The organism is Streptomyces sp. ActVer (assembly GCF_027270795.1).
Classification (GTDB): Bacteria; Actinomycetota; Actinomycetes; order Streptomycetales; family Streptomycetaceae; genus Streptomyces; species Streptomyces umbrinus_A.
In genome coordinates, this window is record NZ_JAPWHT010000021.1 from 1 (window position 1) to 47,771 (window position 47,771).

Below are 47,771 nucleotides of genomic sequence, written 5' to 3' on the forward strand. Positions count from 1 at the left end.
CGCACCGCCAACAGCATGTCCATGGTCTTCCTCGCCATCCTCCTCATCCTGATCGTCGGAATCGCCATCGACCTGCTCATCTTCAGCCCGCTGGAGCGGCGAGTACTGCGCAGCCGGGGCCTGCTGGTCACCCACTGAAGAGACGGACAACGACCGGTGTGGTCAGCCGGTCCAGGGCTGCCACCGGTCTTCCTGTGCGGGGTTGATGCTGCTGAGCCACACCAGCGCCCCACCGATCAGGCCGGGCTTGTCCCGCGTGGCCAGGGCCGGGGCCTCGAGCATGTCGGCAGCCTCTTCCAAGTAGGTGACCAGCGTGTCGAGTTCCTCGCCCGGGGCTTCGTTGTAGCGGGACCAACGGCCCAGGTAGCCGGTCGCGGCGTCCAGGTACAGGCCCGAGGTGCCGTCAGCCGGGCCCAGGGCGACAACCGGAATCCAGGTTGCCTTCCACACGGTGATCCGCTCGTCCTCGGGGCGGTCCGTGTTGAAGGTGTCATGGTCGGCCTGGGAGTCCATCTTCAGCCGGTAGGTGGCGGCCACGGCGTCCAGGGTCATGAGAGCCCAATTGCCCGGAAGGCATCCCGCGCCATCGGCCCCGTCCTCACCCGCCGTCAGCAGCCACAGGACGTGCAACTCGACGGGTATCCGGATGCCGAGGTCACCCTCCAGGGCGGCGATGGCGGTGGGGCGGGCGCCGGCACGGAGCGCGGCGTAGGAATCGGGGGCGTTCCGCTGGAGCCAGCCGGTGACGCGCTGCCAGGCATCCGCGACCTCCCGCACGGTGACCGCGTCGGTGGCTGAGTCTGCGTGCCCCTCCTGCTGCTCCTGGTCCTGGGCGTCCGCAACGGGCTCGGCGGACTCCGCGGGCTCGGCGAACGAGATCGGGTTCACATACCGGATCTCGATCCGGTCGGGCTCGCGGATGTAGCCGACGGCCAGGGCAGGGCAGTCCTCGAACAGCTCGCCGTCCACCGTCACGGTGAGGATCCCCGGCAGATTCGAGGGCCGACCCATGTCCGGGTCGTCGGCCAACTGGCCGGCCAGGACCTTCAGGGCGTACGGCACACCGGCCCCGAACCGGGTGGCGCTGTCGCGTACGAACGGAGGTAACTCGACGTCCACGGCCTGGTGTTCCTTGCTGGTCGGGCGGAAGGCGGGCCCCCTCATCGTAGGACTCGGTGGTCCTGATCCTTCTCCGAACCATCAAGCCGCGACCAGACGCGCCTTGGCCATCTGTCCGCAACCACGCGCGACTGCCTCAGCGCACCTCACGGGGCGTGAGTTCTTCCCCCACCTGATCTCGCAGCCGTTCCACGACGGTCTGGTCATCGTCTTTTCCCTCGCCATCGCCATGGCCCTGGCCGCCGCGGCCGCTTCACTGATCCGTGGCCGCACCAAGCCGTTGCCCACTTCACCGACACCCATGACGCCTGCAGCCATGGCCTCGCCGGCGGCCATTGAGGCCGGTTCGGCCACGCCACCTGCTCTGGAACTGCGCGGCAGAGTACGGGACAGCGCCGGCAAGCCGCTGGTCCACGCCACCCTCACACTCGTCGACCGCTACGGCCACCAGAAGGCGATCGCCAGATCGGGTCAGGACGGGGCGTACGAGCTGGCATCAGCGGAACCCGGTTCGCACATGCTGGTCGTGTCGGCCAAGGGGCACGAGCCCCGCGCCGTACAGGTCACAACGGGTGCGGAACCGGCCCTCTCGGACCTCACGCTGACGGCGATCTGCGGTGTGCACGGCACCGTGCGCCACGCACACACCGATCGTCCCGTCCCCCACGCCCACATCACCCTGTTGAACACCCATGGCGATGTCGTGACCACGTCCACAACCAGTGAGAACGGCACGTACACCCTGAGGGGCCTGACCCCGGGCCCCTACACCGTCGTCGCCTCCGGTTCCTCCCCGGTCGCCGCCGACGTCACCCTGGGCAACGGAGAAACCCGCCAAGTGGATCTCCAGACCAGCGACGCCCCAGACTGACGGACCACGGACCGCGCCTACGCCCCTCTGCCGTGCCAATCGCGCCCGATCGACGGGCGCCTCGCCCGCCCTTCCGAAATCCAGGGTTCCTCACCAGACCAAAGGTTGGCCCGTATGGGGTGGGGGTTGTCCAGTGAGGGCAGGGGTCTTGGCAGTGTCGGGTGAGTCGGACGAGTCGTTGTAGCGTGCCGGCCGGGAGAAGTCGATGGCCAGTGCATCAGCTTCGCCAGAGGTGCAGCACTACTGCAAGGCGGACTCCAGTGCGGTGGCTGTAGATCCGGAGCTTGTGGGAGGGATCTTCCATCGGTAAGTGACGTCGTCGCCGTCGACGTAGATGAGGGTGGCTCCCTTCCGGGCGGTGGTGATGTCGAAGGCAATCGTGTCGGTTGTGAGGACCTTGGGTGGCACTGTTGCTCCACCTTCACTGGATCCAAAGGCAAACACCCCGCGCGCAGCCGTGGTGTTACCCGCGCTGACGGTATGCCCGTCGGGTGGTTTCCATCGGAAGCCACCCGTGTCGACAGTGCTTGTCACCGGGGTCTTGGACCGATTTGCGGCGTCGTACCTGACGACGGCGAAGAGATCGTGCTCCGGGGCGGATGAGCCGGCTGTCTCGACGTAGGCCACGCTGTCCGCAGTGATCTTCACAGTGCCTTTGCCGTCGACCCCGGCGGTGTCGGAGCCCTGCCCCAACGTGAGCGCGGTGCGCGGACTCGGCTGTGGATCGCTTCTGTCGTCGCGGTCGGAACAGGCGGTGAGGCTGAGGCAGCAGGCCGCTGCAAGCGCGGGTGCCGTGACAACGCGACGCATGATCCCCCTGACAGGAACAGTCCAAGTACGCGAAGCCTGCTTCACCTCAGCGGGGCTGAGCATCATTGTTGTTCTGTTGTGAAAAGTATCGATTCGCCTGCGCAGTCATTCCTGTCATGCGCCGCCGAGGTGGCGCAGCTGCTGGACCTCGGGAACGCGGCCGGCGTGCCGGAAGCCCGCCGCGCGCGGCACCTGGCCCATGCGGCACGCAAGCCGCTACTCGAACGCCCCTGCCTGCCCGAAGAGTTCTTCGCCTCGTTGATGGCCGCAGCCGTCTACGACCCGGACCCCCGCTTCTGTCGCTGGTTCGTCGAACCAGCGGTCTACGCATTCGGACGCCGCCGGGCCACGACCGCACTGCTCGACTATCTACTGACAGGCACGGACGCGGAGCAAGCGGGTGCCAAGCGAGCCTGGTACTGCGCCCATGAGCCGCTCCACGCGGACCGGTCCCCGGCCTACGCACCCGGCGGAAGTCGAGATCCCGCCTTGGATGAGTCCCGCGATGTGGTGGACGAGTGGCGGGAGACTCTTCGGCGATCAGCCATGTGACCCAGGCCGCCCCGAAACTCGAAACCGCCCCGTTGCCGCAGGGCTGTTGCTCGCTCTGCGGCAGCTACGGGACAGCCCTTATCAGCTGTCGTGGGGCAGGTCCCCGAGGCCGTCCGAACGGGCCGACACCAGGTCACGGCGGCCCATGGCGAGGCGAACATCTTCGACTGGCTTCGCCAAGCGCCTCGACGAAGCCTCCTCCGTCACCGAGTCCATGAGCAATCTGTCACGCGCCGCCGCCCTCGACGTCGCCGCCGTGCTGGACACCAAGGGCGTCGACCTCGCGCTGGACATCGGCGGAGCCGGCGGGACGTCGTCCGGGCCATGATGCGAGCCAACCCCGAACTCAACGGCGGGGTGTTCGACCTGCCCCACATCGTCACGGCGGCGGACCTCTACGTCCTCAAGTACATCCTGCACGACTGGGACGACGCGAACTGCGTCCGCATCGTTCAGAACTGCCGGGCACACCTGGCGCAGGGCGGGCGTATCGCCGTCATCGAAACACAGTCCACCACCTGACCCGACGTGCGGCGACCGGCCCGGCCAGTGGCCAAAGAGCAAGGAGACGAGCCGAGTTGGGATGGTTCCTGCCGACTGTCAGCGCAGGTCGAGGCGCATCAGGATGCGGGGATGGCCGGCCAGTACCGAGGTGGTGTCGGCGGCGTGGGTGAACCCGGCGCGCTCGAAGTTCTTACGGAGCCCCGCGTACGCCATCGTCATGTCGACCTTGGCGTCCCCGTTGTCGAGGGGGTAGGCCTCGATTACCGGTGCGCCCTGGTCGCGGGCGTGCTCGACCGCCCCGGCGATGAGGGCGTGCGAGATGCCGTGCTTCCGATGGCCGGGGCGTACGCGGATGCACCACAGCGACCAGACCGGGAGGTCGTCGACGTGCGGGATCTTGCGGTTGCGCGCGAAGGAGGTGTCTGCGCGGGGCGCCACCGCGGCCCAGCCGACCGGCTCGTCGCCGTCGTAGGCGAGTACTCCCAGAGGGGGTCCCGTACGGCACAGTTCGGCGACGTATTCGCCGCGGGCCGGCCCGCGAAGCTCGTTGTTGAGCTTGGACGGGATCCGGTAGCTCAGGCACCAACAGACGCTGGCCCCGGGTGACTTCGGGCCGACCAGGGTGCGGACGTCCTCGAAGACCGTAGCCGGGCGCACTTCGATGGTCGTGACTCCTCCTACGGCTGGAGCCGGGGGCTTCTCGCTTTGCCGGGTTGGCGTTGCGACGGACCAGCCCGGCCGGTAGAACGCTAAGAGCACCCACCGTATCGGCGTGTGTGCTGTGGCCGTAGGCGACACAGTGGAACTTTTCCTGGGTGGTGCGCGATGACGTCGTGTGCGCGGACCAGGCCGAGCGCGGTCTTGTGTACGTGGTCGGGCCGCTGCCGGCGGACCTTGCCGTGCAGTTCGGCGACGACGAACCACCGACGACCCTCACCTTTCCACCGGCGGCCGTCGCCGTCGTTGGGGCAGTCCACCGTGTCGAACCGGTTCACCCCGCGAGAGCGCGGATAGCCGGGCGTGTCACCGGACTTGACGCGGCGGAGGAACACGGCGAACGCCTTGTTCAGACGACGCAAGGTGGCCTGCTGCGAAGTGAACGACCAGCTCGCCCTGACACTCCGGATCGAACGTCCGGATCTCCTTGAGCTGCCCGGGCCGCATCCCGTACCTGAAGACTGTCGCACCCGGCGACCACTGCCTGCCGCCCGGCTGACGTCCTTGAGGGCGGGCTGCCTCAGAGGGCGAGTCGCTTCGCGCCCGTCCCCACCGTGGGGAGCGCGGCCATGACCTCCCAGCCGGTGTGCGGGCGCGGGCCGGTGCGCAGTTCGCCGCCGAGGGCGGTGACGCGTTCGGTGAGGCCCACGATGCCGAAGCCACCGCCACGGGCGGCATGCTGAACGAGGGCTCGGGCACGTCCCTGACCTGGAGCGCAGGACCCATCCACCGCCGCCGGACATCAGCGTGAGCGAACCCCTGCTACAAGTTCCGTGCGCCGCGCGGAAGTACGACGCCGGCACCGGCCTCCACGAAACGACGCGCCATGGCCCTACGGACGGTGAGGGTGACTCCGGCCGAGTCCGCCGCGGCACGGTGTGCTGTCGCGACCTGGTGGAGGAGGTCCCGTACGAAGGCATCCTGGCGGTGCTGACGCGGCACAGATCGACCAACCGGTCCGCGGTACCCGTACCGCGGACCGGTCACTGGTCCGTACGACGTCCGCAGCTCAGTGGAGCCGGGCGGTCAGGTGGTAGTGGCCGGACGGGATCCGGTACGAGGACACTCCGTCGTCGTGGCCGACGAAACGCATCCCGTTCGCTTCCGACAGCGGCTTTCGTCCCTCTCGGACAGCATCGGCGGAAGCGGCCGGAAGACGCAGTGTCGCCTCGCTGTTCGCGGGAACGACAGCGTCGTACACCAGGGTCCGGCCCGCGTCCTCGACCGCCCACTCACTCCTGATCTCGCCGTACGGCGACTCGTACGAGCCCGAGACCCGAGTGACTCGGCCCGTCGGATCGATGTGGGGTTGGAGAAGGAAGCGCTTGAAGCCGGGGCTGTCCGGGTCACGGGCGATGCCTGCCATGTAGGCGTACATCCATTCCATGATCGCGCCGTAGGCGTAGTGGTTGAAGGAGTTCATGCTGACCGGGCCGAACCCGTCTTCCTCGGAGTAGGAGTTCCAGCGCTCCCAGACGGTCGTCGCGCCGTTCCTCACCGAGTAGAGCCAGGACGGCAGCGCGTCCTGGTGCAGCAGTTTGTACGCCAGGTCCGCGCGGCCCTCGTCACTCAGCACAGGGGCGAGGAGGTTGACGCCGAGGAATCCGACGGACAGCGTGTTCTCGGCGTACCGCACCCGGCTGCTGTTCGGGTGCGCAGCCTTGTAGGCCGCGTCGTTGCCGATGTTGTCGGCCAACAGGCCGACGAGAGTACGGCGTTGGGCCTGCGTCTGGTAGAAGCCGAGCTTGAGCACCCACACCAGGGCGGTCTGGCTGTTGTCCTCCGTCTTCTGGTTGGGGTCGGCGCCCGGTTCGATCGGGGAGGCGTCGCCGAGACTGGACTTCACCGTGACCGTGCCGCCCTCGGTGCTCAGGTACTTGGCGATGAATGCCTGCTTGATGTGCCCGAAGAGCCGCTCGTACTCCTCTCCTTCAGCCGTCCGGCCGATCCCGCGGGCCATCTGAGCCATCAGCCGGGTGCTGTAGCCGTAGTAGATGTCGCTCATCATCTGGGCGCTGGTCTTCTGCGGGGCGAGCCAGTCGCCGGTGAGGGAGCCCTGTCCGGCGTGGGTGTCGCCGGTCTGCTGCCGGATCCAGTCCAGATAGCGGGTCATGGCCGGCCAGTTGTCCTTCACGATGGCCGCGTCGCCGGTCATCTGCCAGACCGTCCACGGCAGGACGACTCCGCAGTCGGCCCAACCGCTGCCGCCCCCGGGAAAGTTGTAGCGTCCGCCGGGGGCGACACCGGTGAACTGGGCCTTGTCCGCGCCGTAGATGACGGCGGAGTCGACGACGGTGTCCTGGAAGTGGCTGAGGAAGACACCGGCGTCGGCGTTGTAGAGGCCGGTGGTCGCGAAGACCTGGGTGTCGCCGGTCCAGCCGAGGCGTTCGTCGCGCTGCGGGCAGTCGGTGGGCACCCAGAGGTAGTTGCCGCGCTGGCCCCAACGGATGTTGCTCGCCAGTTGGTTGATGTCGGGGTCGTTGGTGGTGAAGCTGCCCGTCTCGCGGATCGCGGACGTGGCGACCTTCCCGGTCAGGCCGGTGATCGTGACAGTGTCCGTCGTGGTGACGGAGACGTAGCGGAAGCCGTAGAAGGTCAGGGAGTCCTGGTGGGTCTCGCCACTCCGGTCGCCCTTGAGGATGTACGTGCTGGTGGCCTTGGCGCTGCGGAGATTGGCCCGGTAGACGGAGCCCTCGGGTCCGTCCGCGCCGACGCTGTCGTCGTTCAGCATCTCGCCGAACCTGAACTCGACCTTGGCTCCGGCCGGGCCGCGCAGACGGTAGCGGGCGACACCGACCATGTTCTGGCCGAGGTCGAAGACGGCCGTCTCGCCGTCGCCGATCGTGACCGGTGCGGAGGCCGCCTTCGCGGGGTCGGTCACCGTCCGGGCGGGGTCGACGACGATACGCCCTCGGCCGTTGGGACTGTTGTCCTGTCCGGTCACTCCGGTGGCCACGGTGATCGACTGCGGCCGCCGGTCCCACTTCGGCGTCAGGCGTGCGCTCTCGCCGGGGTAGGCGAGGAGTTGAGCCTCCGGGAACCTGTCGTCGAAGGCGACTCGTTCCACGTCCGTCCAGGTGGCGTCGTCGAAGCCGTGCGCCGTCCAGCCGGGCAGCTCCTTGCGGGCGTCGTAGGTCTGGCCGTCGTAGATGTCGTCGGCGCGGTAGGGGCCGGTGTCCGTGGCCTTCCAGCCGCCGCCCGCAGAGGTGACGAGTGTCTGCGAGGCCCCATCGGTGTACCGGATCAGCAGCCTGGCCTTGACCGCCAGAGCGTTGCCGTCCTGCGAGTAGTACGTACTGCCCTCGGAGATACGGCTGTTGTACCAGCCGTTGCCCAGGACGAACGCGAGGGTGACGTCCGACTCGCGCGTCACGAGGCTCGTGACGTCGTACGTCATGTAGTTGACGCGCGCGTCGTAGTTCGTCGAGCCCGGTGGCAGCAGTTCGATCGTGGCAGCGCCGTCCTGCTCCACGGTCACCCGGCGTCCGTTGACGTAGGCGTCGTACACGCCCAGGGACGACACGTAGAGCCGCGCCTCGCGGACGGGGGTCCGCTTCTTGAGCGCTGCTTCCTTCCGCAGCATCGGCGCCCCGGCCGAGTTGGGAGCCTTGCCCTTCATCCCGATCCACTGCGCTCCCTCCCATCCGCCGACGCCGTCGGTGCTCATGAGGCCGGTCTCGAAGGAGGCAGGGGACGCGGTACCGGCCGGGCGGCCTTCGGCGTCCCACACGGTGACAGTCCAGTGGTATCGGGTCGAGGCGCGCAGTGACCTGCCCGCGTGGCGGACGGCCACCGAGTCGGAGGAGCGGACGCGGCCGCTGTTCCAGATGTCCGCTCGGGCCGGGCTCAGTCTGTCCGGAGAACTCGCCACGAGGATCTGGTACGCCCCCTGGCTCCTCCCTCGGGCGGCGGCCCGCATGCGCCACCCGAAACGCGGCCTCCCCGCATCAACACCGAGGGGATCGGTCAGGTGTTCCACCGTCAGTCCCGTCACCGCGCCGTCCTCCGCACGACGGGACACTTCCGTTGCCTCGCTCACTCCGCCTCCTACGACACCGGTTCCTGCCGACACGACACCGGCAGTCGCCGCGAGCACGGTTCGACGGTCCAGTGCCATTCCGTGTCCGCGAGGTGCAGTTCCCCCGCGGAGATCGTGGTGGGCGTCGTCCGCGCTGTGCGCTTCACGGCTCACGCCTTGGTCCTCTCGGTCTTCCGGGAACCGCTCAGCGGATCGCTGGTGGTGAACGTGTGCCTGCCCGAGCCGACGCGGTAGGTGGCACGGTCGCCCGTGGGCATCCGAATCTCCGCCGTGGTGTTCGGCGGAAGTGTCACGTCGAGGCGGAACCTGCCGTTCTTGCGGGTCCACTGCGCGGACACCACGCCGTACGGTGTGCGGTAGCTGCCCTCAGCCCGGGTGAGTCCGCCGACAGGTCGGGGATCGACAACGAGCTCGCGGTAGCCGGCTTTGCCGCGTTCCTGGCGGATGCCGACCAGGCCGCTGTGGAACCACTCCTCGATCTGGAGGAGGATCATGTGGTTCTTGGAGTTGCCCATGTCCCACTGTTCGGGAACGGTCGTCAGCCCGTTGGGATTGGCGGTGGTGGGCGCCATGAAGTAGCCGTAGCTCGGGCGGGTGTCCTCCTGGAGGACCTCCCAGAGGACATCGTCGCGGCCACCCTCGTGGAGAGCCTTGACGATCGGTGCGAGGCCGATGGTGCCACCGCTGAAATGCGGTCCGCCGCCGAACGGCTGGTGGGCACGGACCAGTTCCACCAGTGCGTCGAGAACTCTCCCGCGTTCGCCCTCCGGTACCAGGCCTTCGTCCAGCGCCAGCGCCTGTGCGGCCTGCGTCGCCCCGGCACCGCCGTTGTCGCCCTCGGCGGTGTACCGGCCGAGGGCCGCGTTGTAGAAGGCGTCGTTGAACGCGTCCTTGATGTTGGAAGCGAGGTTGCGGTACTCGGACGCGTCCACATCGCGTCCGATCAGCGCTGCCATCCGGGCCATGCGGTCCGCGATCTGGTGGTAGCCCCGGGTTCCGGTGATGCGGCCCGTGGTGTTCTCGCCGGCGATCCAGTCGGCCAGGGCCGCATTCACGATGTAGGCGTCCGTGCCGGTCCCGGCCTTCCTGGTCCTGATGTAGTTGAGGAAGGCCTGCATCTGCGGGTAGTAGCGAGCCATCGTCTGCGTGTCGCCGTACGTCTCGTACAGCAGCCAGGGCACCAGGATGATGCCGTTGCCCCAGTTGATCTCGTCGCCGAACCGGCCGGTGTAGCCCCAGTCGTAGACCGGGGCCTTGAGCGCCACGTTGCCGATGTCGTCGCCGGCCCGGGACTGCCCCTCCGCCAGATGGCGCTGCATGGTGCGCAGGTAGGCCGCGTATCCGAAGGTGCGGTGCAGGGAGCCGAAGGGCTGCACGTAGTCGGCGGGGTAGGCGAGCTTTTCGCGGCCTGGGCAGTCCGTGAAGGTGGACATGGTGTTGCTCATGATCGAGTAGCGGGCCATGCGGTGAATGCGGTTGATCCGGTCGTCGGAGGTCCGCACGGAACCGGCGGACGGAACGTCCGCGTGGATCTGCAGGCCGGTCACCGTGTCCCGGGTCGGTACGTAGTCCGCGGGCAGGCCGGTCACCTGCAGCCACTGCATGCCGAAGTAGTGGAACTGCGGGTGCCACTTCTCGCCCCGTTTGTCGCCGTACGTCGTGTAGGCGGCGAACACGTTGGTACCGCGAGCGGCGCCGCCACCCGTGATCGACGCCTGGTTGACGGTGCCGTCGGCGTTCAGCGACTCGGCGGGGTACAGCTTGACGGTGGTGCCGGCCGGGAGGGGGCCATCGAGCCGGAGCTGCGGCCGGCCGGCGAAGTTCTGCCCGAAGTCGAAGACCCACACGCCGGGCTGCGGCTGCTTGACGCTGACCGGACGCAGTGTGTCGACGACCTTGAGCGGCTCGGCCACGCGCCACACCAGCTCGGTGGTGAGATTGGGGGGCGGGGCGATTCCGGCGTCGGCCCAGCTCATTGCCGTGCCGTCCCGCCGTCTCGCCGATGCACCGAGGTCTGCGCCAGGGGCGGTCCAGGCGGGCTGCTCGCGGCGGGCGTCGTAGTCGCTTCCGGAGTACCAGTTGGCGGTGGTGGTCGGGCCGAGAGCCGTCTTCCACGAGCGGTCGCTGACGACGGTCTCGACCGTCCCGTCGTCCTTCGTGAGTTCCAGGCGGGCGATCAGACGTGGTGTGACGGCGGCGCCCGCGCTCGGATCGGTGCTCGCGAGCGAGTTGCCCGAGCCGGTGACGGCGGCACCGCTCTCGTGTGCGGAGGCCAGCCCGGGCTCGAAGGTGATGCCGGTGCCGTCGGCGCCCGCGGTGCCGATCGCGGTGATCGTGCGTGACTCCAGGCGCTCGCCGCCGTCGCCGGTGTCGATGTTGAGAGTGCCGCCGACGTGGTAGTTGGCCACGTTGTTCACCCTGATGGTGGTGGCGCCTCGGGCAGCGGGGGCGAGGAGGGCCCCGCCGCCCTTGAACTGACTCTGCCACCAGCTGTACGGGGCGGTGCGGCCGGTCGTGGGATTCGTGACGGCCCGGGTCACCAGCGCTGTGCCATGACCCAGTTCGACGCCCAGGGTGTTGTCTCCGTTGCGGATGAGGCCGGTGACGTCGAAGACCCGGTACTCGGTGGAGAGCTGGTAGTTCGAGTTGCCCGGGGCGAGCACCTCGTCGGTGACGGGCTTGCCGTTGAGCCGGGCCACGTGCAGTCCGACACCGGACAGGTACAGCCTCGCCCTGACGATCTTCCCCCTGTGCCTGTCCACCCGGAAGGCGCGGGCGAACACGGGCAGTGGCTGGTCGACCGTGCGGCCCGGATACTCGATCCACCGGGCCTTGCCCCAGTCGGAGCGCTTGAGCAGCCCCGTCTCCCACGAGGCGGGCCGGCTCCACGGTGTCGCCTCGCCCTTGGTGCTCCACGCCCGCACCTGCCAGACGATCCGGTCGCGCGAGGACGGTACGGGACCGTGCCATGCGACGTCGGTCTGGGCCGAGGAGCGGACCTTGCGGCTGTCCCACAGCAGACGGCCCCTGTCGAGATCCTGCTCCGTGCGCGCCGCGCGGATCTGGTAGGCGGCCTGAGTCCATCCCGCACCGACGCCCACGACGCGCCAACTCAGTCGCGGGGCGGGGTCGTCGACGCCGAGCGGGTTGTCCTCGCGTCCGTCGACGGCGAGACCGGTGACCCTCGCTCCGTGTCTGTCGCCCTCCTCGTCGGCGTGGGCCTCCTGTGTGGGGAGGCCGGGGACGGTGGGCAGCGCCAGCCCTGCCGCGGAGACGGCCACGGTGCCGACCACTTGTCTACGGCTCAACGCTCCGCCCGGTATGCGGGACATGCCAAACCTCCGTTGATTCGATGAACCCTGAGGAAATGTGAAAGGTCGCCCAACGCTCGACGGCCCCGTGGTCAGCTCCCGGCCTTGTAGTCGGTGTCCATTTCCTTGAGGAGCTTTTCCGGCGTGGACTGGCCGCTGAAGATCTCCTGGAGGCCGCTGAGCATGGTCTGCTGCACCTTGGGGTTGGGCCAGAGCTGGTCCATGAACGGCACTGTGCGGTCCTCCCCGATGAACTTGGACAGTTCGGTCAGGGACGGGTCGACCGCATAGCCCGTGTCGGGCAGGGAGGGCAGACCGCCCTGCTTCTCGACGAACAGGTTCATGCCTTCGGGAGACATCACGAAGTTCACGAACTTCAGCGCCAAGTCCTTGTTCTTCGCCTTGGCGTTCACCCCGTAGCCCGCACCCGCCGCGGCCGGGACGATCGTTGCGGACGGGTCGTCGGTCGCCGGCAGCGCCTTGAACGTGAACGTGCCCTTGGGGTTCTTTCCCTTGAGGAGGGCGATCACCCAGTTGCCCTGGACGATGCCGAGCGTCTTGCCGGTGGCGGCGAGGCCTTGGCTGGCTTCGTAGTTGGTGCCCAGTGGGTTCTTCTGGAAGCAGCCGGTCTTCTCCATCGTCAGGTACTTGTCCAGGGCGGTGGACCATGGCGACTGCGCGAAGGTGATCTGGCCAGCCTGCATCTTCTTGTCGAAGTCGCGGTCGTCGCCGTAGACGGTCGTGGCGACCAGCGCGTACTGGACGAGCTGGGTCACCCAGTTGTCCTGGTTGCCCAGTGCGAAGGCAGGGGTTCCCTTGGCCTTCGCGGCCCGGCAGAACGCCAGGAGGTCCTTCCAGGTGTCCGGGGGCCTGAGTCCGGCCTTCTCCAGCGCTTGTTGGTTGTAGACCGCGCCGATGCCGTTCTGCCCGAAGATGGCGTTGTAGGTCTTGCCCTCGTACTGGGCGACGCTCTTGATCGCGTCGGGCATCCCGGCGGCCCAGGGCTGGTCCGAGAGGTCACGCAGGTAGCCCGGCTTGGCGAGGACGTAGGTCGCGGCGGGGTTGCCGTTGCCGGGCCAGACCGACATCACGTCGGGTGCGGTGCCCGAGGACAACTGGGTCCGGATCTGCTGCTGGTACTGGTCTGCGCCACTGGTGGTGTAGCGGACCTTGACGCCCGGGTTGGCCTTCTCGAAGGCCTTGACGACCCCCTCGACCGAGCCCTGGTCGACCGAGGCGAGTGTCAGGGTCTTGGAACCACCGCCGCCGGAGTCACCCGCCTTGGTGCCGCCGCTGCAGGCGGCAAGGAGGGCTGCAGCTGTCACAACGGCCGGCAGGACCGTCGGTATACGTGTCTTCACGATGTCTCCCTCGGAGAAGAGGCCACGGCCGTGCTGGTCGGGTGGGACTCGCGTGTCATCCCTTCAGCCCTCCCGCGAAACCGTTGATGATGCTGCGCTGCAACAGGAAGTAGACGAGCAGGACGGGCAGGATGCTGATCACCAGTGCGGCGAAGATGAGGTTCCAGTCCGTGACGTACTGGCCGACGAAGCCGGCGATCGCGACCGGCATGGTCTGCTGGGCGCTGCCGCTGAGGTACAGCAGTGGGGTGAAGAAGTCGTTCCAGATGGCGACGGTGTTGAGCACCAGGGCCGTCACGGTGATCGGTTTCAGCATCGGCAGCACCACGTAACGGAAGCCCTGCAGCGGTGTGCATCCGTCGATCAGGGCCGCGTCCTCGAAGTCGCGGGGCAGGGCGCGCAGGAAGCCGACGTAGAGGAAGACGGTGAACGGCACTTGCAGGCCGGAGTAGAAGAGGACCAACGCCCAGGGGGTGCCGAGCAGACCGAGGTCCCGCATGGTCTGGTAGAGCGGCAGCGAGGCGAGCTGGAAGGGCAGGACCAGGCCCAGGAGGACCAGCAGATACGTGCCGCGCGACCAGCGTGCCGTGACACGGGCCAGCGGATACGCGGCGAGCGAGGAAACGGCCAGCACGACGGCCACACTGCAGACCGTCACCAGCACGCTGTTGCCCAACGCCCCGCCCAGCGCGCCCTGCTGCCACGCCTGCGAGAAGTTGTCCAGGGTCGGCGAGGTGGTCGGGCTGATCGGCGAGGACGTGTCCGACGCCGGCCGCACCGCGAGGTTGACCAGTACGTACACGGGGAAGCCCACGAAGAGGGCAGCGGCGATCATCGCCAGTTCGAGCGCGAGAGTGCTCGGACGGTAGCGGTTCATGACGCGGCCCTCTCGTTGCGGTACAGCACCAGGTACTGTCCGGTCGAGACGACCGCGACGATGATCGTGAGGACGACCGCGAGCGCGATGCTGTAGCCGAACTCGCCGAGCGTGAAGGCGTCCTTGTAGATCAGCGTCGAGATGGTGTCGGTGGCGTGTCCCGGTCCACCACCCGTCAAGGCGTAGACCTGGTCGAAGAGTTTGATCCCGCCGATGATCGACAGCATCAGGTTGATGGTGAGGGCCGGAGCCAGCAGCGGCCGCGTGACCGACCAGAAGCGCCGCACCGGGCCCGCCCCGTCGATGGCCGCCGCCTCGTGCACCTCCTTGGGCACCGACTGCAGCCCGGCCAGGAAGATGACCATCGAGTAGCCCGCGAACTGCCAGACGATCACGCCGACCACCGACCACAGAGCGACCTGCGGACTGCCCAGCCAGTCCTGCCGCCAGCCGTCCAGGCCGACCGCGCCCAGCAGGCTGTTGACCGCTCCGTCGGGGCCGAGCAGGTTGCGCCACAGGTACGCGGTGACGATCGGTGTGATCACGGCCGGAGCGAACAGGAAGACCCTGAGCAGGTTCCGGGACTTGATGGCCGAGTTGACGCCGAGCGCCAGCAGCAGGCCGAGCGCGTTCTGGACGACCGTGATCGACACGGCGATCAGCAGCGTGTGCCAGATCGCCTGCACCGCATCGGGATCGCGGAGCATGTCGGCGAAGTTGTCCAGGCCCACGAAGGAGAAGCTGGGGTCCAGGCCGTCCCAGTCCGTGAAGGCGTAGTAGACACCGCGAATGCTCGGCACCAGGACGACGAAGGCGAACAGGACCAGGGCGGGAAGTGCGAACCACCAGGGCGGCGTGGCACGCGCCCGTCGTACTCGTGGAGGTGCCTCCACGTCCGGAGGGCGGTCCTGGTCCGGAAGGTGCTCGTTCGGAGCGAGGGCCACCGACGCACCTCCTTCCTGAAACGTTTCAAACAGACTGTCGGGTCGGCACTGCGGTCGGTTGGACTGAGGGAGGAACGACTGTCACTGCTTCGTCGCGGGATGGGTTGAACCGACGCGGTGCCCGATCACTTGTAGCGCCGATGGGTAACGTTCCCCACAAGGTGTGGCCAGACCTTAGAGAGCGTCCTGCGTGACGTCAAGATGCCGCGCACGCTGCACGATTGTTACGACGGAGAAACGGCGCAGCCCTCGCAAGGGACCTGCCGAGCTGTCGGCCTGTACGTACACTCTTCGGCAACGTTGCCCAAGAGGAGAGGAACCGGATGGAGCCGCAAGCACCGCGCCGCCGCGTCACCATCATCGACGTCGCACGACACGCCCAGGTTTCCACGACCGCCGTGTCCAAGGTGCTGCGCAACGCGTACGGAGCCAGCCCCGAGATGCGGGCCAAGGTGCGCCGCGCGATCGACGAGCTCGGCTACCGGCCGCATGCGGGCGCCAGGGCCCTCCGCGGGCAGACGTACACCATCGGCGTGATGCTGCCCGACATCCGCAACCCCTTCTTCCCCGACATCCTCGACGGCATCACCCAAGCGCTGGAGAACACGGAATACCAGGTACTCCTGGGGCCCGGCTGCAACGGCGAGGAGGCGGAGGCCCGGGTCACCGAGGCGATGATCGACCGCGGAATGGACGGCCTGATCCTGGTCGCACCCGTGTCTTCGCGCATCCACCTCGAGCGCCTTGCCTCCGCCGTACCGACCGTCGTCGTGGGCCGGCACGGCTCCTCCTCCCTGTACGACACGGTGGTGAACGACGACGTCGAGGGTGCCACCCTGGTCGTCGGCCATCTTGCCGGTCTCGGCCACCACCGGATCGCCCACATCGAACACCACGAGACCGACCCGACCCGCCTCGCGGAGATGCCCAACGCCCGGCGTGCCGACGGATACCGACAGGCCATGCGCGCCCACGGTCTCGCGGAGTTCATCGACGTCGCCTCCACCAGCTACACCCAGGAGGGCGGCCGCCTGGGTGCCAAGGAACTGCTGAACCGCCCCCGGCGCCCCACAGCCGTGTTCGCCGGAGCCGATGTCGTGGCGATGGGCGTACTGGAGGCTGTCGCCGAAGCCGGCCTCTCCGTTCCCGAGGACATCTCGGTGGCGGGCTACGACAACACGACGATCGCCGCGTTCGGCCCGGTGTCACTGACCAGCGTCGACCAGGCAGGCCACGCGATCGGCGGGAACGCCGCCCGTCTCGTCCAGGAACGGATCACTGACCGTCACAAGACCTCCGTCCAGGTCAGCCTGGCCCCCGCCCTCGTGCCGCGCCGGACCACCGCCCACGCCCCGGAGCAGGCCGCCGACACCGAGTCGCGACAGGGCGGTCAACCCATCGACTGAACGCGGATTCCGCCTTTCGCATGCTTGATCGCCGCGACCGGGCGACGCGAAGGTTCTTCACGCCTGCCCACAATGGCGCCGGCCACAACGGCACTGCCCAATACGCCGGGGCAGTTGTACGCGGCCCCGGCGGCCGCCTCCCCCGCCGCTTCCCGAGGCGCCACCAAAGCCGAGCGGACCAGAACACTCGACCAGCTCTCCCGGGCCGCCCTGGCTGAAGGCGGCAGCCTCGTGGTCCACGCCGGCGGTGACACGCCGACTCGGCAGGACGGCATGTGGTGACGCCGACCAGCCACTCCGGGCCGCTTCGACGTCGTACGTACCCCAGAGGCCGGCGTCCGAGGGTACGTGCTCAAAGCGGGTCCGCGAAGAACCGTTCCGCGCCGTGCGCAGTGCCGACGCCGGAGACATGGGCCTCGCACCGGAGATCGTCGGCGATCTGGTCGGCCAGGCAGTCGGCCTGCGAACGGACGTGGCGCAACGGGAAAAGGACGCCGTCCGGTTGATGGCCGACGGCCACAGCAACCGCTCCATCGCCGAGTGCCTGTTCCTGCGCGGAGCCACCCTCAAGACGCATCTGGCGCGGATCCACCGCGAACTCGGTGTCGACAACCGTGCCGCGGCCGTTTCCGAAGCCGCGCGACGTGGCCTCCTCGACCTCACGCCGCAGCGCGGGCCGGGCCGTGTCCGCCGTCACCCCTGCTTGGCACGGGCATGATCGGTACGGTGATACCCGGGACGGCGAAAGGGGCGGCTGAGCCGTGAGCGAGAACGCAGGGATCGGGACGGCGAAGGAGGCCGCGGACCACGAGCTGATCCTGGCGTTCGGACGTCTGCAAGGGGCGGCCAACCGGCTGGAGTACATCCTCGGGCGAGCCCTCGAAGACGAGTGCGAGATCAGCCATCTCATGTTCGAGGTGCTGCTGATCCTCGGGAGGGCGGGCTCACCGGGTCTGTCGATGCGGGCCATCGCCCAGGAACAGGTCCTGACCACGGGCGGCGCCACCCGGCTGGTGGACCGCATGGTGGCGGCCGGGCTCGTGACACGTGTGGAATCCCCCGACGACCGACGAGGGAAGCTGGTGCGGCTCACCCCGCTCGGCGAGGAGACAACGGTCCGCGCCTCTCGGATCCACGTGGAGAACATCACGCGCTACTTCGCGGGGCCACTCCCCTCCGAGCACCGTGAACGGTTCATGGAAGACCTTCGCATCCTCAGCCACTCGGCTCGGGACATGCTGCCCCGTCTGCCCTGACCCGTACCTGAGCGCCGACGCCGGTCCATCGGTGTCGGACACACACCTGTGGCGCAGTTCACAGTTAGGTTGAAATATCTGACACGTCAGTTACTGTTTCGTCAGGTGAATCACCTGCATCAGGCAGGCGTCTCCCCCGTCGAGGTCTTCGATGAAACTGATCTACGTTTTCGATGCGTATTGCGGCTGGTCGCACGGCTTCTCCGGCACACTGCGCGAAGTCGTCGCCCGCCACCCGGAACTGCCGGTGGAGGTGGTTTCCGGCGGTCTCTTCACCGGAAGGCGCCAAGTCGCGATCAGCAACTTCAGCTACATCACGGAAGCCAACGCCGAGATCCGCCGGATCACCGGCGCCCGGTTCGGAGCGGGCTACCAACAGCTCATCGCCGAGGGCTCGTTCGTGATGGACTCCGAGGCCGCCGCCCGCGGTGTCGCGGCCCTGCGGCAGGCCGCCCCCGACCGTGCGGCGGAGCTGGGGATGGTGTTGCAGCACGCTTTCTACGTCGACGGTCGCAGCCTGTCCGATCCCGCGACCTACCGTCAGGTCGCCGAGACGGTGGGGCTGGACGCCGATGCGGTCGTCGCCGCCTTCCAAGGACCCGAGGCACAGGAGGCGGCCGAGGCCGACTTCCGACGTACCGCCGAACTGGGCGTCACCGCCTTCCCCACCCTGCTCGCCGTCGACGGCTCACGCGCCGTCCCCCTGGCCCGCGGCCACGCCACCGCCGACGAAGTGGACCGCCGCCTCGCGCCCCTCGGCTTCACCCCGACCCCCTGATCCGCCGTCCCCCGCCGCCCCCTCAAGGAGCACTCATGAGCACGCTGTCCTTCAAGGTCCTCGACCTCGACTTCCCCGCAGGCGTCAAGAACAAGACCGCCACCCTCGTCACCGGTGAGAACGAAGCCCTGCTCGTCGACGCCGGCTTCACACGGGCCGACGGCCACCGACTCGCCGCAGAGGTACTCGATTCCGGCAAGACCCTGACCAACGTCTTCATCAGCCACGGAGACCCCGACTTCTACTTCGGCGCCGAAGTCCTCGCCGACGCCTTCCCGGACGCCAGGTTCGTCGCCACCGACCACGTCATCGAGCACATCCAGCACTCCTACGAGGGCAAACTCAAGGCATGGGGGTCGCTCGGGGCGAACCTGCCCACACGCCTGGTCGACATCGAGCCGCTCACCGACGACCTCACCCTCGAAGGCCACCGCTTCGAACTCAAGGGGGGCGGCGCGAAGCTGCCCGACCGCCACTATCTGTGGCAGGCCGAGCACCGCGCCGTCGTCGGCGGCGTGCTCCTCTTCCAGAAGGAGCACGTCTGGGTCGCCGACACCGTCGAGCCCGAACAGCGCGCCGCATGGATCGACCTGCTGGACGAGATGACCGCCCTCGATCCGCAGCTGGTCGTCCCGGGCCACCGCCTGCCCGACACCCCGGCCGACGCGTCCGCCATCACGGCCACGCGGGACTACCTGACCGCCTTCGAAGAGGAGCTCGGCAAGGCCTCCGACGGGGCCTCTCTGACCGACGCGATGGTCAAGCGCCACCCCGACCACGGCATGCTGATCGCCGCACAGATCGGCGCGAAGGTAGCCAAGGGCGAAATGACGTGGGGCTGACCACCATGACCGCACCGAGCACCGACTTCGCGAACTCCGACTCCCCCACCGACGTGGTCCGACGCCAGTACCTCGCCTCGGCGGCCGGCGACCTGGAGGCTCTGCGCACCACCCTTGCCCCCGACGTCGAGTGGACCGAGATGGCGGGCTTCCCTCTGGCGGGCACCTACCGCACCCCGCACGAGGTCACCTCCCACGTGATGGAGAAGCTCGCACAGGACTGGGACGAGTGGACGGCACATGACGACACCTATGTGGCCGACGGCGAGAACGTCGTCGTCCTCGCCCGCTACACAGCCGCCAACAAGGAGACCGGGAAGCAACTCGTCGTCCGCGTCGCCCACCACTTCGTCGTCCGCGGCGGGAAGATCGTCCGCTTCGAGCAGTTCGTCGACACCGCACTCGTCCGCGACGCGATGACGAGCTGAGCCCTCAGGCGGCGGAGCCTTTCAGGGTCGCCATGCGCTCCGCCGCCGGCAGCAGCCCGCCTGGCTCATTGCGATGCGCCTGCTGGGAGGGGACTATCTGCGGGTGCCGGCGGGGCGGACCGACGCTGCCGCGGTGACGGCAGCGGAACCGCCTCCCGCGTAGGCGATGTTCGGCCGAGGCGGCCCGGCCATGCCGGCTCCCAGGAAATAGTCGACGTGGTGGGACTGCATGTACCGTTCCTAGAGACTGAGCGGGGGTGAGTCCTGTAGCCAGGACTCGTGCTCAGCCGAACGCCCCGAACGGTGTTGGGCGTTCTGGTTGCCCGCATTCGCTCCGCGTCCGGCGTGCACGGATCGTGTCCGTGGTCCGGGGACGCGGGGGCGGGTTCCCTCACGCCCAGAAACACGCCGACCGGCCTGGACGGTCCGATGCCCCTGCTCATCACTCCGGTGAGCAGGGGGCGGTGCCGTCCGTCGCCGGATCGGGTGTCCCTGGGCGCGCCTTCCGATCGCCACGGCGGCAGCGTCGTGGCGAGTGGTCCTACGGGTCGTGCTGGTGAGGGGTTTCTGCCAGTGCTGGGCGCCCCAACGGCTGGTGTAGGCCGGGTCGACGGCGATGACCGCGATGCCGGTCTGGTCGGCCATCGAGCTGAGTCGGGCGCGGAGCTTCCCGGTGGGCATGCCGGAGATCAGCTGCCTGAACCGCTTCTTGTGGCCGTGTTTCTCGCGGGTCTTCTCCGCGGTGAAGTCGAGGTCCTCGACCGCGATCGCCTTCACGCCACAGGTTCTGACCCAGTGCAGCAGCCGGGTGAGGGCGTGGCGGACCTGGGCGTCACGGTGCTCGGCGGTGCCGGACAGGTCGTAGAAGAAGCGGCGCGGGGCGCCGGTCGGGTTGCCGTGCGCGTCGAGACGCCAGGCGGCGAGGTGGTCGGCGTTCATGTCGACGCCGATCACGCCGTGGGCGAGCGCGGCGTCCAGCGGGAGGGTGGGGATGGATGGGATCTGCCAGGAGGCGGTCACATACCAGCGGTCGCGGTCCGCATCCAGGTGGAGGCGGTAGGCCACGGCACGGTTGGCTGCGACGCGGTCGGCCCATTCGGTGCCCCGGTGCGCGAACGTGACCCGGCAGGCGAGGACGTACCGTCCGTGCGGGGCGTTCGCCAGATGCGTGAGCGGCGCGGGGAGTTTGATGCTCACCTCGCCGTCGGGGCTGATGCGGATCGTCTCGTTGCCGTAGCGCTTGCCGGACTCCCCGTCGGCGGCCAGGAACCAGCGCTCGGCCTCCCAGGCCCGGTGCCACTCGCCCTCGGTGAGCCCTGCCTGGTCCAGGTGGTGCCGGGCACGGGCCAGCCGTTTGCCTCCCCGTACGACGTGTACGAGTCCGGCCTCACGGTCTGCCCGCGCGGCGGCCAGCCGGTCCTCCAGCACCCGCAGTCGCCGGGACTTCGCATGCCACTCCCGCCGAGACCGGTAGCCCCCCGGTGCTCCCTTGGTCCCCTTCTGCCCGACCGGCAGGGACAGCCGGTGCGTCAGCGTGCGGACGCCCGCTTCCAGGTTCTGGATGTGGGTCAACTGGCAGCGGCGGGCCAGCGCCCACTGGTCATGAGTGGCTTTGGTGATACTGCCCGCCCAGCGCGACGACGAGAGCGGCGTCAACTCCCGCTTACGCACCGCCCACGAGCCGCCGGAATGCGACAAGCCGTCCCGGCAGCGCGCCTTGAGGTCCACCGAAGCCAGCGAGCCCAGATGCGCACCCACCACACGCAGCACCTTCTCATCGTCCGGTGCCAGGTACTTGAGACGGGTACGGATCGCCACACCACTCGGGCCGGACGCGACGAACGATGGCGCCACCTCCCTCAGCCCACCCACCTCGTCACCCCCACCCAAAGACCCCTGTCACCACACTCAACGAGCGCCACCCGTGAAGGTCACGCATTCGATGCAAGAACGTCAGTTCCCCAACGGAAAGCCCACGCCACGACCCGGACACTCAACGCAGAACAGGCAACCAGCGCTCACTCCCGCTCACCAGAACACCCCTGAGCGCGCTCCAGTGACAGCAGCTCCAGACCCCTTGAACGTCATGGCGTTCCGGTAGGCGGGGTTGTGCACCGGCGTGTACAGCCGGGTGTTCGTCGGCCGGTTCGTCGAGAAAACGATCAACTCGTCGTACGCCGCGTTGGTGTACACGGCCTCCTCGCGCCAGTCTCCGAGGATGTCACCGACGAGGGTGGGCCCGCCTTGGGCAGCTGTGACCGCTCCGTAGTTCCAGGTGCTGACCACCCGCCGCCCTCCACCCTGTCCTGCTGGGCACCCACATCGTGGTCCGCGATTCGGTCCACCGCCTACGGGGAGGGTGACAGCCTCCTCCCGGAACCCACAATGCCGCCGGAACCCCTAACGGAAGCGGCTCACCGGCGTCACCGCGGCGGTTTCGACAGCGGCGCTCGCGCGTAGCCGTGCTGCCTGATGCGGGCGGCTGTCTCAGCGGCCGAGCAGCCGCGTGCCCGTCCCATCGTGGTGGTCGTCGGCGGCCAAGGTGAGGCTGCCGAGCTCGGCAAGCTGCTCGGCGCTCGGTTCGATGCCGTCGGCCGCGGTGTTCTGCGCGGCACGGGCGACCGGTTTGGTGCCGCCGCACCGAGCAGTCAGCGGGCGTCCGAGTCCTGGTGGGCCGTGTCCCATGCCTCGTGGGAGGCGGCGATGGCCGGGCGATGGGTGATCGACCAGTCGGCGAGGGCCTTTACCAGGTGAGTCAGGCTGTGTCCCATGTCCGTCAACTCGTACTCGACCTGCGGCGGGACCGTGGGATACACCGTGCGCCTCACCAGACCGTCGCGTTCAAGGCGGCGGACGGTGAGTGTGAGCATGCGCTGCGAGATGTCGCCGGGGATGGCGCGCTGGAGTTCCTTGAATCGGCGGATGCCAGAGGCCAGTTCGACCACCACGTAGACGGACCACTTGTCACCGAGCCGGTCCAGCACGTCCCGGACACCGCACTCGTCCTGTGGTGTGTCGCAGACGATCACGGGTTCGGCGGCCACCGGGGCGTTCGCCGGGCTGGTTACCGCCATGTGCCCTGCTGACATGAAAGTGCCTCCTTATGCGATCGAGTTCCTCTGCTGAGGATGGAACCACACAGCTCAGGAGGGACTTCCCATGATTCTGGTCACCGGCGCCGCCGGGGCACTCGGACAGCTCGTCGCCCAGCAACTGGCAGTACGCGACGACGTGGTGCTTGGTACCCGCACACCCCGTTCCGCGGGCGAGCGCCGCGTCGACTTCGACGATCCGGCATCGCTCGACTTCACGGGCGTGGACACCCTGTTGCTGATCTCCGCGGGATTCGGCGAGGACGACGTGGTCGTCGCCCGTCACGACGCGGCCATCACGGCGGCCGAGAAGGCGGGCGTACGGCACATCGTCTACACCAGCCTGAGCGGCGACGGCGACCACCTCGCCTACGCACTCCCCCATCGCTGGACCGAACGCCGAATCCGGCGGAGCAGCCTGGAGTGGACGATCCTGCGCAATGGCCTGTACGCCGAGTTCCTCGCCGCCATCGCCGCCCCGGGTCCCGACGGGACGATCACCGCGCCGCTCGGCGCGGGGCGCCTGGCCGCAGTCGCCCGCGAGGATCTCGCGGAGGTGGCCGCTCGCGTGGTGAGCGCCCCGGAGCGGCACGCGGGCCGCACGTACGAGCTTGTCGGCGAGGAAGCCCTCGGCGGTACGGAGCTGGCGGCAGCGGCCGGCGGCTCCTACGTGCCCGGCTCGCTCGCCCGAGCCCGGGAATCGATCGCTGCGGCCGGAGAGGCGCTGCCCTATCAGTTGCCGATGCTCGTGGGAACGTATTCGGCGATCGCGGCCGGCTTCCTGGACGGCACGGGCATCGAACTCAACGCTCTGCGTGGGCTGTTGGCGCGGGAGCCGCGGTCCGCTCTGGAGGCGTACACGGCCTCGGCCGGCGCGGCCCACTCGGTGCCGTAGACCGATCCGCGCCGACACCGTCCCGCCTCAACGGCCGCTCCCCCGCCCTGCCATCAGGGAACCGGAGCATCGACGTCAGACCGCGGGGTCCCGAGTGAATTGGTCGGCGATGAGTTCGGCGACCATGATCACGGTGAGGTTGGTGGCCACGGAGGGGATGTCGGGCAGGATCGAGGCGTCGACCACACGGAGCCCGGACACTCCTCGCACACGGCCGCGGTAGTCGACGACGGCGTGTGCGTCCGCGTCGGACCCCATGGGCGCGGTGGCACACAGGTGCGGGTACGGCTTGACGTGGGCGCGCAGGTACGCGGCAACGTCGGTGTCCGTCGTGACGGCGGGTCCGGGGGCGATTTCGTTCAGGCCCAGTGAGCACATCGGGGCGGTGTCGGCGAGCTCCCTGCCGAGAGCGATCGCCTCGGTCATCTTGTGCAGGTCCTTGGGGTCGTCGAGCAGGCCGAGGTGGAGCCGGGGCGGGACGGCCGGGTCCGTGCTTGCCAGTTGGAGGGTGCCGTGGGCGTCGGGTTCGGGGCGGGTGACGGAGAGCAGGAAGCCGAGTCCGCTGCCGTGCGGGTAGGCGTCGGACCGTACGAGGTGGCTCGGAGCGATCTGCAGGTCGAGTTCGTCGGCTCGGGCGAGCGAACTGCGCGTCGTCAGCAGGACCGACACCGGGGGCGTGGTCGCACCGAGTTGTTCAGCGTCGGCGCTGAACAACAGGTAGGCGCAGGGGTGTTCGCGCAGGCGGCGGCCGACCGGCAGATCGGTGACGACGTCGACGCCGAGTCGCTTGAGTTCGTCGGCCGGCCCGATGCCGGACCTCAGCAGGATGGCCGCGCTGCCTGCCGCACCGGCGGACAGGACGGTTTCCCTGGCCCGCAGGAGGGTGCCGTCGACGGTGCGGACGCCAATCGCGTTGCCCCGCCGGTCGAAGGCGACGGTGTCGATGGTGGTCGCGCCCATGATGTGCAGGTTGGGGCGGTCGCGCACCGTCTGGTGGAGGTACACCAGGCCTGTGCTCTGGCGGATGCCGTCGGCGAGGCCCAGCGGGAAGTGTCCGATGCCGCCGGTGTGGGGGGTGTTGAGGTCGTCGACGGACCGGAAGCCCAGAGCGGCGCAGGCGTCGCTGAAGGCCTGATGGGCCGGCGTGAGGTCCTGTGGGGAGACACGGCTGATGTGTACGGGACCGTCGTGCCCGTGCTGGGGCGGGTCGCTGTCGGCACTGCCGTCCCTGTCCGCCTCCAGTTTCCGGTAGTAGGGCAGGACGTCGTCGTAGCTCCAGCCGGTGAGCCCGTTCCGCTCCCAGCGGTGGAAGTCGGCGGGGTGGGCACGCATGGCCACTCCGGCGTTGATGGCCGACCCGCCGCCGAGGACCTTCGCCCGCACGAAAGACGCGGCGTGACCGGTGCGTTGGGGATCTGTTGGAGGTGCCTCCCACAGGAGGGAGGGGTCGCCTTCGTAGACCGCGCCTCTGAGGATGTGACGGGGCAGTTCGTGGGGCGCGCAGGCGGGTCCGGCCTCGGCCAGGAGCACGCTGCGGCCGGGTGACTCGCTCAGCCGGGCGGCCAGGACCGCTCCGGCGGAGCCACCGCCCACGATCACGACGTCGTACTCAAACGGCCTGGGGTCCTGGGAAGTTACTGGCGGCGCCATGCTCTCCTCGATCTTGCCACGGGCTCCCCCGTGAGGGTTCTGAGCAGGGGACTCACTTGTCGAGTGACGGATTGTTGCACAGAGATCACCACATGTAACCTTCGTCGCGTCGGGGGCCGCAACGGGCTCAAGTGCTTCGGCCGGCCCCGATGTCCCCACATCCGAGGTGAAGAGGGTCCTGCCGTCATGCCCAAAACACATCAGACCCCGCAGGACCGGGGGGTGCGGCCCTCGATCGCCCTCCCCCGGGCACTCGTGCCGTCGCGGACGGCTTGGGCGGTACGCGCCGAGCAAGCCGTCGAGTACGACGTCGTCCTCACCCGCGACCTGCTGGATCCCGCCGACGACTCCCTTGCCCGAGCGGGTGTCGGGGCGGCCCTCGCAGCACCGACGCGGCGCTGCGTCATCACCGAGCGAACCGTCGAACAGCTTTACGGAGACCGCCTGTCGGCGTACTTCCGGGCCCACGGGATCGATGTGCGATGGCTGGTCCTGGACCTCGGCGAGGAGAACAAGACCATCGAATCCGTCCTGCGGGTCGTGGACACCTTCGACTCCCACGGGATCCTGCGGCGGCAGGAGCCCGTCATCGCCGTGGGCGGCGGTGTCCTGACCGACATCGTGGGGTTCGCCTGCAGCGCCTATCGGCGCGGACTGCCCCATGTCAGGGTCCCCACCACACTGATCGGCCTGGTCGACGCGGGCATCGGAGCCAAGACCGGTGTCAACCACGGCGGGAGCAAGAACCGGCTGGGCAGCTACTTCCCCGCACGGCGCACGCTGGTCGACCCCGCCTTCCTGGCGACCTTGCCGAACCGTCATCTCTCCAACGGGCTGGCGGAGATCCTCAAGATCGCACTGGTCCTGGACCGACGGCTGTTCGAACTGTTGGAGGAGCACGGATCCCTCCTGCGCGCCGAACGCTTCCAGGGCATCTCCGCGCCCGGAGCCCAGGCCGCGGACGAGACGCTGCGCCGAGCGATCGGCGGCATGCTCGCCGAACTCGAACCGAACCTGTGGGAGGACCAACTCGAACGGGCCGTCGACTACGGCCACTCCTTCAGCCCTGCCCTGGAGATGCACGCACTCCCCGGCCTCCTGCACGGCGAGGCCGTCGCCATCGACATGGCACTGACCACGGTCATCTCCTGCGGCCGGGGACTGCTCACCACCGGCCAGCGCGATCGCGTACTGGCCGTCACGACGTCTCTCGGACTTCCCCTCACCCACCCGGTGTGCCGTCCGGACCTGCTGGAACACGCCCTCGCCGACACCGTCCGCCACCGCGACGGCCGCCAACGGCTGCCACTGCCCGCCGGCATCGGATCGGCGCTGTTCGTGAACGACCTGGCCGTCGACGAAGTCCGGTCCGCCGCGGCCTTCCTACACGAAAGAGGAAATGACAATGCCTGACGAACTACTGGTCGCGGACGTGCGTGGCGCGTCCGCCGTGCACGCCATGCACGGCGGCGCGGACATCGCCCGCTGGAAGTGCCTGGCCCGCCGGATGGGGCTGGCCGGGACCTGGGAAGCCATCGAGTGGGCCTCCCTGCCGCCCGGCGCGGTCTGCGGGGAGCACCGTCACACCCGTACCGAGGAGCTCTACTTCGTCCTCCAGGGCGAGGGCGAGATCCTCCTCAACGACGTGCCGCACCGCATCCGCCCCGGACATCTGGTCGTCAACGGCCTCGGCACGCGCCATCAGTTCCGCAACCTCGGTGACCAGGACCTCAACTGGCTCGTCATCGAGGTCTTCGGACCCGCCACCACCCGGGCGCTGATCGGATCCGGCACCACCCCAATCGCCCAGCCCATGCCTGCCCTTGAGAGGACCTCATGACCACCGCCACCATCATCGACCTCGCCGCCTGCGGAGAGGTCGACCTGACCACCATGCTGACGGGGCCGCTGCGCCAGGCCCGCGTCGTCACCCTGGAGACCGCGCAGGCCGAAACCCTGTCGGCCGCCGACCGTGAGCACACGCTCTTCGTGCTGGAGGGCACCGGCAACGCGCGGGCCGGCACCACGACGGTGGACCTGACGGCCGGTACCGCCGTCACCCTGCCGCTGGGCGGATCGATGACCATCAGCGCCGGCCCTGAGCCGCTGCGCTACTTCCACGCGAGCCTCATGACCCCCTCGGCCTCGGCCGGGTCGCTCTCGCCGACTGTCGAGGAAGCGGACGCACAGTGATCGTCACCACCGTGGAGGAGACCACCCGGACCTTCAAGGACGGTACCGCGCACACCGCGAGCCGTTCACTGGCCCGGCGCGGCTTCTTCTTCTCCGAGACCGAAGCCGTCGACCACCTCCAGCTGGCGCCCGGCGCCGAGATCGGAGTGCGCGGGCGCGAGGGAACCGAGGAGATCTGGTTCGTCGCCGGCGGCGACGGTCACCTCCTGCACCCGGACGGATCGACCGGAGTGCTGCACCGCGGCGCCCTCGCCGTCTGCTCCTTGAACAGCGGCGCACGCCTGCGCGCGGGTGACCGAGGCACGCGGCTCATCCTGGTCGCTGTGGCGCCCCGGCACCTCACAGCGCCATGCCGCCCCGACTGCCCGTCGCCTCGTGACGTCCACAGCCCCGACGACCACCACGTCCCCCGGGCTTCGGCATCCGGGCATCCCGGGCGCCACCAACGTGGACCACATCGCGTATACGGTGCCCGACCTCGACCAGGCCGTGGCCTTCTTCACCGAGGTGATCGGCGCCGAGCTGATCTACCGCGAAGGTCCCGTCCAGGACCCGCAGGGCGACATGATGCGCCGCCAACTCGGCGTCCATCCCATGGCCGTCGCACACATCGCCATGCTCCGCCTCGGCCCGGTGACCAACCTCGAGTTGTTCGAGTACGAGGCTCCGGACCAGAGCCGGGTCCTGCCGGCCAACAGCGACTGGGGCGGCCACCACTTGGCCATCCATGTGACCGACCTCGACGCCGCCGTGCGGTATCTGCGCGGACAGCCCGGAGTCGAGCTGCTCGGCACGGCCCAGACCATCCCGGACGGACCCATCTCGGGCAATCGCTGGATCTATTTCCGTACGCCCTGGGGCCTGCAGATGGAACTCGTCCAGGCGTCACCCGGCCTCCCCTACGAAAGCACCACCCGTGCCCGCCGCTACGGCCCGGCACCCGCATGGGACACCGACCACCCCAGCTCCCCCGATTCCTCGGACCCCCGACCCGCAAGGAACCCCAGTGCGTGATCAGATCGACATGACCCCTGCTCTGCTGGACTACGTCCGGGACGTCTCCCTGCGCGAGGACACTGTCCTGCGCGAGTTGCGCGACGACACCGCCGCGCTGCCCGACGGGATCATGCAGATCCTGCCCGAGGAGGCCCAGTTCCTGGCGCTGCTGATCCGTCTCACCGGCACGCGCGACGTCCTGGAGATCGGCACCTTCACCGGGTACAGCACGCTGGCGATGGCCCGTGCCATGCCGCCCGGTGGGAAGGTCGTCACCTGTGATGTCAGCGAGGACTGGACCGCCATGGCCCGCCGCGCCTGGCAGCGGGCGGACATGACCAACCGCATCGACCTCCGCCTCGGCGACGCGACGGCGACCCTGGAAACACTGCTGACCGAGCGCGGCCCCGCCTCGTTCGACCTCGTCTTCATCGACGCGGACAAGGCCCACTACCCCCACTACTACGAGCAGTCCCTCGCCCTCACCAGGCCCGGCGGCCTGATCGTCCTGGACAACACACTGTGGTCGGGCCGAGTCGTCGACCCCACCGCACAGGACGCCGACACCCAAGGCGTACGCGAGGTCAACGACACCCTCCTCAAGGACGAACGAGTCGATGTGTCCATGCTCCCGATGGCCGACGGCGTCACCCTTGCGCGCAAGCGGTAGCCCCTGAGACCGCGGCCAACCCTGACGGGCGCGTGCACGCGACCACGTCCCAATCACTCTGAGCGCGCCCGCCGGTGAGTCCCACCGGCGGGCGCGCTTGGCTCAACTGCAGTTCGCCTGCCCAAGGAAGTGGGAGAGCGTCGTCGGGCTAGCGGCGGGCGAGGCCGTCGATCATCAGGCCGAGGCTGAAGTCGAACCGGTCGTGGCCCTCGCCGGCGGTGAGCTCGGCGGCATGGCGGGTGGTGTGGGGGAAGGTCTCGGCAGGCAGCGCGGCGAACCGGCGTAGCAGTTCATCGCGGTCGTGGACCCAGACAGCGTCGTCATCTGCTGATCGCTGGCGCGCAATCGATACCTCAAGGCAGTAGGCGGCCACGTACAGCAAGAGGGCGTCGATCGCCCAGGCGGCAGCCTGGGGGAACGCCGTCGTCCTCACCCGGTCACGTGCCGGTGGGCTGAACCCCTGTCCGTGTCTCCCTCGACCGCCGTCGAGCGTGTCCCTCCCAGGTCAACGTCAGGTCACCCCTGGCTTGCGGCGGACGAGCAAGCGGCAGTCGCCGGGCAGCAGGTCCTCGGTGATGTCCGGTCCTGAGAGGATCCTGGCGTGTTCAACTTCGGGATCGAAACCTACCGGCCCCACTGGCTGAACGGTCGCTCTGCGATCGTGGCGGGCCACGGCCGCCAACTGCGGGCACTCATCGGCCGCCCGTTGACCCACGCCTGGCTGGTCTGGGACGTCCAGGACAACGAGTGGTTCTCCGACTGCCCCGTCCTGCTCGACTTCACCGGCGAACAGGTCGAGATCAACCACCAGAAGTTCGGCGACCTCTCGATCACCTGGAACACGGTCGACCCCCACCAGCCGGTCCGATGGCCCGACTTCGATCTCCGGTGGCGGTGCGACACGCGCCGCGAGCTGCACGCCCTCCAGGACCAAACCCTTCAGGACGTCGAACTCCTCCAATGGACCGGCACAGACATGGCCCAGGGAACAGTCGCTGTCAGCTTTCGCTTCCTCCACAGCCAACTGACCATCGCCAACGCCCTCGACGAGAACGACCTGACCTTCGGCCCACCCGAGTCACGCTACCGGCGTCACTCACTGCGCTGGAGCACAGGCGCCGAACAAGGCCGGTAGGCCCCCGTACGAGCGTGACAACATGCGATCATGCCCGTCCCGCACCCCAACGGGGAATACGCGATCACCGCGATGTACTCCGTCCCCGATGACGCCTGGTACCTGGAACTGGATCTCGTTGCCGGGCAACGAACTCTTGTGACCGCGATCGTCCCTGACGAGGACCCGGCTCGGGAGCCGACGGTGTGTTTCGATCCCGGCGGGCAACACGTCGACGTCCCGTACGAGGTCATGCGGTGGTTCATGGACCAGGTCGAGGAGGAGATCCGCACGTCCCGTGCCTGGATGCTGCTGCGGCCCGAACTCGTCGAGGCCATTTGCCGATTGCGCCAGGAGTACATGGGTGTCATCGACGATGACGACTTTCCTGTTGTCCTGGCAGAGGTGCGAGTCGCGGTCCCCGCGGCCGACCTCCCCGCCGTTCTTGCGGCCGCCTTCGGGCGGCAGCCCGACGGAACCACCTTGGACCGTCCAGGGCGTGTTTGAGATGTGGGCTCGGTGCGGGTCGGTGCTGGTCACGAGTCGATCGCCGCGGTGTTTCGGATCGCTCCTCAGCCGATCCGCCAGGGACGGAGCTTCTCGGGGTTTCGCACCGCCCAGATGTGCCTGATCCGGTCGCCCACGATCTCGAACGCGAACACCGTCGCGATATCGCCGTCCTGCTGCGCCACCAGGCCGGGCAGGCCGTTGACCGTGCACTCCAGGAACGTCGTACGGTGGCCCGACACCCGGGCGATCTCGGCGTAGGCACGTGCGATCTGCTCGCCGCCCACGATCGGGAGCAGGTGAGTGACGGCCAGCCCGCCGCCGTCGGCGGTCGCGGTGGCGTCGGGGTCGAGCAGGCTGATCAGGGCATCGATGTCCTTGGCCTGCCATGCCGTTCTGAACTGCCTGACGATTGCGGCCTGCCCGGCGCTCGGGCCCGCCGGGGTCCGTGCGGTGCGGACGTGCCGTCGGGCGGACGAGGCCAGTTGGCGGCACGCCGCCGGAGTGCGGCCCACGATCTCGGCGACCTCGCCGAAGGGGTAGCGGAAGACGTCGTGCAGGACGAACGCCACGCGCTCGGCCGGGGTCATCGAATCGAGGACTACCAGGAAGGCCATCGTCACCGACTCGTCCAGGGTGACCCGATCGGCCGGGTCGACGCCGCCGGCGCCGGAGCGCCCAGTGGTCCACTCCGTGGGCTCCGGCAGCGGTTCCGGAATCCAGTCGCCCACGTACGTCTCCCGCCTGGCCCGCGCCGAGCCGAGCAGGTTCAGGCAGATGCGGCTGGCGACCGTCATCAGCCAGGCGCCGGGCGACTCGATGGCCTGCCGCTCCCGTGCGGACATGGCGTACCAGCGGGCGTAGGTCTCCTGCACGACGTCCTCGGCGTCGGCAAGGGACCCGAGGAGTCGATAGCCGAGGTTGATCAAGTGGCGCCGCTCGCTCATGATCGCGCTGAGGCCCGGATCGCTCTGGTCGTCGCCGGGCTCGGCTCTGCTCGTCATGGTCCGGCCGTCTCCCTCACTCGGTTCTGTGCCTCTACCCGATACGACAGGACAGCTCGCCGGAATGTGAGGCCGCCGCGCCACCTCACATTCCGCAGGGCTGCGTTGTCGTACCGGTGAGGACGACAACAGGACCGAGAGGTGATTCCCATGAACGACTTCCAGGCCATCGCGGACCGCGTCGAGACAGAGGCACTGCGCGGCGAGTTCACCGACGCGGTGATGATGCGCGACCGACCCCGCCTGGCGTCGCTGTTCACACCGGACGGTGCCCTGCGCATGCCCAACATCCCCGCCGAGCAGATCGGCCGGGAGGAGATCCGGGCCGGGGGCGAGCGGCTGCAGAGCCTGTGGGACTTCTTCGTACAGAACACACACCCCGGCACGATCCTGCTCGACGGCGACACCGCGACCGGCCGCGCCTACATCCAGGAACTCGCGCGCACCCTCGACGGACGGCAGGGTCTGAACTACGCCGTCTACCACGACCGCTATCAACGCACCCCGGAGGGCTGGAAGTTCACCGAGCGGGTGTACGAGGTCAGGTACCTCGACACCTCCCCGCTGGCGGGTACGGCGCCCCGCGCGGAGCAGAGCTCCGGGACCAACCCGGCAGACGACACGGCCGCCCCGGCTCCGGACGTGTCCTTCGCCGACCCGGCATCGGCCGAACGACTGGAGCGGGCAGCAGCCGCGCTGCGGGCGGGAGGCTTCGCCGCCGAGATCCTCGACGACGCCGAGGCCGCGCGCTCCCGCATCAAGGACCTGGTACCCGAGGGCGCCAGCGTGCTCACCGGAGCCAGCGAGACCCTCCGGCTGTCCGGCATCGACGAGGACATCAACTCCGGCGGCCGGTACGACGCCATCAGGCCGCGCGTCCTGGCCATCGACCGTGCCACCGGCGCCGACGAGATCCGAAGGCTGGTCACCGGCCCCGACTTCGTCGTGAACAGCGTCGCCGCGGTCACCGAGACCGGCTCGCTCGTTCTTGCCTCGGGCAGCGGCAGCCAGCTCCCCGCCAACGCGGGCGGCGCCGCCAACGCGGTCTGGATCGTCGGCGCGCAGAAGGTGGTGCCCGACCTGAGCACAGCGCTGCGCCGCGTCGAGGAGCACGCCCTCCCGCTGGAGAACGCCCGCGCCCAGGCGGTGTACGGGATGCCCAGCACCGTCAACCGCCTGCTCATCCTCAACGCGGAGACCCGCCCGGGGCGCGGCACCGTGCTGCTCCTCCGAGAGGCCATCGGATACTGACCCGCGGACCGGGGTCGTTGGGCTCCGGACTCAGGGCCAGTCATTGACGGCGGCGACAACGCGCTTCAGCCGCAGTACGTGTTGCACAACAGCGTGTTGATCCGCTTGCCGTCAGCCGTGGTCACCTTGTGGTTCCCGGTGCTGAAGCGCCGGGCAGCGACCTGGTCCGGGTTGGCGACGTTTCGCTGGAGGTCGGCGCACTGCGCATCGGCCTTGGCGATGTCCCCGGGTGCGCCCAGTGCGGGGTCGATGTAGCGCAGGTTGCCTTGGAGCGCGACGACGCCTGCCGCGCGAAACGCCTCGTCCACCTGGGCGCTCGCATCCGTGGGAGGAGGGGCCGTCGGAAGACTGTCATCAGTGGGGCGAGACGAAGCGCTCGGACTCTCGTCGGGCGTGACATCCGCATCCGGCGACTGAGTGGCTGCCGTCGCCGACGTCCGGGGCGCGCCCGATCGCTCCTGGGCGGTCTTGTCCGCACCGTCGCTCCCGCACCCTGCCGGCAGTAGTGCCACACCAGGGGTGAGGAGTGCGACAAGGACGCCTGGGCATCGGGTGGAAAGCATCTGGCGCATGGGCTCCGCTCCCTGGTCAGGACCGATGGCTGTTCTGGGCGAGATCATGGTGGCGTACGACGCCCGGGACCGCTCCCGGGCGCGAGAACTCGCACCAGCGGCCGACCGGACCGCCGGGCGGCACGTTGGTCGCCCTACCGACGACGCCAGACCAACTCGGGCTCCATCAGGATCAGTTGGGACTCAAAGCGTGACTCGCGGGCGGTCACGCGGGCATCATCTGTGGGTGCACCGGCGGTGCGGACACCGACGAGGATGTACGCACTCGCCCGCGACACCGAGCCAGGTCTGCACGCACCGGCCAAGGAGGGTCCTCATGATCGAGTCCGAGCTGAAGCGAGCCCTGCACCCCCATCTACGAAAGGAGACATTGAAGGTGGCGCTGTCCGGGTACCTCGGTGCCGGTTTCCGGCGTGCCGTCCTCGGGGTGACCGACCGTCGGGTGCTTCTGGTCAAGAGCGCCTACTGGTCGGTCAGCGACAAGGGGCTCCTGTGGGCGGATCCGCTCGACGAGGTGGCCCTGGGCAACAGACCCAATGAGCTGCACATGAACGGCGCCTACACCGGCAACACGTACGTCCGCATACGCCGCGCGGACGGCAGCACGTTCCGTCTCAACCCCCGTACCAGCTTCATCGGCGGGGGTGACGACACCCGGCGCAGCGTGGAAACCCTGTACTCGTCGGTCAAGGGCCGCTTCTGATCCCACCCCCGCTCAGAAGACCAACTCGCCAATGCCCAGCAGGTTTCCCTCGCTGTCACGGAACCAGGCGCCGCGTTCGCCCCGTGCGACCTTGCTCGGGTAGTTCCCCTCGATCTCGGCGATGCCGTTCCTGGTGCGGAATCCAGGAGCGTCGACCTCCTCGAACACCACGCCACGCCGCTTGAGTTCCGACACGACTGTCTCGATGTCGTCGACCTCCAACGCCATCTGCGTGAAGGTCCCGGGCGAGGCTCCCGTCGATTGGAACACGACGAAATCGACGCCTCCACACCGATACAACAGCCCACCGGGCCGCTCGTCGACGGGCTCCAGACCCAGTTGCTCGGAATAGAAACGCCGTGCCCGGTCCAGGTCCTGGGCCGGAAGCCTCGTCGCCACACGTGCCCCGGCCAGAATGTTTCTGTCGTCTGCGTTCATGGATCCACTGTGCCGTGAGCAGTGGCCCGGCGGGCGGAGGCGACAGCGGCGAGCCATGGCGGACGCGACGTGGAACCGGCCCGTTCCTGGCGGATTCACGGAGCGTTCTCAGGCTCGGATTGCGCCTGCCGTACTCGCCATGCCGACCAGGTCGGCGAGCGCGTTCGCGAGGGCGTCGAGGCCGGGGCCCGCCGGGCCGCCCGGCTCGGTCATGTAGACGTCCCGCCGGATCTCGATCATCAGGGCGCTGACCCGGGGGTCGTTCCCGTAGTACTTCAGCGGGACGTACGTCCCCTCGAAGGGGGTGTTGATGCCTGTGCCGCCGAAGCCCGCGAACGCCTTCTCGGCGTGGGCCAGCAGGTCGGCCGGGGTGTGGAAGGCGTCCCGGCCCAGGCAGATGAACGGGCGGGGGCCGTCACCGTGCAGTTCGTAGGGCAGGCGCTCGGTCGGGTAGGAGTGGACGTCGATGATCACGGCTCGTCCGACTGCTTCCAGCCGCTGTGTCACGGCGTCAGTGACAGCGGCCGCGTAAGGGCGAAAGTAGCGCTCGACGAGCTGCTGTCCGTTGTGGTCGGCCGGGCGGAGGTCCTCCCGGTGCGTTGTCCGGGTGTAGACCGCGCCCATCCCGACGGCCAGCATCTCCTCACGCTTGTCCGGGAACCGTTCGGGGTCGACGACCAGCCGGGACAACTGGTTGACGAACTGCCAGGGCCCCACGGCGCAGCGTTCGGCAGCCGTCGCCGCGATCCGGGCGGTGTGCGAGTCGGTGATGTGGTCCAACTCCCGTTCCAGGGCGGCATCTTCGAGCACGATGCCGCTCCGCACGTCCGGCGGGATCACCCGCGAGGAGTGCGGGACGTGCAGGATCACAGGGGAGTCCGGCGCGCCGGCCACGAGACGGTGGGAAGCCGACACGTCGTTCATTCAGGAGTCCTCGATGCGGGCGCGTGGGGGTTGGTGGTGAAGCGGGTGCGGGTCGTGCGTCAGGGCATGTGGACCCTTCCTACTACACCAACCGGCCGAGCTGGAGGGGTGCGTGGGCCGCGCGGCGGACCGGCGAAAGTGGCCACCCCTCCAGCAGGGTCCGGGTTAAAGGCCGTCGCGGACCATGGCGGCGACGATCTGGACGTGGCGATTGGCCGCCGTGCTGGAGAACTCGTTCTCATAGTTCAGGCCGTAGGGCCAGAAGTGGCCGCCGCCGGTGGACAGCGTGGCACCCGAACCGTCGAACTGCTTGACGAGGGCCGTGGCCTGCGCTCCGCGCCAGGTACCGCTGCCTCCGAGGGAGGACCAGCCGGAGCTCGTGCCCACGCCGATGGTGTGGGCGATCTCGTGCAGCGCGGTCCGCTCGGTCATGTAGCCGCGGTTGCCGAAGCGGATCGTTCCGTTGATGTTGCCGTCGGCCGTCGGCACGCCCGGGTCGTAGCGGACGGTGATGGTCTTGCCGAGGTCGCTCACGTTGTTGTACCGGGTCACCGCGGCGTTCATGGCCGTCGTGATGAGGTTGTACGCCGTCTGCTGGTCCTGCGTGGGGTTGGCGGCCCGTTCGAGGGTCCAGGTGATGGTGGCCGCCGCCACCTGTTCCTTGGGGACCGGGGCGGCCTGGGGTGCGGCCTGCGCGACGCCGGGCCCGACCAGTAAGGCTCCCGTCAGCGCGGCTATGGCCACCTTCCTTCGCCAGGGCATGGTCGCTCGCTCAGTGGGCTCCGGGGTGTGTCGTGGGCTCATGGAGAATGACTCCTGTGTGTGGGGGGGATGTGGAGGTTGGGCTGTCGGGTGCGGAGATGACGGCTTGAACAGTCCACGCCGTGGCCGACATTTCAAGCATTGTTCGAGATGTCGATCGGGCGTACTGCTGTCGGAACCTCCGCCAGTATCCAGTCGCTGACTGCGACGTCAAGTGACCCAGCCCATCCGCCATTTCCCCGGTTTGCTACGCTCCCGTCGCTGCCTGTGAGGGAAGTCCGGTGAGAGTCCGGCGCTGACCCGCAACGGTGTGCGTGGCGAACCCATGATTCGTCGCGTGAGCCCGATCGCCCGTAGGTGGTGCGACCCGTTGACTGCTCGCCGTGGACTGCGAGAGGGGACCGCACGGCCTGCGTGTCGTACGGGCTGCCTCCTTTCTTGACGTTCAGGCGGCCTCAGATGAAGGACCGCCCCGACCGTGCGCCGAAGTCCGATCCCGAGCCCGAGCCGCATATCCGTCGTGCCGTTGGCCGTTGGGCTCGGGCTGCTGCTCCTCGTGTCGATCGTGTGCGGGGTGGCTCTCGGGGCCGCAGGGGTCGGCTGGGCCGACGTGAACCGGTTTCTGTGGGCCGGGTTCACCGGCAGGACTGTGCATACCGGGGATGTCGCCGCGTACACCATCGTCTGGGAGATCCGTCTGCCGCGTGTCGTGCTCGGCGCTGTCGTCGGAGCGGGGCTCGCGGCCGTCGGTGTGGCGGTGCAGGCCATGGTGCGCAACGCGCTCGCCGATCCGTTCGTGCTGGGTATCTCCTCGGGCGCCGCCGTGGGCGCCAACGCCGTGATCCTGCTCGGCGCCTTCGCGGGGCTGGGGGTTTGGGCGCTGTCGCTGTCGACGTTCGTATCTGCTCTCGCGGCGATGGTCCTCGTGTACTCCGTGGCCCGGTCGGCGCACGGGCTGACGCCGCTGCGGCTGATCCTGACGGGGACGGCTCTGGCGTACGGCTTCGAGGCCGTCACGACCGTGATGGTGTTCGGCGCGGCCCGGGGCGAGGCGGCCCGGTCGGCGATGATGTGGCTGCTGGGGAGCCTGGGCGGCGCGACGTGGGCGCAGGTGCCGCTCGCCGCCGTGACCGTGGCGGCCGGGTGGGCGTGGCTGCGGTGGCGCGCCGAGGCGCTCAACGCGCTTGCCATGGGTGACGAGACCTCGGCCGCGCTCGGTGTCCAACCGGCGCGGCTGCGCCGGGAGTTGTTCCTTGTCAGCGCGGCTGTGACCGGGACCGTGGTCGCGGTCAGCGGGGCCATCGGGTTCGTCGGACTGATGGTGCCGCATGTCGTGCGGATGCTCCCGGCGGCGGGCAGCATACGGCTCGACGGGGACGACGTGCACGCCATGTCGCCCCGGGCCGCCGCCCGGGTGCTGGCCGCACTGCCGCAGGAGTCGTCGGCCGAGTTCGACTTCACCGTCGCCGAGGTGGTCGACATGGGCCGGCTGCCGCACCGGGACCGTACGGCCGCCGGGGACCGCTCCGTGTGCGCGGACGCCATGGCCCGCACGGGTGTCACACACCTAGCCGACCACGGGTTCCTCGCGCTGTCCGGCGGTGAGAAGCAGCGCGTCCTCATCGCCCGCGCCCTCGCCCAGCAACCCAGGGTGCTCGTGCTCGACGAACCCACCAACCACCTCGACATCGCGCACCAGTTGGACGTGCTCTCGCTGGTCAGGGCCAGCGGCCTGACCGTGCTGGCCGCCCTGCACGACCTCAACCTGGCCGCCGCGCGATCTCCTGTACGTCATCGACGGCGGCCGAATCGTCACCTCGGGACCGCCGCACGACGTGCTCCAACCCGACCTGCTGGCCGGGGTGTTCGGGGTCCGCGCGCATCCCGTACGGCATCCGGAGACCGGCGCCGTACAGCTCCTCTTCGACCGGATCCCGCTCACCACCTCGTAAGGATCCCCATGCGCAAGTTCCTCGCCGCTGCCCTCTGCCTCGCCGCGACTGTCACGACCGCCGGTTGCGGCGCCAGTGTCGAGTCGTCCGACAACGCGAAGTCCTCGTCGGTCAGCCTGACCAACTGCGGCCGGAAGGCGACGTACGACAAGGTCCCGGAGCGGGTGGTCACGAACGACGTAGGGATCACGGAGCTGATGTTCGCGCTCGGCCTTGAGGACCGTATGGCCGGGTTCGCCATGCCCGACGACAAGGGCGATCTCAGCGGCGTGCCCTGGAAGGACGGCTACGACAAGGTGAAGTGGCTGTCGAAGGACCAACTCACCAAGGAGAACGTCCTCGACGCCCGCGCCGACCTCGTCTTCGCCGGCTGGAACTACGGCTTCCGCGACGACAGCGGCTTCACCCCCGAGGCGCTGAAGAAGCTCGGCATTCCCTCGTACATCCTCACCGAGTCCTGCCGCAACGGCCGCACGAAGACCTCGCGCGGCCTCATGCCACCCCTGGACGCCCTGTACGCCGACCTCACCAACCTCGGAAAGCTGTTCGGCGTCGAGAAGCGCGCGGCCGCGCTCATCGCCGACTTCAAGAAGCAGATCGCCGACGTCCGGGCGAAGGCCCCCGAGGGCGCCGAGCGGCCCAAGGTCTTCCTCTACGACAGCGGGCAGGACCAGCCCTTCACGTCCGGCCGTTACGCCGCCCCCGAGCAGGTCATCAGCGAGGCAGGCGGGGTCAACGTCATGCACGACATCGCCGACTCCTGGACCACCGTCGGCTGGGAGAGCGTCGTGGAGCGCGACCCGGATGTCATCGTGATCTGCAACTACGGGGACGTGAGCGCCGAGCAGAAGAAGAAGTTCCTGCTCTCCTACGCCCCGCTGCGCAACGTCTCCGCCGTCAAGCACCGGCGGATCTTCGTCCTCGACTACGTCGACCTCGTCGAGAGCCCCCGGAACCCCGCGGCCATCGCCCGCCTCGGTGCGTACCTGCGGACGACGGTCGAGTGACCTCGCCCTGGCCCTTAAGAAGGTCAGTCGGACGGAATACTCTGCTGGTGTGAGTGAACGAGGAATGCAGGAGCTGGCTCTGCTGCTGCTGACGGCGCTGGCGGATGCGCCTCGGCACGGATATGCCGTCGCCCAGGAGGTCAAAGCCATCACCGACGGCCGGGTGGTGCCGCGTACCGGGGCGCTGTACGGGGCGCTGGACCGGCTGTTGGCGGAGGGTTTGATCCAGGTGGAGCGTGAGGAGGTGGTGGGCGGCCGGGCGCGCCGGATCTTCGCCCTCGCTCCCGCCGGACGGGAGCGGCTGGAGGCCGAGGCCGAGAGGCTGGCCGCCACCGCCCGGGAGGTCAGGCGACGTCTGGGCACCGGCGGGGCGGCGGCCCTGACGTGACCGATCCCCTGCTCCGTCTGTATCCGGCCGCGTACCGGGCCGCGTACGGGCAGGAAATCGTCGATGTGCACCGGGAGATGACGGCGGACATGCCGCGCGCGGCCCGGCTGCGTGCGGACGCCGACCTGGCCGCGCACGCCGTACGGGTTCGACTGGGCCTCGACTCGGCGTCGCCCGCGGGACGCTTCTTCGCCCTGGCTGCCCCGTTCGCCCTGGCGGCCGGTGCGGTGGACAGCGGGCTTCACCTGACGCGCTGGTACGCGGGACTCGTTCGCTCGCCCGCCCCGATGTGGATCCAGCTCTCCACGATGGATGGCGCGCGAGCCCTGTACTTGCTGCTCTCACTGCTGGTGTGCCTCGGCGCGGTCATCGCCTTGACCGGGCGGTGGCTGCCGGGTGCGGGTCTGACCGTGTGCGGCTTGCTGGGGATGGCCGTGCAGTGGGTTGTCGCCACGCCTTCGCCCGGCGAGAGTGCGGTCGCTCCTGTCACCGCGGCCCTGCTGACGGCCGCCGCGGTGCTCACCTGCCCTCCTGACCGACGCGGTGACAAGCAACTGTCCACGGCAGCCGGAGTGATGGCGGCCGCGGCATGGTTTCCCGTCGTGGTCGTGGACACCGGAGCCTTCGGCGTGACGACGGACTATGGCGCCTGGCCGATGCTCGTACTCGCTCTCACAGGGGCCGTCCTCGCTCTGCGCGCGCGTTCCTCCGGTCTGCGTGAGCTCGGTGCGATGGCGGTGGCCTCTTCGCCTCTGGTCGCCCACGCCTATACGGATGCCTGGCTCGAAGTCCGGCCCGTACTGGGACTGTTCCTCCTGCTGCCCATCACGGCGGCGCTCACCGCGTGCTTCCAGGTGGTTCGCCGCCGGCGCTGACACAGCCGCATCGCTCAGGCCGACGGCCGCCGACGGTTCACCCACGCTTGCGATAGTCCGTTGAAGTGAATACTCTCCCCGGTGTTCTATTCGTGAGTTCCTTCGGAAGTCCCTCCGGGCCAGAGAAGACAGAAGACAATCGAATTGCCGTTCACCGTGTCTCATCCCGCCGCCGTACTGCCGCTGACGCGCCGACCGTTCGTTCCGGCTGCTCTGGTCGCGGGTTCCGTGGCGCCCGACGTCCCGTACTTCCTCGCCCGCATCGGCGTATCGGAGACGAGCTCCCAGGACTGGTACGGGCCGCTCCTCAACGCCACGGAGACCCACTCGTTCGATGCGGGCCTGTTGGTCAACCTGCCCCCTGCCGTCGGCTTGGTCGCCGTCTACCGGATGCTGCGCGCGCCGGTCACCGCCCTGCTGCCGTCCGGCCTCGGCCTTCCGGAACCCGAGCGGGAGCCGGGCCTGCGGGCCAAGGCCCGGTACTTGATGTGGTTGCTGATCTCCGCACTGATCGGCATCGCCTCCCACTTGGCGTGGGACTCCTTCACGCACGGCGACGGCTTCCTGGTCACGCACGTCGGGGCGCTACAAGCTTCGGCCCTGGGGGGACTGACGGTCGCTCGGCTGTTGCAGTACGTGAGTACCGTCTTCGGTCTTGTGGTCGTCGGCCGACATCTTTGGCGGCGGCGCGGCCGACTGCGCACTCAGGGCGGCACCGTGGCCCGTCTGGGTCCTGTCATGCGGTGGAGCGTGGTGGGTCTGCTGGTCCTGTCCCCCGTGCTGGGCGGCGCTGTGCATGCCCGCGCCGACTTCAACGCCTACCGCCATGTGACCGAAGTGGACTACAGCCGCCCCGACACCGTCGACTTGGGAGACGGCGCCAGCGAGACCACGTACCCCTCCAGGACAGTCCGGGCTCCCTGGGGCACCCTCGCCGAAGGCGTGCTGACCGGAGTCGCCACGAGAGCGGGCGCCGCCTTCGCGGTCACCCTGCTCCTGTACGCCGCTGGCTGGCAGATCGGGGCTGTCACCCGTCACCCGCCGAGGAGGACCAGCTCCGCGCTCTCGGTCCGGTCCCCCACGCCGCCACCCTCTGGATGACCCGCTACCTCACCGCGACCGTCGAGCGGGACGGGCGCCACGTGCCGACCTGCGAGGTGTGTTCTGCCGGAGTCTCAGCCGTCGGTCTGGGCGGCCTTCCAGGCGCGGTAGTGCCGCTCGGGGGCATCGGTGGTCGAACGGCGCCCTGACTCCCCCGCTACGCCTGGAAGCCGCGGCGGGTTCCCCTTCCGACAGTCAGTGCTGCGGCCGGTCGGTGGCGTGATCGTCGGCGAAGTCCCAGAGCACCGGCAGGAGTTGCTCGGGCGTCTCGGCCTGGGGCATGTGGCCGGTGCCCTCCAGCAGGCGGAACTCCGCGTCGGGGATGGCCTGTGCGTACGCGCGTCCGTAGTCGGCGTCCACGACCTGGTCGCTCGGACCCCACGCGACCAGGGTGGGGTGGGTGACCTTGGCCAGGCGGTCGGTCAGGGTGGGGTCGGCCATGGCGTGCGGGCCCGAATAGACCTGCAGGGTGGCCCGGTTGGCGGCCATCACCGTGCGCTGCGCCTCGGTCAGAGTGCTGGGGTCGAAGCGGAACTTCGAGGGGTCGTGGAAGGAGAGGCGGGACAGTTCGACGGGTGTCAGGGAGAAGGTGTCGGCTATCGGGTGGCCGGGAACCTGGATGCCGACGGCGTTGACGAGGGTGACGCTGCTGATCCGGTCGCCGCCCAGGGCCGCCAGCTCGGCGGCGATCCAGCCGCCGATCGAGTTGCCGACGACGGCGACGTCCCGCAGGTCGAGTGCGTCGAGCAGCCGTGCGTAGACCTGGGCCAGGGTCGTGACGTCGGCCAGCCAGTCGGGGCGGTCGGTGCCGTCGAAGCCGGGGTGGACTGGGGTCAACACCCTGGCCGGCCGCTGCTCGGCCAGGAGTCCGGCGAACGGCGTGACGGTCTGCGGGCCACCGCCTCCGTGCAGGAGCAGAAAGGGGCTCCCCTGCTGTCCGTGGAGTTCGACGGCGACGTCGAGGGTGCCCTGGTCGAGTGTGAGGGTGTGGGTGGTGCGAGTCATTCGGTGCTCCTCAAGTGCGCGGTGCAGGAAGGAAGATGGGGCGCCGTGACGCGAAGTCGGTTGCGGGTACGGTGGCGTAGCGGCTCATCACCTCGACCGTCGACTCCGGGGTCAGCTCCCGGCCTCCGGCGATCATGTTCCGCAGGTCGCGGAAGTACTGGACGTACAGGTCGGGCGTGAAGGTGTTGATCATCACCGCGGGTGCGTCGCCGAGGTTGGCGAAGGTGTGCGGGGCGCCGGGCGGGATCATGGCGAGCGTGCCGGCCGGGGCGACGTGGGTCGTCTCCCCGATGGTGAAGTGCACGGTGCCGGAGACGACGTAGAAGCCCTCGTCGTGCTGGGCGTGGCGGTGCTGCGGCGGGCCCTGGGTGTGCGGGGCGAGGGTGATCTCCCCGATTCCGAGGCGGTGCCCGGTGGTGGCGCCGTCCTCGAGGAGGCGTATCCGTGTGGGGCCCAGCTGGATCGTCTCGCCGTCGTCCGGGCCGACCACCGAAACCGTGCTCATGGTTCCTCCTGCGCGAATCCTTCGTGAGAGTTGACTCTCATGAGAGTAGAGACGTCGAGTCTCGTTATGCAAGTGAACTCTCATAACGAGTGTCAACTGCTAAGATGCGCGTGAGTCAACAGGAGGAGCCCCACGATGACGGCGCAGGCGGGTACCGGCCGCACCAACCAGAAGCAGCGCACACGGATGGCGATCGTGGCGGCCGCCCGGGAACTCATCGGCACGGGCGCCGAGGTGACCATGCCCGCGATCGCTCGGGCGGCCCTGGTGTCCGAGGCGACCGCCTACCGGTACTTTCCCGATCTCCCCTCGCTGATCAGCGAGGCCCTCGCCGGGGTCTGGCCGCCCCCCGCCGAGGCGCTCGCACCGGTCGCGGACTCCTCAGACCCCGTCGAACGCGTCGCTTTCGCTTGCGAGTTCCTGCTGCGCGGCATCCACACGCGCCAGGGCTCGGTCCGCGCGATGATCGCCGCCACCATCACCCGGCCCGAGACGGTGACCACGCGTCCGGGGATCCGCTTCGGGCTCATCGACCATGCGCTCCTCCCGCTGGAGGGCACACTCGGCGCGACGGACCCGGACGCCTTCGCCCAGCTCAAGCGGGACCTCGCGGTGGTCGTGAGCGCCGAGGCGTTCTTCACGCTCACCGATCTGTGCGGCCTTGCCCCCGACGAGGCCATCGCCAGTGCCGTACGGACCGCGACCACCCTCACCGAGGCGGCAGTGCGCTCGATCGCGTAGCGCGCGTTACGGCCGACCGCCCGGAGTGCCACGGACTGCTATTCGAGGCCCTCGGCAAGACGGAAGTCGTCGTCGACCAGGCCCAGTCGGTGGGCCACGACCGCGGCCTGGACACGGTTGCGCAGTCGCAGTTTGTCCGTGACGGAGGCGACGTGGGTCTTGACCGTGGTCACGCCGAGGTGGAGGGTCTCGGCGATCTCCGCATTGGACTGCCCGACGCCGACGAGGGCGAGTACGTCTCGTTCGCGGGGCGTGAGGGTTGCCAGAATCTCCGGGTCGGCCGCGTCGCCGGTGACGTCCTGGTGGTGTGACTGGACGGCGCGCCGGACGACGCGCGCCATGACCGCGGGAGCGAGTAGGGATTCGCCCTGCGCGGCTCGCCGTACGGCGGAGAGCATCGCGTCGGGCTCGCCGTCCTTCAGCAGATAGCCAACTGCCCCGGCGCGCAGGGCACCGTAGACCTCGGCGTCGTCGTCGAAGGTCGTGAGCATCACGATGCGCGTTGCCGGGAGGGTCTTGAGGATGCGGCGGGTGGCCTCGATCCCGTCTACTCGTGGCATGCGCAGGTCCATGAGGATGACGTCCGGGCGCAGCCGCTCGGCCATGCGTACGGCTTCGAGCCCGTCCGTGGCCTCACCGACCACGTCCTCCCCGGCCGGCCGATGGAGGAGGAGCAGTGAGGGAGACAGTACTGGTCACGGGCGGCACGGGGTACGTCGCCGACTGGGTCATCGTCGGGCTGCTCGACCGCGGCTACGAGGTCCGCACGACGGTGCGCAGCCCCGCCAAGGAGAAGGCGGTCCGCGACGCGGTGTCGACCGTAACGGCTCCGGGCGACCGGCTGAGCTTCGCCGTCGCCGACCTCACCTCCGACGAGGGGTGGGATGCCGCGGTGGCGGGCGTCGACCATGTGCTGCACATGGCCTCCCCGCTGGGGGACGAGAACACGCGCGACGCCGAGGCGCTCGTCGTCCCGGCCCGGGACGGGGCTCTGCGTGTGCTGCGGGCGGCGACGGCGGCGGCCGGCGTGAAGCGGGTCGTGATGACGTCCGCGGCGAACGCCGCGAGCCCGTCCTCCTACACGGAGGAGGGCGTGACCGACGAGACGTTGTGGACCGATCCTGACGATCCGACGTTGATCCCCTACCGCAGGTCCAAGACGGTTGCCGAGAAGGCGGCCCGGGACTTCGTCGCCGACCACGAGGGCTCGACCGCGCTGACGACGATTCTGCCCGGTGCCGTGTTCGGCCCGGTCCTCACCCCCCGCAACCTCGGCTCGGTCCGGATCATCGAGCGGATGGTGGCAGGCAAGATGCCGGGCACTCCACGGATCGGGCTGGAGATCGTCGACGTCCGCGACCTCGCCGACATCCACATCCGCGCGATGAACTCGCCGGAAGCCGCGGGACAACGGTTCCTGGCCACGGGAGAGTTCACCTGGATGCGGGAGGTGGCTCAGGCGCTTCGGGCAGGGCTCGGTCCGGCCGGGGCCAAGGTGCCCACGCGCCAACTGCCCGATTTCGTAGTCCGTTTGGCGTCGTTGTTCGACCGGCCGCTACGCGCGATCACCGTCTCGCTCGGGCGCCGCAACCGCCACAGCACCGAGAAGGCGAAGCACGTCCTGGGCTGGCAGCCCCGGCCGGCGGCCGAGACCGTTGTCGACTGCGCGAGGAGCCTCATCGACTGGAGGGTCGTCTAGGCTCGGCATCGGTGGTCAAGAACCGGCGTTCTGTTGCACCGCAACTGCCTTGCCCCTTGGGGCCCGTGAGAAGCAGTCACGGGCCCCGGTCGGCTGCCCCTCGTTACCCGAACTGCCCGGGCTGGTAGTCCCCGGCGGGCTGCTGGACCATGACGTTCAGGCGGTTGAAGGCGTTGATGATGGCGATGATCGACACCAGAGAGGCGAGTTGCTCCTCGTCGTAGTACTTGGCGGCGTTCGCCCAGGCCTCGTCCGTGACCCCGCCGGCCGCGTCGGCGATGCGGGTGCCCTGTTCCGTCAGTTCCAGGGCCGCGCGCTCGGCGTCGGTGAACACCGTGGCCTCACGCCAGGCCGCGACCAGATTGAGACGCACCGAGGTCTCCCCCGCGTGGGCCGCGTCCTTGGTGTGCATGTCGGTGCAGAAGCCGCAGCCGTTGATCTGGCTGGCCCGGAGCCTCACCAGCTCCTGGGTCGCGGCCGGCACCGTCGACTCCCCCATCACCTTGCCCGCAGTGACGATGTGCTTCAGGGACTTGACTGCGAGCGGGATGTCGAAGAGGTTCAAACGGGCTTCCATGATGCACTCCTTGCCGTTGCTGGCGGATACACCTCTACGACGGGCCGGCCCGGCGAGATGTGACATCGCCGAATGTGACGCGCGTCTCAGTAGGAGAGAATCAGGGCACGTCCACTCTCGCCCGTCAGCAGGAGTCGCCCATGTCCATCCGCCGAGTCATGCCCGACATCCGATCAGAGGCCATGGAGGAGAGCCGGGACTTCTACGGCCTCCTGGGCTTCGAAGAGGTCATGAACCTGGGCTGGGTCATGACGCTCGCCTCTCCTTCCAACCCCACGGCTCAAGTCACCTTCATGAGCCAGGACAAGAGCGCGCCCGTCGTGCCCGACATGAGTGTCGAGGTGGACGACGTGGATGCGGTCCATGCGGCGATGCGGGAGAGCGGCGCGGAGATCGTGCACCCCTTGCAGGACGAGGAGTGGGGAGTGCGCCGGTTCTTCGTCCGTGACCCCAACGGCAAGGTGGTCAATGTGCTGAGCCACCAATGACAAGCGGTACTGTCCCGCGCCGTCAGGACTGAGGTGCCGTTTCGAGTTCCCGCTTCAGGTTGCGCAGGGTCCTGTCGATGTTGCGCACCTGGAAGTCCGCGAACGTGCGGCCTCCGGTGGCCACGCGGTCGAAGACATTGGTCACGAAGGCCGGCCAGGAGCGTCGGTCGTCGGTCCAGGTCTCGGTGACCCGCGTGCCGTCGCCGTCCCGCTCGAAGCGGTACTCCCAGGTGGCGATCGGGGCACTCAGGCGAGGGCGGTTGAGCCCGATCGCATGGACCCGGAAAGCGAAACGGCTGCCCGGCTCTGCCGCCGTCACCGTGCATCGAGTCACCCAGCGAAAGGCGCCACGCTTGTTGCGCCCGTCGAACGTCATCCCGAGTGAGGCCGATTCATCGGGCGCCGACACGGTCGCGCCGAGGTTCTCCGGGCTCCAGCGCCCCATGAGGGCAGGGCGGCTGATCGCGGCGTACGCGACGGCCGGTGGCACCTCTATGAGGACGCTGCGGGACACGGTGAACGTACGGGCCACGATGGACTCCTTTTCCCGGCACACTGATTACTCGCCGGTAACCATCATGGCACAGGCCTCCGCAACGGAGGGTGACGCCTATGAACTGGGCTTTCAGGGACGGGCGTTGGCCTCTTTCTCCCACCCGTGTACCGGGAGGTCGAGGAGCCGTTCGATCCGGGCGGCCTCCGGCAGGGGGCCGTGGTCACCCGTCACCTTGAGTGCCGACGCGGCCGTGATGTGTCCGAGCCTCAGCGCGCGCTCCATTCCCCCGCCCCGCAGCACCCGGGTTCGACATAATTCGGCAGCCTGGAGCTCTGAATCTGGGGTTTGACC

Annotated in this window: 53 protein-coding genes, 6 pseudogenes and 1 riboswitch; of the genes and pseudogenes, 31 read left to right on the forward strand and 28 right to left on the reverse strand. The window is 68.9% G+C overall.

What is annotated here, in order from left to right; translation table 11 throughout:
* A pseudogene (locus tag O3Q52_RS05765) lies at nt 1–138 on the forward strand (ABC transporter permease); the annotation flags it as partial.
* Nucleotides 139–162: 24 nt separating this feature from the next.
* Here O3Q52_RS05765 and O3Q52_RS05770 read toward each other — a convergent pair.
* Nucleotides 163–1,164 carry a hypothetical protein gene (locus O3Q52_RS05770; RefSeq protein WP_269647705.1) on the reverse strand — a complete coding sequence of 334 codons (1,002 nt, stop codon included), beginning with the start codon at nt 1,162–1,164 and terminating at the stop codon, nt 163–165.
* A 58-nt stretch (nt 1,165–1,222) separates the two neighbouring features.
* On the opposite strand from O3Q52_RS05770, the gene O3Q52_RS05775 reads away from it, so the two are divergent.
* The gene (locus O3Q52_RS05775) at nt 1,223–1,990 is read left to right on the forward strand and encodes a carboxypeptidase-like regulatory domain-containing protein (protein ID WP_269647706.1); all 768 of its coding nucleotides are present in this window, start codon (nt 1,223–1,225) and stop codon (nt 1,988–1,990) included.
* A 240-nt stretch (nt 1,991–2,230) separates the two neighbouring features.
* Here O3Q52_RS05775 and O3Q52_RS05780 read toward each other — a convergent pair whose 3' ends face one another.
* Complete coding sequence (locus O3Q52_RS05780; protein ID WP_269647707.1) at nt 2,231–2,800, reverse strand: hypothetical protein; 570 nt, start codon at nt 2,798–2,800, stop codon at nt 2,231–2,233.
* A gap of 129 nt (nt 2,801–2,929) precedes the next feature.
* On the opposite strand from O3Q52_RS05780, the gene O3Q52_RS05785 reads away from it, so the two are divergent.
* The 3 genes from O3Q52_RS05785 to O3Q52_RS05795 all read left to right on the forward strand — a co-directional run bounded on the left by O3Q52_RS05785 (nt 2,930) and on the right by O3Q52_RS05795 (nt 3,874).
* The gene (locus tag O3Q52_RS05785; RefSeq protein ID WP_269647708.1) at nt 2,930–3,352 is read left to right on the forward strand and encodes a hypothetical protein; all 423 of its coding nucleotides are present in this window, start codon (nt 2,930–2,932) and stop codon (nt 3,350–3,352) included.
* A 145-nt stretch (nt 3,353–3,497) separates the two neighbouring features.
* Complete coding sequence (locus tag O3Q52_RS05790; protein ID WP_269647709.1) at nt 3,498–3,680, forward strand: hypothetical protein; 183 nt, start codon at nt 3,498–3,500, stop codon at nt 3,678–3,680.
* Nucleotides 3,677–3,874 (forward strand): methyltransferase, encoded by a 198-nt coding sequence (locus tag O3Q52_RS05795; protein ID WP_269647710.1) that lies wholly within the window; start codon nt 3,677–3,679, stop codon nt 3,872–3,874. The genes O3Q52_RS05790 and O3Q52_RS05795 overlap by 4 nt, the downstream gene beginning before the upstream one ends.
* A 78-nt stretch (nt 3,875–3,952) precedes the next feature.
* Here the strand turns inward: O3Q52_RS05795 and O3Q52_RS05800 are convergent, their stop codons facing one another.
* From O3Q52_RS05800 to O3Q52_RS05835, 7 genes are all read right to left on the reverse strand, one after another.
* Nucleotides 3,953–4,519, reverse strand: a complete 567-nt coding sequence (locus tag O3Q52_RS05800; protein WP_269647753.1) for a GNAT family N-acetyltransferase — start codon at nt 4,517–4,519, stop codon at nt 3,953–3,955.
* Nucleotides 4,520–5,093: 574 nt separating this feature from the next.
* The gene (locus O3Q52_RS05810; protein WP_269647711.1) at nt 5,094–5,222 is read right to left on the reverse strand and encodes a hypothetical protein; all 129 of its coding nucleotides are present in this window, start codon (nt 5,220–5,222) and stop codon (nt 5,094–5,096) included.
* Between the two features lie 360 nt (nt 5,223–5,582).
* Nucleotides 5,583–8,690, reverse strand: a complete 3,108-nt coding sequence (locus O3Q52_RS05815; protein ID WP_269647754.1) for an alpha-L-rhamnosidase — start codon at nt 8,688–8,690, stop codon at nt 5,583–5,585.
* Between the two features lie 71 nt (nt 8,691–8,761).
* Complete coding sequence (locus tag O3Q52_RS05820; protein WP_269647712.1) at nt 8,762–11,944, reverse strand: alpha-L-rhamnosidase; 3,183 nt, start codon at nt 11,942–11,944, stop codon at nt 8,762–8,764.
* Nucleotides 11,945–12,015: 71 nt separating this feature from the next.
* Entirely contained in the window at nt 12,016–13,284 is a 1,269-nt protein-coding gene (locus O3Q52_RS05825) for an ABC transporter substrate-binding protein (protein WP_269647713.1), read from the reverse strand.
* A gap of 55 nt (nt 13,285–13,339) precedes the next feature.
* Nucleotides 13,340–14,161 carry a carbohydrate ABC transporter permease gene (locus O3Q52_RS05830; RefSeq protein ID WP_269647714.1) on the reverse strand — a complete coding sequence of 274 codons (822 nt, stop codon included), beginning with the start codon at nt 14,159–14,161 and terminating at the stop codon, nt 13,340–13,342.
* Nucleotides 14,158–15,105, reverse strand: coding sequence for a carbohydrate ABC transporter permease (locus O3Q52_RS05835; protein WP_269647715.1), 948 nt, complete (start codon nt 15,103–15,105; stop codon nt 14,158–14,160). The genes O3Q52_RS05830 and O3Q52_RS05835 overlap by 4 nt, the downstream gene beginning before the upstream one ends.
* A gap of 323 nt (nt 15,106–15,428) precedes the next feature.
* On the opposite strand from O3Q52_RS05835, the gene O3Q52_RS05840 reads away from it, so the two are divergent.
* From O3Q52_RS05840 to O3Q52_RS05870, 7 genes and pseudogenes are all read left to right on the forward strand, one after another.
* Complete coding sequence (locus O3Q52_RS05840) at nt 15,429–16,511, forward strand: LacI family DNA-binding transcriptional regulator (protein WP_269647716.1); 1,083 nt, start codon at nt 15,429–15,431, stop codon at nt 16,509–16,511.
* Nucleotides 16,512–16,583: 72 nt separating this feature from the next.
* Nucleotides 16,584–16,784, forward strand: a pseudogene (locus O3Q52_RS05845) (hypothetical protein); the annotation flags it as partial.
* 232 nt (nt 16,785–17,016) lie between these two features.
* Complete coding sequence (locus O3Q52_RS54105) at nt 17,017–17,229, forward strand: LuxR C-terminal-related transcriptional regulator (RefSeq protein ID WP_332112871.1); 213 nt, start codon at nt 17,017–17,019, stop codon at nt 17,227–17,229.
* Nucleotides 17,230–17,272: 43 nt separating this feature from the next.
* Nucleotides 17,273–17,767 (forward strand): MarR family winged helix-turn-helix transcriptional regulator, encoded by a 495-nt coding sequence (locus tag O3Q52_RS05855; protein ID WP_269647717.1) that lies wholly within the window; start codon nt 17,273–17,275, stop codon nt 17,765–17,767.
* A 151-nt stretch (nt 17,768–17,918) separates the two neighbouring features.
* Complete coding sequence (locus O3Q52_RS05860; RefSeq protein WP_269647718.1) at nt 17,919–18,545, forward strand: DsbA family protein; 627 nt, start codon at nt 17,919–17,921, stop codon at nt 18,543–18,545.
* Between the two features lie 35 nt (nt 18,546–18,580).
* A complete protein-coding gene (locus O3Q52_RS05865) occupies nt 18,581–19,387 on the forward strand; it encodes an MBL fold metallo-hydrolase (protein ID WP_269647719.1) in 807 nt (268 codons plus the stop codon).
* Between the two features lie 5 nt (nt 19,388–19,392).
* On the forward strand, nt 19,393–19,815 hold the full coding sequence (locus O3Q52_RS05870) for a nuclear transport factor 2 family protein (protein WP_269647720.1): 423 nt from the start codon (nt 19,393–19,395) through the stop codon (nt 19,813–19,815).
* Between the two features lie 93 nt (nt 19,816–19,908).
* Here O3Q52_RS05870 and O3Q52_RS05875 read toward each other — a convergent pair whose 3' ends face one another.
* The 5 genes from O3Q52_RS05875 to O3Q52_RS05895 form a co-directional block, all read right to left on the reverse strand.
* On the reverse strand, nt 19,909–20,046 hold the full coding sequence (locus tag O3Q52_RS05875) for a hypothetical protein (RefSeq protein ID WP_269647721.1): 138 nt from the start codon (nt 20,044–20,046) through the stop codon (nt 19,909–19,911).
* A gap of 9 nt (nt 20,047–20,055) precedes the next feature.
* Nucleotides 20,056–21,669, reverse strand: coding sequence for an IS200/IS605 family accessory protein TnpB-related protein (locus O3Q52_RS05880; protein WP_269647722.1), 1,614 nt, complete (start codon nt 21,667–21,669; stop codon nt 20,056–20,058).
* Nucleotides 21,670–21,843: 174 nt separating this feature from the next.
* Nucleotides 21,844–22,101, reverse strand: coding sequence for a hypothetical protein (locus tag O3Q52_RS05885; protein WP_269647723.1), 258 nt, complete (start codon nt 22,099–22,101; stop codon nt 21,844–21,846).
* A 201-nt stretch (nt 22,102–22,302) separates the two neighbouring features.
* Nucleotides 22,303–22,500, reverse strand: a complete 198-nt coding sequence (locus O3Q52_RS05890; protein ID WP_269647724.1) for a hypothetical protein — start codon at nt 22,498–22,500, stop codon at nt 22,303–22,305.
* Entirely contained in the window at nt 22,464–22,904 is a 441-nt protein-coding gene (locus tag O3Q52_RS05895) for a helix-turn-helix domain-containing protein (protein ID WP_269647725.1), read from the reverse strand. Before O3Q52_RS05895 ends, O3Q52_RS05890 begins: the two co-directional genes overlap by 37 nt.
* A 70-nt stretch (nt 22,905–22,974) precedes the next feature.
* Here O3Q52_RS05895 and O3Q52_RS05900 point away from each other — a divergent pair, with 70 nt between their 5' ends.
* Nucleotides 22,975–23,802: an NAD(P)H-binding protein gene (locus O3Q52_RS05900; RefSeq protein WP_269647726.1), complete on the forward strand. Its 828-nt coding sequence runs from the start codon at nt 22,975–22,977 to the stop codon at nt 23,800–23,802.
* A 75-nt stretch (nt 23,803–23,877) separates the two neighbouring features.
* Here O3Q52_RS05900 and O3Q52_RS05905 read toward each other — a convergent pair whose 3' ends face one another.
* A complete protein-coding gene (locus O3Q52_RS05905) occupies nt 23,878–25,452 on the reverse strand; it encodes a GMC family oxidoreductase (protein WP_269647727.1) in 1,575 nt (524 codons plus the stop codon).
* Nucleotides 25,453–25,638: 186 nt separating this feature from the next.
* Here O3Q52_RS05905 and O3Q52_RS05910 point away from each other — a divergent pair, with 186 nt between their 5' ends.
* Genes O3Q52_RS05910 through O3Q52_RS05920 form a run of 3 tightly spaced genes read left to right on the forward strand, consistent with a single transcriptional unit; the run spans nt 25,639 to nt 27,645 of the window.
* Nucleotides 25,639–26,865, forward strand: coding sequence for a sedoheptulose 7-phosphate cyclase (locus O3Q52_RS05910; RefSeq protein ID WP_269647728.1), 1,227 nt, complete (start codon nt 25,639–25,641; stop codon nt 26,863–26,865).
* Nucleotides 26,858–27,292: a cupin domain-containing protein gene (locus tag O3Q52_RS05915; RefSeq protein ID WP_269647729.1), complete on the forward strand. Its 435-nt coding sequence runs from the start codon at nt 26,858–26,860 to the stop codon at nt 27,290–27,292. The genes O3Q52_RS05910 and O3Q52_RS05915 overlap by 8 nt, the downstream gene beginning before the upstream one ends.
* On the forward strand, nt 27,289–27,645 hold the full coding sequence (locus O3Q52_RS05920; RefSeq protein WP_269647730.1) for a hypothetical protein: 357 nt from the start codon (nt 27,289–27,291) through the stop codon (nt 27,643–27,645). Before O3Q52_RS05915 ends, O3Q52_RS05920 begins: the two co-directional genes overlap by 4 nt.
* Before the next feature lie 65 nt (nt 27,646–27,710).
* Here the strand turns inward: O3Q52_RS05920 and O3Q52_RS05925 are convergent, their stop codons facing one another.
* The gene (locus O3Q52_RS05925; RefSeq protein WP_269647731.1) at nt 27,711–27,983 is read right to left on the reverse strand and encodes a hypothetical protein; all 273 of its coding nucleotides are present in this window, start codon (nt 27,981–27,983) and stop codon (nt 27,711–27,713) included.
* A gap of 37 nt (nt 27,984–28,020) precedes the next feature.
* Between O3Q52_RS05925 and O3Q52_RS05930 the strand changes: the two genes are divergently transcribed.
* Complete coding sequence (locus tag O3Q52_RS05930) at nt 28,021–28,659, forward strand: VOC family protein (protein ID WP_269647732.1); 639 nt, start codon at nt 28,021–28,023, stop codon at nt 28,657–28,659.
* Nucleotides 28,652–29,311, forward strand: coding sequence for an O-methyltransferase (locus O3Q52_RS05935; RefSeq protein ID WP_269647733.1), 660 nt, complete (start codon nt 28,652–28,654; stop codon nt 29,309–29,311). Before O3Q52_RS05930 ends, O3Q52_RS05935 begins: the two co-directional genes overlap by 8 nt.
* A gap of 148 nt (nt 29,312–29,459) precedes the next feature.
* On the opposite strand, the pseudogene O3Q52_RS05940 reads toward O3Q52_RS05935, so the two are convergent.
* A pseudogene (locus tag O3Q52_RS05940) lies at nt 29,460–29,726 on the reverse strand (TetR/AcrR family transcriptional regulator C-terminal domain-containing protein); the annotation flags it as partial.
* Between the two features lie 186 nt (nt 29,727–29,912).
* Here O3Q52_RS05940 and O3Q52_RS05945 point away from each other — a divergent pair.
* Together O3Q52_RS05945 and O3Q52_RS05950 are read left to right on the forward strand one after the other, a co-directional pair.
* Nucleotides 29,913–30,446, forward strand: coding sequence for a hypothetical protein (locus O3Q52_RS05945; protein WP_269647734.1), 534 nt, complete (start codon nt 29,913–29,915; stop codon nt 30,444–30,446).
* Between the two features lie 30 nt (nt 30,447–30,476).
* Entirely contained in the window at nt 30,477–30,932 is a 456-nt protein-coding gene (locus tag O3Q52_RS05950) for a hypothetical protein (protein WP_269647735.1), read from the forward strand.
* 65 nt (nt 30,933–30,997) lie between these two features.
* Here the strand turns inward: O3Q52_RS05950 and sigJ are convergent, their stop codons facing one another.
* A complete protein-coding gene (sigJ, locus tag O3Q52_RS05955; protein ID WP_269647736.1) occupies nt 30,998–31,936 on the reverse strand; it encodes an RNA polymerase sigma factor SigJ in 939 nt (312 codons plus the stop codon).
* Nucleotides 31,937–32,086: 150 nt separating this feature from the next.
* Here sigJ and O3Q52_RS05960 point away from each other — a divergent pair, with 150 nt between their 5' ends.
* Nucleotides 32,087–33,187, forward strand: a complete 1,101-nt coding sequence (locus tag O3Q52_RS05960) for an LUD domain-containing protein (protein ID WP_269647737.1) — start codon at nt 32,087–32,089, stop codon at nt 33,185–33,187.
* Nucleotides 33,188–33,252: 65 nt separating this feature from the next.
* Here O3Q52_RS05960 and O3Q52_RS05965 read toward each other — a convergent pair whose 3' ends face one another.
* Nucleotides 33,253–33,495: a hypothetical protein gene (locus tag O3Q52_RS05965; RefSeq protein ID WP_269647738.1), complete on the reverse strand. Its 243-nt coding sequence runs from the start codon at nt 33,493–33,495 to the stop codon at nt 33,253–33,255.
* 580 nt (nt 33,496–34,075) lie between these two features.
* Between O3Q52_RS05965 and O3Q52_RS05970 the strand changes: the two genes are divergently transcribed.
* Nucleotides 34,076–34,462 carry a hypothetical protein gene (locus tag O3Q52_RS05970; protein ID WP_269647739.1) on the forward strand — a complete coding sequence of 129 codons (387 nt, stop codon included), beginning with the start codon at nt 34,076–34,078 and terminating at the stop codon, nt 34,460–34,462.
* A gap of 12 nt (nt 34,463–34,474) precedes the next feature.
* On the opposite strand, the gene O3Q52_RS05975 is transcribed toward O3Q52_RS05970, so the two are convergent.
* The 3 genes from O3Q52_RS05975 to O3Q52_RS05985 all read right to left on the reverse strand — a co-directional run bounded on the left by O3Q52_RS05975 (nt 34,475) and on the right by O3Q52_RS05985 (nt 36,586).
* A complete protein-coding gene (locus O3Q52_RS05975; RefSeq protein ID WP_269647740.1) occupies nt 34,475–34,900 on the reverse strand; it encodes a VOC family protein in 426 nt (141 codons plus the stop codon).
* Nucleotides 34,901–35,008: 108 nt separating this feature from the next.
* On the reverse strand, nt 35,009–35,824 hold the full coding sequence (locus tag O3Q52_RS05980; RefSeq protein ID WP_269647741.1) for an N-formylglutamate amidohydrolase: 816 nt from the start codon (nt 35,822–35,824) through the stop codon (nt 35,009–35,011).
* A gap of 165 nt (nt 35,825–35,989) precedes the next feature.
* Nucleotides 35,990–36,586, reverse strand: coding sequence for a hypothetical protein (locus O3Q52_RS05985; RefSeq protein WP_269647755.1), 597 nt, complete (start codon nt 36,584–36,586; stop codon nt 35,990–35,992).
* Nucleotides 36,587–36,816: 230 nt separating this feature from the next.
* A riboswitch (cobalamin riboswitch) is annotated at nt 36,817–36,960 on the forward strand.
* Nucleotides 36,961–37,079: 119 nt separating this feature from the next.
* Here O3Q52_RS05985 and O3Q52_RS05990 point away from each other — a divergent pair.
* From O3Q52_RS05990 to O3Q52_RS06015, 6 genes and pseudogenes are all read left to right on the forward strand, one after another.
* A pseudogene (locus O3Q52_RS05990) lies at nt 37,080–37,931 on the forward strand (FecCD family ABC transporter permease); the annotation flags it as partial.
* Nucleotides 37,932–38,538 (forward strand): annotated as a pseudogene (locus O3Q52_RS05995) (ABC transporter ATP-binding protein); the annotation flags it as partial. It lies immediately after the preceding pseudogene.
* A gap of 8 nt (nt 38,539–38,546) precedes the next feature.
* The gene (locus O3Q52_RS06000; RefSeq protein ID WP_269647742.1) at nt 38,547–39,545 is read left to right on the forward strand and encodes an ABC transporter substrate-binding protein; all 999 of its coding nucleotides are present in this window, start codon (nt 38,547–38,549) and stop codon (nt 39,543–39,545) included.
* Nucleotides 39,546–39,594: 49 nt separating this feature from the next.
* Nucleotides 39,595–39,933 carry a PadR family transcriptional regulator gene (locus tag O3Q52_RS06005; protein WP_269647743.1) on the forward strand — a complete coding sequence of 113 codons (339 nt, stop codon included), beginning with the start codon at nt 39,595–39,597 and terminating at the stop codon, nt 39,931–39,933.
* Nucleotides 39,930–40,808 carry a hypothetical protein gene (locus O3Q52_RS06010; protein ID WP_269647744.1) on the forward strand — a complete coding sequence of 293 codons (879 nt, stop codon included), beginning with the start codon at nt 39,930–39,932 and terminating at the stop codon, nt 40,806–40,808. Before O3Q52_RS06005 ends, O3Q52_RS06010 begins: the two co-directional genes overlap by 4 nt.
* Nucleotides 40,809–40,964: 156 nt before the next feature.
* The gene (locus O3Q52_RS06015; protein ID WP_269647745.1) at nt 40,965–41,909 is read left to right on the forward strand and encodes a DUF4184 family protein; all 945 of its coding nucleotides are present in this window, start codon (nt 40,965–40,967) and stop codon (nt 41,907–41,909) included.
* Nucleotides 41,910–42,104: 195 nt separating this feature from the next.
* Here the strand turns inward: O3Q52_RS06015 and O3Q52_RS06020 are convergent, their stop codons facing one another.
* The gene (locus tag O3Q52_RS06020; RefSeq protein WP_269647746.1) at nt 42,105–42,914 is read right to left on the reverse strand and encodes an alpha/beta fold hydrolase; all 810 of its coding nucleotides are present in this window, start codon (nt 42,912–42,914) and stop codon (nt 42,105–42,107) included.
* 10 nt (nt 42,915–42,924) lie between these two features.
* The gene (locus tag O3Q52_RS06025; protein ID WP_269647747.1) at nt 42,925–43,419 is read right to left on the reverse strand and encodes a cupin domain-containing protein; all 495 of its coding nucleotides are present in this window, start codon (nt 43,417–43,419) and stop codon (nt 42,925–42,927) included.
* Nucleotides 43,420–43,554: 135 nt separating this feature from the next.
* Between O3Q52_RS06025 and O3Q52_RS06030 the strand changes: the two genes are divergently transcribed.
* Entirely contained in the window at nt 43,555–44,160 is a 606-nt protein-coding gene (locus O3Q52_RS06030; protein WP_269647748.1) for a TetR/AcrR family transcriptional regulator, read from the forward strand.
* A 38-nt stretch (nt 44,161–44,198) separates the two neighbouring features.
* Here the strand turns inward: O3Q52_RS06030 and O3Q52_RS06035 are convergent, their stop codons facing one another.
* Nucleotides 44,199–44,804, reverse strand: coding sequence for a response regulator transcription factor (locus O3Q52_RS06035; RefSeq protein ID WP_269647749.1), 606 nt, complete (start codon nt 44,802–44,804; stop codon nt 44,199–44,201).
* Nucleotides 44,805–44,836: 32 nt separating this feature from the next.
* Between O3Q52_RS06035 and O3Q52_RS06040 the strand changes: the two genes are divergently transcribed.
* Nucleotides 44,837–45,859 (forward strand): NAD-dependent epimerase/dehydratase family protein, encoded by a 1,023-nt coding sequence (locus tag O3Q52_RS06040; RefSeq protein ID WP_269647750.1) that lies wholly within the window; start codon nt 44,837–44,839, stop codon nt 45,857–45,859.
* Nucleotides 45,860–45,962: 103 nt separating this feature from the next.
* Here the strand turns inward: O3Q52_RS06040 and O3Q52_RS06045 are convergent, their stop codons facing one another.
* Complete coding sequence (locus O3Q52_RS06045; protein ID WP_189841929.1) at nt 45,963–46,436, reverse strand: carboxymuconolactone decarboxylase family protein; 474 nt, start codon at nt 46,434–46,436, stop codon at nt 45,963–45,965.
* A gap of 140 nt (nt 46,437–46,576) precedes the next feature.
* Here O3Q52_RS06045 and O3Q52_RS06050 point away from each other — a divergent pair, with 140 nt between their 5' ends.
* A complete protein-coding gene (locus tag O3Q52_RS06050) occupies nt 46,577–46,924 on the forward strand; it encodes a VOC family protein (RefSeq protein WP_269647751.1) in 348 nt (115 codons plus the stop codon).
* 22 nt (nt 46,925–46,946) lie between these two features.
* On the opposite strand, the gene O3Q52_RS06055 is transcribed toward O3Q52_RS06050, so the two are convergent.
* A complete protein-coding gene (locus O3Q52_RS06055) occupies nt 46,947–47,456 on the reverse strand; it encodes an SRPBCC family protein (RefSeq protein ID WP_269647752.1) in 510 nt (169 codons plus the stop codon).
* Between the two features lie 93 nt (nt 47,457–47,549).
* A pseudogene (locus O3Q52_RS06060) lies at nt 47,550–47,771 on the reverse strand (hypothetical protein); the annotation flags it as partial.

Coding starts and splice junctions, on each gene's coding strand:
- O3Q52_RS54105 (WP_332112871.1), top strand. CDS start 17,017: ATGGCCGACGGCCACAGCAACCGCTCCATCGCCGAGTGCCTGTTCCTG.
- O3Q52_RS06025 (WP_269647747.1), bottom strand. CDS start 43,419: ATGAGCACGGTTTCGGTGGTCGGCCCGGACGACGGCGAGACGATCCAG.
- O3Q52_RS05865 (WP_269647719.1), top strand. CDS start 18,581: ATGAGCACGCTGTCCTTCAAGGTCCTCGACCTCGACTTCCCCGCAGGC.
- O3Q52_RS06050 (WP_269647751.1), top strand. CDS start 46,577: ATGTCCATCCGCCGAGTCATGCCCGACATCCGATCAGAGGCCATGGAG.
- O3Q52_RS05905 (WP_269647727.1), bottom strand. CDS start 25,452: ATGGCGCCGCCAGTAACTTCCCAGGACCCCAGGCCGTTTGAGTACGAC.
- O3Q52_RS06000 (WP_269647742.1), top strand. CDS start 38,547: ATGCGCAAGTTCCTCGCCGCTGCCCTCTGCCTCGCCGCGACTGTCACG.
- O3Q52_RS05975 (WP_269647740.1), bottom strand. CDS start 34,900: ATGAACGCAGACGACAGAAACATTCTGGCCGGGGCACGTGTGGCGACG.
- O3Q52_RS05840 (WP_269647716.1), top strand. CDS start 15,429: ATGGAGCCGCAAGCACCGCGCCGCCGCGTCACCATCATCGACGTCGCA.
- O3Q52_RS05915 (WP_269647729.1), top strand. CDS start 26,858: ATGCCTGACGAACTACTGGTCGCGGACGTGCGTGGCGCGTCCGCCGTG.
- O3Q52_RS05770 (WP_269647705.1), bottom strand. CDS start 1,164: ATGAGGGGGCCCGCCTTCCGCCCGACCAGCAAGGAACACCAGGCCGTG.
- O3Q52_RS05795 (WP_269647710.1), top strand. CDS start 3,677: ATGATGCGAGCCAACCCCGAACTCAACGGCGGGGTGTTCGACCTGCCC.
- O3Q52_RS06045 (WP_189841929.1), bottom strand. CDS start 46,436: ATGGAAGCCCGTTTGAACCTCTTCGACATCCCGCTCGCAGTCAAGTCC.
- sigJ (WP_269647736.1), bottom strand. CDS start 31,936: ATGACGAGCAGAGCCGAGCCCGGCGACGACCAGAGCGATCCGGGCCTC.
- O3Q52_RS05985 (WP_269647755.1), bottom strand. CDS start 36,586: ATGCCCTGGCGAAGGAAGGTGGCCATAGCCGCGCTGACGGGAGCCTTA.
- O3Q52_RS05870 (WP_269647720.1), top strand. CDS start 19,393: ATGACCGCACCGAGCACCGACTTCGCGAACTCCGACTCCCCCACCGAC.
- O3Q52_RS06020 (WP_269647746.1), bottom strand. CDS start 42,914: ATGACTCGCACCACCCACACCCTCACACTCGACCAGGGCACCCTCGAC.
- O3Q52_RS05820 (WP_269647712.1), bottom strand. CDS start 11,944: ATGTCCCGCATACCGGGCGGAGCGTTGAGCCGTAGACAAGTGGTCGGC.
- O3Q52_RS05980 (WP_269647741.1), bottom strand. CDS start 35,824: ATGAACGACGTGTCGGCTTCCCACCGTCTCGTGGCCGGCGCGCCGGAC.
- O3Q52_RS05910 (WP_269647728.1), top strand. CDS start 25,639: ATGCCCAAAACACATCAGACCCCGCAGGACCGGGGGGTGCGGCCCTCG.
- O3Q52_RS05790 (WP_269647709.1), top strand. CDS start 3,498: ATGGCGAGGCGAACATCTTCGACTGGCTTCGCCAAGCGCCTCGACGAA.
- O3Q52_RS05830 (WP_269647714.1), bottom strand. CDS start 14,161: ATGAACCGCTACCGTCCGAGCACTCTCGCGCTCGAACTGGCGATGATC.
- O3Q52_RS05900 (WP_269647726.1), top strand. CDS start 22,975: ATGATTCTGGTCACCGGCGCCGCCGGGGCACTCGGACAGCTCGTCGCC.
- O3Q52_RS05960 (WP_269647737.1), top strand. CDS start 32,087: ATGAACGACTTCCAGGCCATCGCGGACCGCGTCGAGACAGAGGCACTG.
- O3Q52_RS05875 (WP_269647721.1), bottom strand. CDS start 20,046: ATGCAGTCCCACCACGTCGACTATTTCCTGGGAGCCGGCATGGCCGGG.
- O3Q52_RS05780 (WP_269647707.1), bottom strand. CDS start 2,800: ATGCGTCGCGTTGTCACGGCACCCGCGCTTGCAGCGGCCTGCTGCCTC.
- O3Q52_RS05950 (WP_269647735.1), top strand. CDS start 30,477: ATGCCCGTCCCGCACCCCAACGGGGAATACGCGATCACCGCGATGTAC.
- O3Q52_RS05920 (WP_269647730.1), top strand. CDS start 27,289: ATGACCACCGCCACCATCATCGACCTCGCCGCCTGCGGAGAGGTCGAC.
- O3Q52_RS05890 (WP_269647724.1), bottom strand. CDS start 22,500: ATGGGACACGGCCCACCAGGACTCGGACGCCCGCTGACTGCTCGGTGC.
- O3Q52_RS06030 (WP_269647748.1), top strand. CDS start 43,555: ATGACGGCGCAGGCGGGTACCGGCCGCACCAACCAGAAGCAGCGCACA.
- O3Q52_RS05895 (WP_269647725.1), bottom strand. CDS start 22,904: ATGTCAGCAGGGCACATGGCGGTAACCAGCCCGGCGAACGCCCCGGTG.
- O3Q52_RS05970 (WP_269647739.1), top strand. CDS start 34,076: ATGATCGAGTCCGAGCTGAAGCGAGCCCTGCACCCCCATCTACGAAAG.
- O3Q52_RS05815 (WP_269647754.1), bottom strand. CDS start 8,690: ATGGCACTGGACCGTCGAACCGTGCTCGCGGCGACTGCCGGTGTCGTG.
- O3Q52_RS05860 (WP_269647718.1), top strand. CDS start 17,919: ATGAAACTGATCTACGTTTTCGATGCGTATTGCGGCTGGTCGCACGGC.